Here is a 57,032-nt window from a genome sequence, read left to right as displayed (position 1 = left end):
ATCCCGGAACGCAATGTGGCCCATTTGACCACGATGGGAAGCAGTAGGGCAGAGCGCTATCTTCAGGATGCGTTAGCGCAACGGGCATCTTCGGGTAAAACGCCATAACGCCTTATTCGTGCTGTTTATGTAAAGCTCAAACGCCCTTGCTTTGGATCGATTGTTGCGCTTTCTCTGCTGGTATTCCAAGCGCGCCACTACCATCAACATGACAACGAGCAAACCTAATGCACCTGCCAGAGCATGGTTCATTGGAGTGGTTGTGATGTCGATAAAAACTATGAAAATTAATACGCTAGTCGACTAAGTTATAAGAATTTATGCATCACGTAGCTGTCTACGAGTCCTTGTGTTGCGTGACAATAAGCTTTCGGCACCGTGCCCACAATACTAAATCCTAAACGCTGCCAAAGCGCTACCGCTGCCTCGTTCGTGGCAACGACAGCGTTAAACTGCATGGCTTTAAAATCATGGGTACGAGCTAGTTGCTGAGAGTGTTCACACATCGCGCGCGCAACGCCTTTACCGCGGGCGGCAGCGGTGACCATATAGCCGCAGTTACACACATGGCCACCCGGGCCTGCCGCGTTGGCTTTGAGGTAGTAGCTTCCCACCAGTTCGCCTGCTGAATCTCTGACGGCATACGTGGCTTTGGGGACTTGGCACCATAGTGAGTAGGCCGCCTCGTAGCTAATGTCGGGGTCAATGGCATAGGTATGTTGTTCCGCCACAATCGCCTTAAAAGTGGGCCAGAAAATAGCGAAGTCGTCTTGCGTCATTAAGGTGAAGGTAAGTGTAGACATGGTTAATACCTGGTAGAGATAAGCCGAGTAGCATGTGAGGGGCGTTAATGGTACCAGGCCGCAGCGGTGCATGCGGCTGTCAACATGGAAGGGGCATCTGCGCTTGAAGCCCCTTAAGTGGCTGTACGTTGCGCTTATTTTGCTACGTGAGCAACGATTTCGTAGCTGCGCACGCGGTCGGCATGACCAAAAAAGTCACTATTAATCATTAACTCATCGGCGCCTGTACGTTCCTGAAAGTCTTCAAGTCCCGCTTTAACTGTTTCTGGACCACCAATAATCGCGGCACCCAGGAACTGGTTGACTTGCGACTGCTCCATGGGTGACCAGTCCAGTTGCTCTACCGGGGGCTGCGACTGAGTCGGCTTGCCACGGATCAGGTTCAGAAACTTCTGCTGGGCGGAGGTAGCAAGGTAGTGCGCCATGGCATCATTCTCTGCGGCCATCACCGGCAGCCCGACCATGGTATAAGGCTTATCCAGATGCTCAGACGGGCGGAAGTTATCGCGGTAGAGGCGTAACGCTTCAAATAGGTAGCCGGGTGCAAACTGCGCCGCAAATGCAAAGGGCAGGCCCAGTCTGGCGGCCAGTTGGGCGCTGTAGCCGCTTGAACCCAACAGCCAGATAGGCACGTTAGTTCCTTGGCCAGGTACCGCTTTCACCTGCTGGCCAGGCTCTGCATCGCCTAGGTAGCGACGCAGCTCGCTTAGTTGCTCGGGGAAGTCGTCTACGCCCGCATGCATGCTGCGCCGCATGGCACGCATAGTGGCACCGTCAGAACCGGGCGCCCGCCCAAGTCCCAGGTCAATGCGCCCAGGGTAGAGCGTTTCCAGCGTGCCAAACTGCTCGGCAATCACAAGCGGAGGATGATTAGGCAGCATTATCCCGCCCGAGCCTAGCCGTATAGTGGAAGTGTGGCCTGCCAAATGGCCAATCAAAACGGACGTGGCGGCACTGGCGATTCCAGGGATGTTGTGATGTTCGGCAAGCCAGTAACGGGTATAGCCCAACTGCTCGGCTCGCTGTGCCAGTGAAACGCTATCCCGGAACGTTTCAGCAGCGCTGCCGCCTTGGCGTATAGGGGCAAGGTCGAGTACAGAGAGCGCGGTCGAAGAGAGTTGGCTCATATTTCACCTACTAATAAAGACGTGGAGCATGCTTAAAGATTTGGACGCGTAGGCAATGAGACGGCACGCGGTTAAATCATTAGCACGCTTGTTAGTAGAGTGTATGCGGGCTATGAAGGCCAAATGCAAGGAGCAGCCCTTTTGGGCTGCGTAACCTGTTTGATCGGTTAGTCACTCGGCGGGGTGGCGAACCAGGATCACGTTAACGTCGACATGGGCCGGTTGAGAGAGCGCATAAATAACCGCGTTGGCAATATCGCGAGCTTCCAGCGCCGTTTCAGGCGGTTCATCAAAAAAGGGCGTATCGACATGCCTGGCTCAATCAAACGAGGTGACATCAGTGGATGGCTCGTTTAGCGTGAGTATGCTGGAGCCTCTTTGAGCATGGAGGAGAGATCGAGAATGGCTTGCGCCATGTCTGCCATGCTTTTGCTTTGATCCATTGATGTCTTGCGAAGGAAGCGGTAAGCCTCCTCTTCACTCATTGATTGGTGCGCCATAATAAGCCCTTTAGCGCGTTCAATAAGCTTGCGCTCGCGCAGTGCCTTACGGGTATTTTCCAGCTCATCGCTTAACCCTTGTAGGCGGCTGGACTGGGTCTGGGTTAACGCTATCAGGGAACGGCCAAGCGGTGAGGTCAGCGCGCTGGCCGTTAAATCACCCGGCGGCTGAGGATGGTTAAGGGCCAGTAACGGTTCGCAAGGCGCGGGTTTATGCGCGTAAGGCTTGGCTTTGGTCTGCTCAAGCGTTGCTTCTGCCTGGTGTATTTTGCGATAGCAAAGCGCGGCTAGCTGTGCGTTTAACGTATCTTCGACGCTTTTGATTGCATCAATGCGCAGCGTGGTTAGCTCGTACCAGGTTTCACCCAGCGGGTTAGACGTTATATGTGGCGACGCTGGCTGGCAGGCAGCCTCGCGCAGCTGTTGAATGCCGGTTAGCGTGCTGGTTGAAACGGCTTGCTGCCAAGCCAGCGCGGCGTCTGGCGTAGCAAATTCGATAAAAGTATCAAAACAGCGCTGCTGGTCGTTAACCAGTTGGCCGAGAAGTTGGCGGTGACTGTCATCAAAATGGCCAAGGGTATAGCCAAAGGCGCCACAGGCACGCTCTTGTCCGGCCAGCTCCTTGCCTTGCATGAGATGGAAAATAGCCACCAGCGCACGGGTAATATCTGGATCGTCTGAAGTGTCGGCAGCTTCGAAGACAATCGCTAACAAACCGCCAATAAGGTGATTAAAGGCTTGGGTGGCGGCATCGGGAGAAATAGCAACGTTATCAATGGCGCTGCGCAGTGCGCTTAAGTCGTCCAGGGCGTTCCACATGGCGGCTATTTGGCGCAGAAGGCGCGCCGCTGCCTGTGGGCGTGCTTCCTGGCTTAGCGCCTCTAAGCGCCTGCGCATCAGCGCTTCGGCCTCTTTGCTCTTGTTAATATATGTCTGGCGGCGTGTTTTAAAGCGCTGACCTTGAGAGGCAAGGTAAATCGTTGAGGCACCGCGTTCGCGCTGAAGCACATGGATAAAACGGCTAATATCCGCAACGATTTCCGAGGCCGCCGCTAAATAACGAAAATTGTCGATATCGCAACGAATGGCGGTTAAGAGTAGCTGCTGGGCAGATGACATAACGATTTCCTTTTACTCGCCGCGTTGCCCCTTCTCTTATGGCTGGCTTGCGCCGGAGAGTAGGGGGCTGCTTGAGCATAATGCCTGGCGTTAACTTAATGCCTAGCGTTAACGTAATGAAAGGGCCCCCGCACCGGTATCATCGCCCACGGCGTCACGGTAAGCGTTTGCTTCTTGTGCTTCCGTTACGTCGTTAAACCGAACGACTAATACGCACGAGGCCAGTACCAGAACGGTCACGCCTAGGTAAAATAGCCCTTGTTGATAGCTTAAGCTTTCACTGCGAAACAGAAAGGCGGCCGAGACGGCGCCGACATTGCCGCCCGCACCCACAATCCCGGCAACTGCGCCCAAGGCTTTTTTATTGATAAACGGCACGACACCGAACGTGGCGCCTTCGGCCATTTGTACGAAGAGGCTAAACACCAGCATGATGCCAATGGCCAGGCTTAGAACGTGCATTTGCGAAAAGGCGACCAGCGCAATGCCTTCACAAACCAGCGCAATAAATAGCCAGCGCACACGTCCTTTTAACCCGCCCTGTTTGGCGAACAGATCCGAGAAAACACCACCCAGCGTGCGGGCAAAAATATTCATCAACCCAAACAGCCCTGCAATCATGCCAGCCATTGCCAGCGTTAAGTCGAATTTGTCGAAGAAGTAGATAGCCGCAATATTGTTGATCGTAAGTTCAACACCAAAACAGAGCCCATAAACGACAAACAGTGCCCAAACGCGGATGTCTTTCGCCGCTGCTAAAAAGCATTGAGTGGCGCTGTTCTCACCCGTTGCCTCGGGCAATTCTCCCCGTGCGCGCAGGTCGCTAAAGTTGCCGTCAGGCGCATCCTGCGTGAGAAACCAGTAACCGAGCCCGGTGATAAACATAACGATGCCGGGCACGACCATGGCAAGACGCCAGCCGAGCGCTTCGTTAACACCCAACATCAGTATGCCTGCAAAGATAAGTGGCATAAGAATTTGCGTGGTACCACCGCCCAGGTTACCCCAGCCCGCACTCGTTGCATTGGCGGTACCCACGACATTCGGTGCAAACATCATGGTGGTGTGGTACTGCGTAATCACGAATGAGGCACCGATAGCGCCAATAGCTAAGCGGGCAAGCAGGAACGTCTCAAAACTATTGGCAAAGCCGATGCCCATGACCGGAAGGGAGCCTAAAATGAGCAGGCCGGTGTAGGTTTTGCGCGGTCCTAACCGGTCACACAGCAATCCGATCAGGAGCCGCACGATAACAGTAATCGCGACGGATGCGATGATCGTGTTACCAATTTGTGTCTGTGTCAGGGAAAGGTCATCGCGCACCACCGCCATAAGTGGTGCGATGCCGAACCAGCCAAAAAAACAGATATGAAAAGCAAACCACGACAAGTGGAAGGCACGCATCTGAGGCGTGGAGAACGTTAGCAGTCGAATACGATTGGCTTTATTGCGTATGTCCATGGGATGGCCTCACAGGATCTTAACCAGTTGAGCATCACGCAACGCCAAATCGCTCTGTTGCGTTACGTGTTCACGAGAACATGCCTTCGTCATTGAAGGTCAGGCCCGACGCACTCGTACCCGGTTGGGCCTGGTCTACGCCTACCATCACAAGAGATAGTTAAGCAATTAATTCGCCATCGGGGATTTTTATAAGCCTTATCAGTTGGTTACTTTTTATAGGCCGAAGATTTACAGAAAGAGGAATAGCCCCATGCGCTGTTGATGGGCATGCCGTAGGCGGCATGCATCACAATAGTGCTGTTTAGTCGTGCAGGTAAACGGCGTCGATATCCAGCGTTGAGTGATTGCCGATTGCCTCGAAGTGCTCATCCAGCCAGCGCTGCGCGGCGTCTCGGCCTTGTTCAAAAAGGTGTGAAAGAAACGACCATTCCGAATTCATCTTGCTGGAAACGGAAAGGTTTTCCAGCGCTTGCTCGCCGCTAATACGGTGAAAGAGGGCCTGCTGGTAACAGTTGTTGATCCCTTGCTCTTCCAGGGCGTGTTGCAGTAGCGCAATCATGCGTATCTCTTTAATCAGCGCGGCGTTAAAGGTAATTTCATTAAGTCTGTTCAGGATGGATGACGCACAGGTCGGTACTGAGTCGCGGCTGATAGGGTTAATTTGTATCAGCAGGATATCCCGTGAACTGCACTCCTCCATTAAGGGAAACAGCGCGGGATTGCCCATGTAGCCACCATCCCAGTAGGCCTCGCCATCAATTTCAACGGCCTGGAACATCAAGGGTAAACAGGCAGAGGCCATTACAGCATCAAGGCTCATCTCTTCACGACGAAAGACACGCTGTTTGCCCGTGCGCACATTGGTGGCCGCCACAAACAGCTTAAGTTGCTCGCATTGGCGCACCCGCTCGAAATCAATGTGTGCATCAACGATGTCACGCAGTGGGTTAACGTTCAACGGGTTGAATTGATAGGACGAGATCAGGCGCGTCATAAGGTCCATCGCGATATAGCCTGGCGAATGATCAAGGCTCCAGTTGCCGGTCCAGACATCCATCGGCGAACGGCGTACCGGGCTTGCCATACCCGCGCGGCTGACGGCCTGCCAAAAATCCGTAAGTGCTTGCCTGGCTAACGGCTTGCCGCCCCTGGTGAGGGCATCGGCCATTACCACGCCATTCATGGCACCGGCACTGGTGCCGCTAATACCTTCTATTTCGATGCGCTCATCTTCAAGCAGGCGGTCAATGACGCCCCATGAATAAGCGCCGTGTGCCCCACCACCTTGCAATGCGAGATCCAACTTCTTGACTTGAGTCATAAGGCCTCATGCGTTAGTTAGCTTATTCATGCTGCGCTGCTTCTCAGCATGGCATAAGAACCGACACATGCCACCAGGCGAGAATTTAACGTTGCGCTAAATGGGGGGCACCTAGCGTTTGGCAGCGTAAGAAATTTGAGCTGGCGAGCCACTCCTCATCGGGGTAATAGGCAAACACATACTGATCATCTCTTAAGCTATCAATCAGCGGGTAAGTGATATCCTGGCGTACAGCGGGGCAGCCATGGCTGCGGCCGAGGCGGCCTGTTTGCGCGATAAAGTCATCGCTAACGTAGTCGGCTCCGTGAATCACAATGGCACGCTCGTAGGCGAGGTCATTGACCTCGGGTTCCAGCCCGTTAAGCCTAAGGGAGTAGCCGTTGCGTCCGTAATAGCTATTCATGGTACGAAACAAACCAAGGCTTGATTGATAGCTTTCGGGGATATTCGAGAAGGCGTCGGCTTGCGCATCACCAGAACCCTGGCCATGGGAAACCAATTCCTCAAACAGCAGCGTGTGCTGGCGCAGATCAAAGACCCACATGCGCCGCTCGGTGGAAGGCAGTGAATAGTCGATAACTGCCAGCCGCTCGACATCGGGGTCCGCACAGCTAAGCGCTTGGGCGGCAAGGCGCAGCGCTTCTGGGGTAGCCGAAGGCGCTAATTGAAGCAACTGATGATTAAGCGATAACACACCGGGAGGGGGCGTTGAGGCGACATCAGAAAAGAAACTGCTCGCGTATAAAGGGAGGCTAATGAACGCGAAAGGTAAACAGCATGACAACGATAGTGGGCGCAAACGGGTTACCATACAGAGCAATCCTGCTGACAAGAGCGACGACGAAAAATAGTAAACGGCTATGATGAAAGTAAGCATGCCGCGAATGGGAATTCATAGTAACGCAAGGAGAGGGTGATGAACGAGATGCAGTCACTAAGACAATGGGCGATAGGGGCCGCTCTAGGTCTAGCACTGTCCCATATCCCTTTCGGTTTAACACCGGCGTATGCGGCCTCTGAGCCGCTTAAACAGGCACTTATACAGCGCTTGGCGGCTGAAGATCAGGCGTCGCTGCCGATCCGTGAATTTTATCAATTGCGTAATGAGCAGCTAGCCTGGCGCGAGGCTTCATCGGTTGTGGCGTTAGCCAATGCGCTTAACCTGCTTGAAAGTGATGGTTTGACCCCTAGTGACTACCGTGCCGATAGATTGTTGAGCGCTTTCCAGAGTAGCCAGAACGCTGGAGAGTCCGCTCAGGCTGCGTTTGATATTCAGGCAACGTCGTCGCTGTTGTTGGCCCTCGATCACTTGGAGCGTGGCAAGGTCAACCCGCGTGACGTTGAGCCGAATTGGGATGTCCCACGCCCTGAGCGTCGCTATTCGCTGGCTCGCGTCGTTCAGGCCGTTGATGACCAGGCATTGGAGCGCGCCTTTGAGCTGGCTCGCCCAGCCTCAAGTGAGTATCAGCAGTTGCGAGAGGCGCTCAGCCGCTATCGCCAAGTGGCCACGCTAGGCAGCACCCCGTATTTGCCGTCGCGCGAAGACTCGCTGCGTCCGGGTGATAGGGATGATGACGTAATCCTGCTGCGCCAACGCCTAGCGATGTGGGGAGAAGATGGCCTGGTCTCGGCAGACAGCAGCGCCTATCCCATGATTGGCGTTCAGGCGCCAGGCGGCGATAGACGCACCTTTGATACTGAACTCGAAATGGCCGTAAAACGCTTTCAGCGGCGCCATCAACTAACCGCCGATGGCGTCGTCGGCGATCGTACTCGCTTGGCGCTTAATGCACCTGCCGCCTCACGTGTTGATCAGTTGCGGGTTAATCTGGAACGTGCCCGCTGGATAGGCCCCCAGCAGTCTAGTGAGCCGCGGGTCTGGGTAGATATCGCAGGCTACCAGTTGCACTATATTCGGCCAAACGGCCAGCAGTGGAATGCCCGGGTGGTCGTTGGGTCGCCGCGCCGTGAAACGCCTATTATTCACTCATCCATCAGCCACCTAACGATCAATCCCAGCTGGACGATTCCGCCTACCATCCTGCGTGAAGATGTTCTGCCCCGGATACGTCAGAACACCGACTATTTAGCCCAGCATAATATGCAGGTGATCAATATGTCCGGTGCGCAGCTAGACCCGGCCGAGGTCGATTGGCAACGCCCTGGGGGCGTTATGTTGCGTCAGGTAGCGGGGAGCAGTAACCCTTTGGGTCGGGTAGTGGTGCGCTTTCCCAATAATGACATGATCTATTTACACGACACGCCAGCACAGGGGCTTTTCCAGCGTGATCAACGGGCATTGAGCTCGGGCTGCGTACGCGTGGAAGGGGTACGCGAATTTGCCCAAATGCTCTTGCAAGATAGTGGCAGTCGTTATCAGCTCAGTACGCTAATAAATAGTGGTGGCAGCGACCGTAATGTGAACTTGCCTCAGCGCATTCCTGTCGCGCTACATTACTTAACCGCATGGCCCAACGCCCAAGGGGAAGTGGAGTTTCGCATGGATATCTACCGGCGCGATGCGTCACTATTGGCAGCGCTCCAGCGTTCTGTATGAACGTAGAGGGCAGGCCCGCGAGCAGATAGCGCAAGGTGCGTGGCTACCGTTCAGAGGGTAAAAACGACAATGCCGCCCTTGGGGGCGGCATTGTTATAGGGTGTTAAAGCTTGGGTTACAAAAACTTGGATTACAAAAACCTGGATTACTCTGTATCGCTTTCTGATTGATAGCCCGCCACGCTAATCGTGCCGGTTTCGCCACTTTCAAGCGCAGCAAGCATCGGCTCGGCTTGGCGTTGGAAGGCAATCAGTGTGTCGCCGTTTAAGCCCATGTTTTCAGGCAGGTCTATCGTCATTGCATTAACGGGCGAGTTATTAACGATGACCTCGTAATGCAGGTGAGGGCCCGTACTGCGGCCAGTGTTACCCGAAAGCGCGATGCGCTCGCCCATGGTGACGCGCTGCCCCTGGCTTACCAACTGCCGGGACAAGTGCAGGTAGCGCGTACGATAGCCATTGTCATGGCGGATAATAATATAGCGGCCTGCGGCTGGGTGGTTGGCAATTTTCTCAACACGGCCATTGGCGGGGGCAGTCACCGGCGTACCAATAGGCATTGCAAAGTCAGTACCGTTGTGTGGGCTGATCCGACCCGTTACCGGATGTTTACGGCGTGGATTGAAACCGGAGCTAAGGCGGTAACTGCCGTCAAAGGGGTAGCGTGCAAAAGAGGGGTCCAGGCTATTGCCTTCGGGCGTATAGAAATTATTGTCGGTGGCATTACGTACGACAGTGAGGTCCATGCGCTCTCCGGCATACTTTACTGCTAGTACGCGGGAGCCCAGCGTTTCGCCATCAATCATGTCGGACTCAACCAGCACCTGGAATTGGTCGCCACGGCGACTGTCCCGGCGAAAATCAAGTTTCTTCTCTAGCAAGTGAGTAAGCTCGGTAACCGAGCTACTGCTCAAACCAGTTGCCTGAGCTGAGCGGGCGAAACTACCGCTAACACTACCCGCAAAAAGGCGTTGAACCGGCTCTCCCTGTCGCTCAATAGACGTAATGGCGAAGCTGTCAGTATCGCTTTCTATTAATACCCCGTCGCGCATGTTTTTCATCATGCGAAGCGCAAGCAGGCGGCCGTCCTCATCTAGCTGGTAGTCGAAGCTGTGGCCTGCACGCCAGTTTGTCAGCATTTGAGATTCTGGCATGTCATCTAACAGTGCCAGTACTTCGCTATAGCCTAGCCCCAGCTCATCTTGTGCCAGAACGGCAAAGGTTTCACCTGGCTCAACAAGGTGGGTCTTCCATTCAGGGACATAGGGCTCTTCAGCAGCCAGTTCCAGCTCAAGAAAAGAGACGTCATCGAACAGATCAATGCCGTAATCTTCATAAGAAGTAGCATCTGCGATTTCGACAGAGGACGACGGATCGATATCGAGCATGCCGCTTGAAAGTGTGCCTACGACAATCGACATATGCAGTGCGCCGTTATCGATTGCGCTGTCGTTGAGTACTGCACTGGGCGGCTGGTGTTCTGCTACCGCCGCATCCGCACTAGAGATAAGATCAAGATCAACGATTTCTGTTGCCGCTAAATCGCTAAGGGGAATATGTTCGCGGGTGGCATCAATGGCCCTTGAGGCGCGATTGATGGCATCAGCAACCGGCGCTCGTTCCTGACCAAGGGAAGGCAGACCTGGCGCTGAATCGCTGGGAAGCGGTACTAACACGCTTTCAAGCGGTGTATGGGGTTGGTTTAAATCGTGATACGTTGTAATTAATTTTTGTGCGCCCAGCACAGTGACCATTGTAGCCACAGGTAACAGTAACAACTTATGCGTGCGGGGCAGCGAATGAAGGATTCGCAACATGGGTAAATAGACCGCCGAGTTCGTGATCGAAAACGAATATGAAAGTAAACAAACCCCGGAACCATACCCCATGGAGCAAAAGGTGCATAGACTGTATATCTATACATAAAAGATACTTTTGCTATATTAGCATAAGTAAATGGCAGATATCACTGTTTGTGAACACTGTTTGCTAACAAAGGTAAATAAAAGCTTGGATAAAGTGAGTCGGCTAACTCTGTGTATTGCATACTTCTGATCATGAAAAACATGATAATTACTAACCTAGCCATAGACAGGCAGGGAGTAGCGTAGAGGTTTTGTGACGGTTAGGAGTGTCGGGTAAGTAAGGTCTAATAGGAATTATTATTATTGTTGTTTTAAAACAAGCGCTTAAGCTCTTGTTAATGTTAGTTAAGAATTTTTAAGTTGGGCGAAGATAATACCGTGAGCCGTGGATACTGTCTGTCAGACTTAAGGCGGGGTTAATCTTGACGTTTTTTTTGTAACAAAAGGTTAATTGCGGGTTTTTTTAGCGTTTTAGCGTGGTTAGGGCGTTGGCCAGACGAGCAATAGAGCGCGCTGCGTATTTGAGCGACGCAGATAAAACCAAAATGCACTGGCAGGTCCTTTCTGATAGGCGCTTTCAAGTAAGCCCTTTCAAGCAAGCTCTTTCAGAAAGAGGCTGTATCGTGCCGGGTGGCATAAATAAGCACTGAATAAGCGGTACTTTTTATTGATTACTGGCATTCTAGTGAGATTTTTTCGAAGATTAAGCGGATTGTATCGCTGTATAGCATCGAGGAAATCGAAATGTCCCGGGTAACACTTGCGCAATGGCAAATGCTGGCAGCCGTGGTAGACCATGGAGGATTTGCGCGTGCAGCGGAAGCGATCCATAAAAGCCCCTCTACGTTGAACCATGCCGTTCATAAGCTGGAAGAACAGTTAGGTGTTCAGGTGCTTGAGCCGGTTGGGCGTCAGGTGCGCTTGACGGAGGCTGGTGAGTTACTGCTGCGCCGCGCACGTCAATTGGTAGAAAGCGCAGCCTCTTTAGAAGATGTAGCGTCAAGGCTGGCGGCAGGCCTGGAAGCTGAAATTATCGTGGCAATCGAGCAGATATTCCCTGCGGCGGTCCAGGCGAAGGCGCTAGAGCGCTTCTCGGAAGCATATCCTCAAGTACGCGTACAGCTATATGAGAGCGTACTCCACGGTGGAATTGAAATGCTCTATGACGGCCGCGCAGACCTCGTGGTTTCGGGTATATCGGCGCAGGGGTTTTTAGGTGAGCCTCTGGTGCTCGTTCGCTTTATTGCGGTTGCCCATCCGGATCATGCTCTACACCAGTTGGGGAGATCATTGGACCTTCGCGATCTGGCGCAGCATCGCCAGCTGGTGGTTCGTGACTCAGCCTTGCGTCAGCCTTTGGATGCAGGGTGGTTAAAGGCCGAGCAGCGTTGGACGGTAGGTCATTTGAACACCTCTCTGGATATGTTAAAGCGTGGCCTGGGGTTCGCTTGGATGCCTGAATCCCATATTACAGAAGAGCTAGCGCGTGGCGAGTTAAAGCCACTGCCGCTTCCGGCGGGTGGCATACGTGAAGTGCCTGTTCAGATGATTTTTCGGGATCGTGATCGTGCAGGGCCTGCCGCTCATGCCATGGCTGCTGCGTTAAAGCAGGCGGTCGAAGAGCTCTATTCCCATGGTTCGATTATCTCGAATGAAGCACCGTAAAACATCCGCTTGAGCATCTGCGCACCGGGGGTATGCTGAAGGTAGAGCCGTCAGATATTTATTACCCCCTTTAGGAGATGCCTTATGGGCTTGCTTGTTAATGGTGAATGGCACGACCAGTGGTACGACACGAAAAAGAGTGGCGGTGAATTTGTCCGTGAGTCTGCTCAGCTGCGTGATTGGGTCGGCGATCAACCGGAAACTGGCGGGGCCAGCTATCCCGCTGAAAAGGACCGCTACCATCTATACGTTTCGTTAGCCTGCCCTTGGGCGCACCGCATCCTCATAATGCGTAAGCTAAAAGGGCTGGAGTCGTTGATAGGCGAGTCGCATGTGAGCCCTTTGATGTTAAATAAAGGGTGGACCTATGAGCAGAATGAAGGCTCAAGCGGTGATGCCGTTAACGGCGTTGATTACCACTATCAGCTATACACCATGACCAACCCCACCTATACCGGCCGGGTAACGGTCCCGGTGCTTTGGGATAAAAAGCGAAGTGCCATCGTTAATAATGAGTCGGCCGACTTGTTACGTATATTGAATATCGCGTTTGATGATCTTGCTGGTAACCACTTGGATTTTTATCCGGAGGATTTGCGCGAACAGATCGACCAAGTGAATGCCGATGTCTATGACCATATTAACAACGGCGTTTACAAGACCGGTTTTGCCACCGAGCAGGATGTGTATGAAAAGCATGTTCATGCGCTGTTTGAAGCACTAGAGCGTGTGGAAAAACGTTTGGGTAACCAGCGTTATCTGGCGGGTGAGTGGCTAACAGAAGCGGATATCCGCCTGTTTACGACGCTGATTCGTTTTGATGCCGTGTATTACGGCCATTTCAAGTGTAATTTCAAGCGTATTGAAGACTTTCCCAATTTGTCCAATTATGTGCGCGAGATCTACCAATGGCCGGGGGTGGCTGAAACGATTGATATGGGCCATATAAAACGTCACTACTACTACAGCCACGATAAGATTAACCCAACACGTATTGTACCTGCTGGGCCGCTGCTTGACTTTGAACGCCCCCATGATCGAGAGCGCCTGCCAGGGCGTGGAGTACGTTCTAAGCAGAGCGCTTAGGCAGCTTGTTCAGCACAGCCGCCGCTGCAACCCAGAAGACCGCCGAAAAGGCGGTCTTCTGTTATGACGTTAGCTTGATGATTAACGGTGTTAATCGTGATTTGATATGGCTTCACGTGTTGATTGCCAAGCGCTTTGTGCGCCATCGCGGGTAGTCTCCCACGCATCACGAGCATTTACTTTCGTTTGTTCCCACCAGTCATGGTTGTAGGTCGGAAATTCTTCAACTTCTTCGTGGGTTGCATCAAGAATAATGCGGTGCTCGGTATCGCCGTCGCTCTCAGTGTGGGTTTCAAGCGAGAAGTAATCAGTGCCTACAACGATCTCACGACCACCAAGGCCTAATACGGCGCCACTCTCAATGACCAGCGCATTGATACGCATCTCTTCATCGAACAGGATATTATCGACTTCACCGATCTCATCGCCGGACCCATTGTTGAAGTAGACGTCAGCGTCAAGGATATCTTTGGCGGAGTACATGCCTTGGGGCTCTTCTGACGCTTGCACTCCGAAGGCCAGGCTGCCTAACAGGGCGGTACCGATAGCGGTGGTTAACATTGTCTTACGCATAGCTTCTCTCCATGTGGCTAAAATACAGAATGGTCAACATTGGCTGCCCATTCATCGCTAGTCGCCAATAACTTGCAACATTTGACTAAAACAGAAGTGAGTAGGCTTATGACGCTGACGGGTTATAGCGTGTTGGCCCAATCATCAGCACGTCTTTCAGCTTCTTCACGCGTCAGACCATATTTTTGCTGAAGCTTGCCCACTAGCTGATCTTTCCTGCCACCAATCTGATCAAGCTCATCATCGGTGAAGTCGCCCCAGCTAGTGCGTGCTTTACCTTTCATTTCCGTCCACTTGCCTTCAATTTGATCCCAGTTCATACATCACTCCTTGAATTGCTGAACGTGTTGAGGCATCTAATTAAGTTAGACGATATTTACACAAGTGCAAATGACGATGTTTGTTTTGGGTGAAGTAAAAAAGGTGTAGTAAAAAGGCTGGTCATTCATTATTTGAGGTGTTAGGATGCGCGCTCCTCGCATGTGTTGACCCCTCCATCACGACGATAAGCGATGTCTACGTAGTTTTTATATTTGATGCGTAGCAAGGCTTGCGGGAACATCTCGCTGATTGCAGATGTTCATTGCTGTGAAGATGGCGCGCCTCCAGCATTTCACCAAACGGGTGAAATCGGCGCAGAAGGTCGCCACAGCGGTTGGCCCTTTGAGAATATATAGGTTTGCCAACCGTATGCCAGGTGCGACCGGCGTCTCCGACTCCACTGATGACATTATCCGCTTATTGACGGAACCTGTTTTTCGATGCTGCTTTTTAGCGCAACATCGTTGTCAGAGTCAGAGACGCTTACGATGCTCTTTTGCCGGTACTGCCGGCCTACCAAGGTGTGATTAATGACCTCGACTTCTGTCGCCTCGCCGAGCTTCGGCGATCTGGCTCTATTGCCTGCCGTTCTGTCTGCTGTTGAAGCACAGGGCTATGTAACCCCTTCACCTATCCAGGCGCAAACTATTCCTGCGTTGCTGGAAGGTCGCGATATGCTGGGCCAAGCACAAACCGGTACCGGTAAAACCGCAGCATTTGCTTTACCGTTATTGTCACGACTGGATCTTCAGCGTCGTGCTCCTCAAGTATTAGTCATGGCCCCAACCCGCGAGCTTGCTCAGCAGGTTGCAGCCTCATTTAGTAAGTATGGTCAAAACCTGCAGGGCCTTGAAGTGGCCATCCTGTGTGGTGGCCAAGAGTACCGTGAACAGTTAGGCGCGCTGAAGCGCGGTGCCCAGGTTGTCGTTGGCACCCCCGGCCGTATTATTGATCACCTGGACCGTGGCAGCTTGAAGCTGGACGGCCTGTCAGCACTCGTATTAGACGAAGCTGATGAAATGCTGCGCATGGGCTTTATCGACGACGTAAAACGCGTGGTCGCCGATACCCCGAAAGATGCACAGCGTGTGTTCTTCTCGGCCACACTGCCGACTGAAATTGAGCGCATTGTTAACCGCTATCTGGTTGACCCGGTAAAAGTGGCGATTGAGTCGCGCACGACCACTGGCGAAAACATTGAGCAGCGCATTGTACGCGTTGACGGCGGTGCCAAGCTTGAAGCGCTGGCGCGTATTCTTGAAGTCGAGCCGGTCGATGCCGCTATTGTCTTCGTACGTACTCGTGCCGCTTGTACTACCCTGGTTGAGCAACTGACGGCTCGTGGCGTCAACGCCGCTGGCCTGTCCGGTGACCTGGACCAAAGCCTGCGTGAGCGTACGATTACCCGCCTGAAGCGTAGCAAGGTCGACGTACTGATTGCGACTGACGTTGCTGCCCGTGGTCTTGACGTGCCGCGCATTACGCACGTTATCAACTACGATCTTCCGCAAGATGCAGAAGCGTATACGCACCGTATCGGCCGTACTGGTCGTGCTGGTCGTAGCGGCATCGCGATTACCTTTGCTGGTTTCCGTGAAGGCCGTAAAGTAGGTTGGATGGAGCAGGCAACTGGTCAGAAAATGGCCGAAATGCCGCTGCCTGACGAAGCTGCTATTCGCGCTCACCGTGACGAAGTGTTCCACCACCGTGTGGTGGCAGCGCTTACCAAAGGTGCCGAAGAGCAGCAGGCACTGGTAGAGCGTCTGGTAGAAGAAGGTCATGACGCTATTCAACTGGCCTGCGCTTTTGCTGCCATGGCACGTGCTGATGAAGCGCCGATTGGCCGCTTGCAAGCGCCGCGCAAAGAGCGTGCACCGCGTGAAGGTGGTAGCGCCAAGCCAGGTGCTCGCCGTGAGCGTGGCGAACGTGGTGAGCGTCCGCGCGCACCTAGCGAAGGCATGACTCGCTACCGTGTATCCGTTGGCCATAAAGATGGCGTTAAGCCAGGCCAGCTGGTTGGCGCGTTGGCGAATGAAGGCGGCATTGAAGGTGCGCGTATCGGTCGTATCGATATCCGTAACGCCTTCTCAGTGGTTGAGCTGCCTAGCGGTCTGCCTTCCACTATTCTGACCAAGATGGCCCGTGCTCGTGTCGCCGGTCGTCCGTTGGAAATCAGCGAAGACCGTGCGCCTGAGCGTGCTCCGCGCCGTCGTCGTGATGATGGCGATGCGCCGATCCGTCGCCGCGAAGCGTAATCGCTTAAGCATGCGATAGCGGTATTAACCGCGCCTAAAATGCCCTCGTACCGGTTTCCGGTGCGGGGGCATTTTTTTGCTACGCTAAAAGATGACACGCCAAAAAAGCGACAGGGAGTCGACAGTGAAAGCAGCCTTGCATGAATGGAACCTGGCGCCTAAAGAGGCTATTGCGCTTCAGAAAGAGCTTGCTACACGGTTAGAGTCTGATGACCGTATTGCGCCGGTAACGCACATCGCCGGGATGGATATTGGCTTTGAAGACAACGGAGATACCACACGGGCAGCCGTGGTGGTGCTCAAGTGGGACCCACAAACAGCACCTGACTTAACGCTTGTTGAGCACGTTGTTCATCGTGAGCCGACGCGAATGCCGTATATTCCAGGACTGCTCTCTTTTCGCGAAATACCGGCGGCACTGGGCGCCTTTGAACGGCTCAATATACTGCCCGAATTAATCATGGTGGATGGCCAAGGGATCGCCCACCCCAGAAGGCTCGGAATCGCCGCGCACTTGGGGTTGTGGCTGGACCTGCCTACCATCGGCGTTGCCAAATCACGCCTTTACGGCAAGCACGATGAGGTAGGCGAGGTACGTGGGGATTGGGTGCCACTGCGAGCCGGTAACGAGACGATTGGCGCCGTACTGCGCTCGCGTGACAAGGTGAAGCCGGTATTTGTCTCGCCTGGCCACCGCATTAGTCTTGAAACAGCGCTTGATTGGGTAATGCGTTGCCTGGGGCGTACCAAGTTGCCAGAGCCTACCCGCTTGGCCGACAGGTTGGCTTCAAGGCGCGACCAGCATGTCAAAAAGCCACAGAATTCGCTGTTTTAAAAAGCCTGGCTCACGTGACCATGTGATGAGCGTTTTATAAAAGCGTGATAAAGCGCTTGAGTAAGCTTGTAGCCTCCTGTGTTTCAACCACCTGAGCGGCAATTGCCTCTGCGTCTTGTTGCTGTTCAAGCAGTACTTCGCGCTGATGCGCTATATAAGCGCGCATGACAGGTACAGTGAACTCAGGGTGAAACTGCACGCTCCACTGGCGCGGTCCGTAACGCAGTGCCTGGTGCGCATCGTGGGAATTACAGGCCAGCACCTGTGCCTTGGAAGGTAGCCCTAACACAGACTGCGCATGGGTCAGGTGGGCCACAAAATGCGCGGGTAGCTGGCTAAACAGGGGGTCTTGAAGGCCCGCATCCGTCAGCGTAACGCTATGCGTACCCAGCTCACGCCCCTTGGGGTGGAAGTTGCTGACACCTCCAAAAGCCGCTGCCATTAACTGATGACCGTAGCAAACGCCTAACATGGGAATGTCCGCTTGAAGCGCCTCCTGTAGCCAGGGTTTTAAGCGTTCGCTCCAGGGCTCTTGGTGGCTCACCATGCTATGTGAGCCAGTAATGAGAATGCCTGCCAGCGCGTTTAGCGGTAGCGGTGCAGTTTTCTTTCGGGCATCCCATACGCGAAGTGTTAAATGCTCAGGCAGCGTATCGCTTAGCTGTTGCTCAAAGAGGGTTTCAAAGTCACCGTGCTGTTCGACAACGTCAGAAAATGCATCGCCGGTTTTAATAATGACGACAGAGGCCATATTGATTCCTGTGAAAAAGGCAGCCTGGTGCGCACACTGTTGATGCGAGCACCAGGGGGGTAAAGCATGTCATTATGCGACAGGGCGAATAGGATGTAACCGCCATTCAGTGAGTAACGCCAATAATGAGCGACCCTGCTCATTAAGCTTTAATAAGGAGATGACAATGCAACACGTGACGCGTGCCGGTGAACCGATGGATGTCGCCGGGGTAATACCTTCCGTTGATCAAGCCGCGCCAGAGATGGTATTAACCGATGGCCATCTTCAAGACGTAACGCTGGATACCTACGCAGGCAAGCGGAAAGTCCTCAATATAATTCCCAGCGTCGACACGCCGACCTGCGCCATGTCGACACGGCGTTTTAATGAGCTTGCTTCTAATTTGGACGATACCGTGGTGTTGGTGGTGTCAGCTGATTTGCCCTTTGCCGCTCAGCGATTTTGCGGTGCGGAAGGGTTGGACAATGTTAAAACGCTTTCCACCTTCCGCCATCCCGAGTTTTTAGAAGCCTGGGGTGTCGCGCTGCGTAATAACCCTATGGAGGGCTTATGTGCACGTGCCGTGGTGGTGCTGGATAGCGATAATCGCGTACTGCATAGCGAGCTGGTCAGCGAAATCAAAAATGAACCGAACTACGATGCGGCACTGGCCGTACTTACGGCGTAGCTGACTGCTGACAACGTTTAGCGGCCTCCAGCAGCGCACTAATCAGGCGCTGCTGGGGTCGGTTAAATATCAACCATTCGGGATGCCATTGAACCCCAATTAAAAAATCATGTTCGCGCGATTCGATGCCTTGCACCAGGCCATCACGGTCACGCGCGACAATCTCTATCCCTTGGCCCGCTTGGTTAACGGCCTGATGATGAAGGCTATTTACCCGGCACCAGGTGACGCCGAGTAGTTGATACAGTTGGCTTGCCCCCACGATATCGACCGTCTTACGGGGAAGCACTGTGCGTCGACGTTTTAAGCCTTCGTGGGTGGTGTAAATATCGGGGTCCAGCGTGCCGCCTAAATGCACGTTGATTAATTGCGCACCTCGGCAAATACCCAAAACGGGTGTGTTTAAGGGAATGAATCGTTCGAGTAAGGCAAGTTCCAGGGCGTCGCGTGCTGGGTCAAGGCGTACATCCAGCTGGAGTTCACCGCCGTAAAGGGTCGCCTGAATATCATCGCCACCGCCAATAATTAACCCATCCAGATACGCTGGTAACGGGCGGGAAGGGGATAGCCGTAAGGGTTTTCCGCCATGCCGCCATACGGCAAACCAGTCAAACCACCAGGCAAGGTGGCTTTTATAATCCGAGGTAGTAATTCCAATAAGCGGCCGTTGCATTCAGATAGGTTCTCTTGAGTCGTCAAAAATAGCCGTGCTGCTGACATGGAACGCTGTCTTAACGGCGCATCCACGTTGTCAGTTTGTCTTTTAAGCGCATCATGAACGGTCGATTTTGCTTGGCGATATATTCATCGCAGCGTGTTTGAAGAAGCGGAGTGTCCGCCGCGAGTTGTTCCACTTCAACCCAGCGGTTCCATTCCACTACCGCCCCCCAGCCTGGCTGAGAGAGCTGTGCATTGGGCAATCGGTAATGAAACGTGGGGCGCGGTTTTATAAGTTTGGTATGCAGCAGCGCGTGAGGATGCTCTGGACACAAATAGGCAAATAATGGCAGTAGGTCAAACTCACGATTGCGCGTGGCGTTATAGTGCAGGTAATCGTTAATAAACGCTGCAAGGTCTGGCTGGTAGCGCCTATCCAGCACCTTTAACGCGTACTCCTTGGGGAAGGGATTAGCATGGGGCAACACTTCACGGGTGATATCCACTTTGATCTCATCGCGCAGCCAATGGGCCAGCAAGAGATAAGCACGCAGCACCGCCAGCAGGTAGTCAACGTCCAGACGCGCTACCTCCAGATTAAGATGCAAACCAAAACCATACAGCAGGCTAGCATCTGTGCCTTTTGCACCCTGGTCGCGTAATGCTTGAAAAATAGTATCCAGCTCTTCAAGTTCATTCCACGGCACCGGCGGACAAATAAGCTCGGTGGGCACCAGGCCTGTTACCATGTCGCCAATAAATTCGCGGGTCTTTTGGTGAAATTCCAGACGGCGCTGGTGCCGATGCCGCTCCCATTCGCTATCCTGGTTGGCCTGCTCTTCAAGCAATGCCTGATCGGGGTGGGCATACTGGGTATCAAGCTCAATGCCAAATACACCCCAGCGGGTTCCCTCAACCAGTAGCCGGTGGGGGCTTACCACGTTAAGCTCACCTTTAAACAGATCGCGGACCACTAATGCAGTGTCGTGGGGTGGCAAGCCGGCAAATTCGATCTCAATGCCCACACGGCGTACTTTACCGTCGCTATTTAACCGGTTCGGGGGAGCTTGCAGCGTCATCTCGGCATCCTGTGAGGTGAACGTTTAGACTATCAGCCTATCATAGTCGCGCAGGTAGGCTGAGCGGATTCCGGGAGGCGAGAGGGAGTAGGCGCGGTGTCATTTTTGAGTCCATTTTAGGAGCATGGTGTGCGACAGCACTGGATAATTAACACTGCCATTTACATTGCGTTAACGGTACTGGTCAGCGTAATGGCGGCTCAGGTTCAGGCCCAGGTCGTCTCGCTTTCCGGTTTAAGTGGAAATGAGCCGAACCAGGAAGAAGAGGTCAGCAGTGATGAATTCCAACGCTCGCTGAATGATGTTATCGCCATGCTCGACAATGAAGAGCAGCGTACGGCGCTGCTTAACTCGCTGCGCGAGCTACAGGTAACAACGGATGCTACTCAAGAGGAAGGCATCGTACGCCAGGGGCTGCTGGGCGCGCTTGCCGACACGCTAACGGATCTCGGCGAACAGGCCCAGGCAGGCAACTCACCGATTGATGAGTGGTCACGGCAACTGGTGCAAGGGGCCGCTGATCTGCGTGCCTTAAATGCTGGCACGGACCGCGGGCAGGCGATCCGTGAAGTTGTTGACGGCGCAGTGATGGGGATTATCTGGGTCACGCTGCTGGTACTGATGATTGCCTTTGGCCGCTTGGTTGCGACGCGCCGAGAGTGGCCCCTGGATTTGCCTCGTGACCCCAAGGCGTGGTTGCTGGCGGCGCATTTTCTACGCCGCATGCTGCCTTGGGCACTGGCCTTTGCGATTATCCTGGGCATTGCCCAACTGCTGCCCTACAGCCCAGGGCGCACGGTGGTGTTGGTTATTGCGTATGTCTGCCTGTTTGGGCGTGCGTTATCGGTAGTGTTTGAGACCGTCATTGCCTTCTTTAGTCGAGGGCACCGCTTTACCGCTGTGCAGCTGTTGCAGCAGCAGGCACTGCGTGGGCTGTTTGTGATCGGGGCGTTGATCGCTTTGGGCGATGCGGTAAATTCAGCACGCCTGGTGGATCTACTGGGGACCGAACTCTCAAGCCTTGTTTCGATGCTGTCCAATATGCTGGCCGCGCTGCTGGCTGCGCGCTTTATTATCAAGTTCAAGCAGCCAGTACGCCATCTCATTTGTAATCGGCCCTATAAGCAGCGCCGGGAGGCCAGCACGGCTGTTGAGATGGTTCGTACCCTGGGCGGCTTATGGCATATCCCGGCACTGCTACTGGTGGGCGGCTCGTTATTGGCGATTTTTATCACCGTGGGCGATGTCGGGACCGCGCTGGCACGTTCGATAATTTCTGCGAGTTTGCTGGTACTTACCCTGGTGGTTACCGGGTTGATACGCCGTCAATCCGAGCGCTTGAGTAAGCGTCGCCGTCGGCGCTTTAGCCAGTACCGAAAACGCCTCGAGCGCTTTGGGTTTGTGTTGGCGCATATCTGTTCATGGATGGTATTTGCTGAACTCTCCATGCAAGTGTGGGGAGGATCGCTGTTTGGGCTAGGTCAAGAAGCGGTGGCCAGTACGCGTATCGGCCAAGCGCTGGTTAGCCTGGGGGCAACAATTTTGTTGGCATGGTTGGTGTGGATATTTGCCGACACGGCCATTCAGCGGGCACTGACTTCCTCGGGCCGCGCTCGTGGTCGGCGGGTTAACCAGGCGCGGGCGCAAACCATCACGCCGATGATTCGCAACGTGATCTTTGTCGCCATTTTGATTATCGCGTTTATTGTCGGGCTGGCTAACCTGGGGGTGAACGTGACACCGCTGCTGGCGGGTGCCGGTGTGATCGGCTTGGCGATAGGTTTTGGCGCACAGACGTTGGTTCAGGATTTGATTACCGGCATCTTTATTCTGATTGAAGATTCGTTGGCGGTGGATGATTTTGTGCGCATCAACAACCATATGGGGACGGTAGAAGGGCTGACTCTGCGTACCGTGCGGTTACGCGACCTGGATGGCGTGGTACATATTATTACCTTTAGTCGTATTGAATCGATCCACAATATGTCGCGTCAGTTTGGCATTGCGCTAATGCGGATACGCATTCCCTATGATATGAAAATTGATGATGCCATTACGCTAATGCAGGAAACCGCCCAGGAGCTGCGCAATGACCCGATGATGCGTCATTACATCTGGTCGCCGCTTGAAATGCAGGGGGTCCAGGGATTTGAAGAGGGCTGCCCTATCTTGCGCATGCGCTTTCGGACCGCTCCTGAAATGCAGTGGGATGTTTCGCGGGCTTTTAATCTACTGCTTAAACAGAGGATGGAAGCGCAGTCCATCGATTTGGGTGTGCCGCGTCTAAGTGTCAGCATGGAAGCGCGCTCAGAAGACCATATGGAGCCGCCGACCGGAGGCACCGACCTATCGCTTGATAATGGGGAAGCTACAACGGGTGAGCACGAGGCCAATAAAAAGCCTGCACCGCCCAAGCCCGCCCCGCAGCCTACTCAAGCAGAGATAGCGCGTGATGAGGGGAGGACGTATCGCGGCTCACCTTAAGCCGCAATCGTCTGGCTCAAGGTGAGCCCCAGCGCAATCCCCAGGCCTGTACCGATGGTGAAAATCGCAATGAGTAGCCAAGCGCCGCGCAAGCCACGCCAACGGTTGTAGAGTTTTACGACGTGGCTGACGCGGTCGACCAATTTATCGTGACGGGAAACTATCTCGTCAGGCGGTACTGAAAAATCGTTGGCAACACCATCCTCAGTGTGGCGTGCAGCTTATCGTAGTCTGCACGCCGCTTAGCGACGGCGCTTGGTGCAAAGTGCTGTTGGGGCAGCGAGCAACGGCTTGCTGTAGCTCTTCATCGTTTGCTTGGGGTGGAACGTTAAGGCGTTGGTACAAATCCCACATAGGTGCATTGTTCTTTTAGGGTTGGAGGGTAACACCAGAGAGTGTGCCTATTTTATCGATAGGTTTGCATCTCAAAGGGGGAGAAACGGGCAATGGGCATTCCCAGGCTCCAAAGGGTAAAAGTAAACCATCCCCGCACGAAGCGGACCACCATGACAATTGGTGTCATGGTATATCATCGCTCAAGGCAATGAAGTAGGAGATTGACCAGGTGATTAACGTCGAGCGTAAAAATAGCTACCAGCTACGCCTTACACGGCGGCTCAAGGAGGAGACATCGCATAGGCTTGACGTCTATCTTTTTGTACCTGGCGAGCTGGGTTTAAATGCTCACGTCATCTCGGAAGAGGCATTTTATCACTCATCCATTAGTGTCTCGCGGACGTACTATAGCGATGCCTACCACCTGCCGCTAGTGCATAGCCGGCTCGCCAGCCGTAATCAGTTGGGCAGCGAATCTTACCGATTAAGCTTAAGTCTTTATGCGTATCAGTATGTGACTGCCATGGAGCGGACGACTCAAAAAATGCTGGTCCGCGAGCGCAAACTGCGTAGCGAGCGGCAAAAAGAGTCCAGCGATGTGCAGACGCTAAGAGAAGAGCTGTGTGAGCAACTGAATGAAATGCAGAAGCTCAGCGAAAGCATTTTAAGGAAGATGCGCCGCAATCAACCCACGGATGAGCGTTTATACAAATATTTCGCCAATATCGATAACTATCTCTCCTGGTTTACTGAGCAGCAGCTGCTTTCACTAGTGGCCTATATGCCAAGAGGTGGCGAGTTTAGTGATATCAAGCGCCAGTTTATCAATGTGTGCGAGCGTGAAAGTGAGTATCGACGCGAACAGAAGTACAACTCAGAGCGTGTGATGGAAGATCCAACACGCATGTCGAATAAAATGCGCTTGCTACGCCGCTTGATTGAATATCCGATTACCTTGAAGCAGGAGGCGCTGGAGTTAGGCGGCGGTGAGCAAAAAGCCGTAAAAGCGTTGGCAACCGCACTGGTAATGGCCTGTGTCACGCTGGGAGTATTGCGCGTACGCGAAGTCGTTGGCGATATTACGGCGCTGTTTGTGCTTGCCATGGCGCTGCTGTATGCCTTGCGTGAAGTGTTTAAGGACGACCTGCGCAATACGCTTTGGCGCCTGCTGCGTCGGGGGCGGCCAAAATGGCGTCGCCAATACGTTGACCCAACGCGTAATGCGCTGGTGGGGCGTCAGCTTGAATGGTTTGATTACAAGCGCTACACCGCCCTGAATGAAGACATCAAGCAGATGCGAAGGCGGACCGTGGCTGAGCGGGAAGAGGATGTGCTGCATTACCGCTCCAGTTCGCGTATGTCGCCCACGCGGTTTTTGAGTGGTTACGAGCATACGCGAGAGACGCTGTATATTGATCTCTTGATGCTGACCCGCTTAATGAGCAAAGAGAAGCATCATATCTTTCGGTTAAAAGATGGCCAGGCCGTACGTGAAAGCGTTGAGCGGCGCCATTTGTTCAACCTTGTGGTGCGTGAAACCGGCAGTGAAGATGCCCCCTACCTGGCGCGCTGGAAGGTGGTGGTTAGTCGCTCAGGCATTGTCGATGTCGAAAAAGTTGCTGAAAGTGGCGCCTCAGAAGGCACATCCAGTGAGCTCAGCCCTTGAAGCCATTTCTTAAACTCAGTTCTTAATTCAGCCCTTACATACAGCCTCTGTGCATCGAGTGCCAGCCAGCTGCAAGCGATTCACTCAGAGGCGCCCGAAAAGACGCCTCTGAGCGGATATAGTCAGCGTTAAGCACTGTGTAACGGCTGATTAATTGAATGAATTAAGGGCCTTTTCCAGGTTGTCCACGCTGCGTTTAGTGTGATGCAGTTTATCCAGCCCAAACAGGCCGATACGAAAGGTCTGGAAGTTATCACCTTCATCGCACATTAAGGGCACACCGCCCGCCACTTGAACGCCCGCTTGGGCAAACTTGCCGACAAGCCCGGCGTCGTCGGTGTAGCTGACCACGACACCCGGCGCTTCGAAGCCTTCAGCGGCAACGCTGATAAACCCGTGGCGTGCGAGCATGCCCCGAACGCCCTGACCAATGGCCTGCTGCTCTTGCTTCACCTTGGCAAAGCCGTATTCGCGAGTTTCCTGCATGATATCGCGCAGCTGGCGCAAGGCATCCGTTGGCATGGTGGCGTGGTAGGCATGCCCACCGTTTTCGTAGGCCTGCATGATCGAATGCCATTTGGCTAAATCGCAGGCAAAGCTGTTGCTTTGCGTTTCGCTTAAGCGCTGTGTGGCGCGTTCGGAAAGCATGACCATGGCGCAGCAGGGTGAACCGCTCCAGCCCTTTTGCGGAGCGCTTACCACCACATCGATGCCCAAACCCTGCATATCCACCCACAGGGTGCCTGCGGCAATGGCGTCCAGCACAAACAGGCCACCCACCTCACGCGTCGCTTGCGCCACGGTACGAATATAGTCATCGGGCAGCAGTAGACCCGCAGAGGTTTCTACCTGGGGGGCAAACACCACAGCGGGTTTTTCCTGGCGGATACGCTCGGCGGCTTCTTCCGCAGGTACAGGCGTAAACGGCGACTGCGGGTCATCAGCCGTCACGCGGCGTGCTTTGAGTACCGTGTGTTGGTCGGTTAAACGGCCCATCTCGATAATCTGCGTCCAGCGGTAGCTGAACCAGCCGTTACGAATCACCAGGGTTTTCTGATCCAGGGCGAACTGACGTGCGACCGCTTCCATGCCAAACGTCCCGCTACCGGGAACAATGGCCGTTGCATGGGCGTTATAGACCTCTTTCAGCGTGGTCGAAATATCGCGCATGACGCCTTGAAACTGCTGCGACATGTGGTTGAGCGAACGGTCGGTATACACCACCGAGTATTCAAGCAGTCCGGTGGGATCAACGTTGGGCAGTAGGGCCGCCATGGCGTTCTCCTTAATGAGTAAGCGTACAGTTCACGCGAGATAAAGTGCCTTACAGGGTTTGAGGAATTAGAGCCCGAGGAAATAGAGTACGAGGAATTGTTAGGCGAGGCCAGTGCTGGCAGTGTGGTTCGCAAGGCAATAAAAAACCGCCGTCATGAAGACGGCGGCAGAGTGACAACCAGCCTGATGCGGCTAACCGCAGTAATGAATGCGGCCTAGCGTTGAGGCAATTGCTCGGGGCCAAAGGCGTCCGGCAGTAATGTTTCCATAGTGTAGGTTTTGAGCACCTCACCCTGGCGGGAGATAACCATGATTTGCGTATCGGGGGTAGCGAACTCACGAATACGCTGACGGCAATCCCCACAGGGCGTGCACAGGTGCTCGCCTGGCCCCATTACATACACCTTGGCAAGCTCGCGCTGGCCAGCGGTTACCATCGCGCTAATGGCCGATGCTTCCGCACAAAGCCCCTTGTAGTGAGCGACTTCGACGTTAGCGCCTACAAACTGCTGGCCGTCCGGGCACTCCATGATGGATGCCACCGGGTGGTCGGAGTACGGAACGTAGGCATTGTTCAATGCATCAAGCAGCGTGTTGACCAGCGCAGAGTCTGCTTGGCTCATAGATGATTCCTCGGTTTAACCCACTTAGGCGTTGGCGGCGTCATCACGCAGGACGGTATCCAGCGCGATGATCATCATATCGTTGAACGTCGTTTGACGATCGGCGCTGGAGAGCGCTTCACCTTTCAAAATATGATCCGATACGGTGCAGATGGTCAGCGCGCGGGCACCGAACTCGGCGGCAACGCCGTAAAGGCCAGCCGCTTCCATCTCAACGCCTACAATGCCGTAGCGCTTCATCAGCTCGGCCATATCGGTCTGCGGGTTGTAAAACAGATCGGCGGAGAAAATGTTGCCCACTTTCACCGGCACGTTTTGCGCTTTGGCGGCGGCTACGGCGTGGCTTGTCAGCTCAAAATCCGCAATCGCGGCAAAGTCGTGGTCGTTAAAGCGCATGCGGTTCACCTTGGAATCCGTGCACGCACCCATGCCGATCACCACATCACGAACGTTAACGTCGTCGCGTACCGCGCCGCAGGAGCCTACTCGAATAATCGACGTCACGCCGTAATCGGTAATCAGCTCTTTGGCATAGATGGACACTGATGGAATACCCATGCCGTGGCCCATCACGGAAATTTTGCGGCCTTTATAGGTGCCGGTATAGCCCAGCATGCCACGCACGTCGTTCACCTGACGCACGTCATCAAGGTAAGTTTCGGCAATGTACTTGGCGCGCAGCGGGTCGCCGGGCATCAACACCGTATCCGCGAAATCACCCTGTTCAGCATTAATATGCGGAGTAGCCATGTGGTTTCCTTATGTCTTGTTAAATAGCGCCATCAGGCAGCATAAGAGAGAAAGCTTTTGCCATCGTCCATTGCGGGAAGGGCGAAGTAATCCGCCAGTGTCTGGCCAATATCGGCAAACGTGTCGCGCGCGCCCATCGGCCCAGGCACGAACCCAGCGCCGCTGACCATCACAGGAATGTATTCGCGCGTGTGCTCAGTACCTTCCCAGCTTGGGTCGCAGCCGTGATCCGCGGTAAGAATCAGCAGATCGTCATTGTTCAACGCAGCCAGCAGCTCCGGCAGGCGAGCGTCAAAGTGCTCAAGGGCGGCCGCGTAGCCCGGCACGTCACGGCGATGACCGTAGACCGAGTCGAAATCGACAAAGTTGGTCATGATCATGGTCGGGCGGTCGCTGGTTTCAGCAGCGGTGCGCGCCACTTCACTTAACGTCGCATCCATCAGCGCATCGTGGCCGCTGGCTTTGACCTTGTGGGTAATGCCGCAGTGGGCGTAGATATCAGCAATCTTGCCAATCGATACCATTTCACCACCGGCATCGGCGAGCTTTTGCAGTACCGTGGGCGAAGGCGGCTCTATGCTGTAATCGCGACGGTTACCGGTACGCGCAAAGCTTGTGCTGTCTTCACCTATAAACGGGCGGGCGATAACCCGGCCGATATTGTAAGGCTCCAGCAGCTCACGCACGGTTTCGCACAGCGCGTAAAGGCGATCCAGGCCAAAGTGCTCCTCGTGGGCGGCAATCTGGAAGACCGAATCCGCTGAGGTATACACAATCGGTTTGCCGGTTTGCACATGCTCATCACCCAGCCGGGCGATGATCTCGGTGCCTGAAGCATGGCAGTTGCCGATCACGCCGGGCAGGTCGGCTGCCTGAACAATCTTGTCCAGTAGCTCTTGTGGAAAGCTTTCGGTCTTATCGCTGAAATAACCCCAGTCAAAACGTACCGGCACGCCAGCGATTTCCCAGTGGCCGGACGGGGTGTCCTTGCCGCTGGAAATTTCCTGGGCGTGGGCGTAGGCGCCTTCAAGCACCTCGGGGAGGGCAACGCCTTCGGCAACCGTGCCGGTGCTATCCCGGTGGGCATGAAACAGGCCAAGTTTGGCCATGTTGGGCAGCTTCAAGGGACCCGAGCGCTCAGCCGTATCGGCGTCGCCACGCGCGCAGGCGGCAGCGATGTGGCCCAGGGTGTCCGAGCCTTCATCGCCAAAGGCGGCAGCATCGGCGGCGCTGCCAATGCCGAAGGAGTCTAGTACCAGCACAATTGCACGTTTCATGGCGTCTTCCTCGTCAGGCGGTGCTCATTAAAGCGCTTCACCGCGATAGGTTTCCTGGAGCAGTGAATCAATCGTCGCTTCGCCCGTGCCAATGGTGATGGCAGCACGCAGCTGGGCAGCGGCGCGGTCAGCCTCTTCAGCGCTACGCGCGTGAACGAAGGCTAGCGGCTGCTGGCTATCCACTTGGGTGCCCAGCTCGGCAATCGCACTAAAGCCCACGCTATGATCGATCCTGGCGTCATTACGCAGGCGGCCACCGCCCAGCTCGACCACGCTCATGCCCACTGCGCGGGTATCGATGCGCAGCACATTGCCCGACTGCTCGGCATATACGGGTTTGACCACGTTGGCTTTGGCAAGGTAGCTGTCAGAGCGCTCCATAAAGTCACCCGGGCCGCCCAGCTCACGTACCATGCGCGCGAATACTTCGGCTGCGGCACCCGAGGTCAGGGCTTTTTCAAGCTGGCTCAGAGCATCTTCACGGCTTTTCGCCAGTTTGCCTGCCATGAGCATTTCAACCGCCAGCTCACGAGTGACTTGCATCACGCGGCTGTTGGGGCGCTCACCGCGCAGCAGTTCCAGCGTTTCGACGATTTCAACCGCGTTGCCTGCGCACGGTGCCAGCGGCTGGCTCATGTCGGTCAATAGGGCTGTCGTCGGCGTACCGGCCTGGGTGGCCACCGAGGCGATGCTTTTGGCAAGCTCGTGAGATTTTTCGGTGGTGGGCATAAACGCGCCACTGCCGACTTTGACATCCATGACCAGCGCATCGAGGCCGGAAGCAAGCTTCTTACCCAGAATGGACGCGGTGATTAGCGGAATGGACTCAACCGTGGCGGTAACGTCACGCACGCCGTAAATACGCTTATCCGCCGGTGCCAGGTTGCCGGTCTGGCCGATGATCGCCACACCAGTGGACTTCACCACATCACTGAAGCGCTCAGGAGCCGGGTAGGGGTCGTAGCCGGGGATCGACTCAAGCTTGTCCAGCGTGCCGCCAGTGTGGCCAAGGCCACGGCCTGAAATCATCGGTACAAAAGCGCCACATGCTGCGACCCACGGGCCGAGTACTAGAGACACCAGATCACCCACGCCGCCGGTGGAGTGCTTATCGACCACTGGGCCGGGCAGGTTTAAGGAGTCCCACTGCATGACGTGGCCGGAGTCACGTGTGGCGGTGGTTAGGGCTACGACTTCCTCACGGCTCATGCCGTTAAGAAATACCGCCATGGTGAATGCGCCAATCTGAGCATCGCTGATACGGTCATCGGCAATGCCCTGGACAAACGTTTTGATGTCCGCTGCTGCCAGCGGGTTGCCATCGCGTTTTTCGCGAATTAATTCCTGTGGGAGCATATTAGTAGCCTTCCTGTGGTGCTGCGCTTTCTACGCCGCCCAGCGTGTTTAATAAATTGGCTAAAAGACTCGATGCGCCAAAGCGAAAATGTGCCGGTGTTATCCATGCACTGCCCATGATGTTGCTTGCAAGCGCCAGGTACTCAGCGGCTTCTTCTGTGGTGCGCACGCCGCCTGCGGCTTTAAAGCCCACGTCTTTGCCGCTTGCTTTAATCGCGTTCAGCATAATTTCGGCGGCTTCCAACGTGGCGTTGGTGGCCACTTTGCCGGTAGAGGTTTTAATAAAGTCGGCGCCGCCTTCAATAGCAAGCTCGCTAGCACGTTTGATAAGCGCTGGGTCTTTGAGTTCGCCTGACTCGATAATGACTTTTAACAGGGCCTGGTCTGCGCAGGCGGCTTTACACATTTCAACCAGCTCAAGGCCAGTTTCTTCGTCACCTGCCATCAGCGTGCGGTAGGGGAACACCACATCGACTTCGTGGGCGCCAGAGGCAACGGCATCGCGGGTTTCACGGGCAGCCGCCATAATGTCATCGCCGCCATTCGGGAAGTTGGTGACGGTCGCGATTTTTACCAGCTCGTTGAGTTTGTGGGCAGTCAGCGCACGTTGAGCGGTAACAATAAATTGCGGATAGACGCAGACGGCTGCCGGGTTGCCGTAAGGCGTTTTAAGCTGCTGGCAAAGCGCTTCAATCGTGCTGTCGGTGTCGCTGTCATTCAGGCTGGTCAAATCCATTAAGCTCAGCGCTTGGCGGGCGGCCTGGATGGCGTGGGGAGAGGCTGTCGCGGTCATTGGATTCTCACAAAATTGATAAAAGACAAAACGGGCACTGCGAGATAAAACAGCAGCGCCCGTTGCATGGTGTCGTACTCGCTGCGTTATGTCGTAATACTGCTCAGCGAGATGAAGAAGCCAGCAATAGTGGCTGACATTAAATTGGACAGTGTACCGGCCAGAACGGCTTTGCCCCCAAAGCGGGCAATTTCAGCGCGACGGCTCGGTGCAATACTGCCTAAACCGCCCAACAAAATAGCGATTGAGGACAGGTTGGCAAAGCCGCACAGGGCGAAAGACAAGAAGGCCGTGGTATGAGGCGTCATTAATTGACCCGTCGCGGCAACCACCTGCTCCCCATCAATGTAGGGGGCCAGGTTAATAAAGGCGACGAACTCATTAACCACTAGCTTCTGGCCAATAAAGGAGCCCGCAACGGTGGCTTCAGCCCATGGTACACCCAGCATGAAAGCCAGCGGAGCAAACAGCCAGCCCAGGATCATTTCAAGGCTCAGCGACTCAAATCCAAACCAGCCGCCAACGCCTCCTAAAATACCGTTGATCAGTGCGATCAAGGCAATAAAGGCCAGCAGCATGGCGCCAACATTGGCCGCCAGCATTAGGCCAGAGGTAGCGCCTGAGGCAGCAGCATCCAGCACGTTGGCGGGTTTGTTTTCCTGCTCTTGAAGCTCTTCCTCGACTTTAGAGATGCTGTCGCTGTCAGTTGCGTCCTGGGTTTCCGGCATGATCAGCTTGGCGAATAGCAAACCTCCCGGGGCTGCCATAAACGACGCCGCGACCAGATACTCCATGGGAATGCCCAACTGCGCATAACCGGCAAGTACCGAACCCGCTACCGAAGCAAGGCCGCCGCACATAACGGCGAAGAGCTGCGAGGGCGTCATGCGAGCAATAAACGGGCGTACCACCAGCGGCGCTTCGGTTTGGCCTACGAAGATATTGGCGGTCGCAGAAAGCGACTCCGTACGCGACGTGCCGAGCGCCTTTTGCAGCCCGCCACCCAGAATACGAATCACCCACTGCATGATGCCCATGTAGTAAAGCACGGCGATCAGCGAGGAGAAGAAGATAATGACCGGCAGGACCTTGATCGCGAAGATAAAGCCAACGTTATCCACATCAGCCAGGCCACCAAACAGAAAGCCAATACCATCGTTGGCGTAAACCAGTACCTGGCTCACTCCCATGGAAATGGTTTGCAAAATGGTTTGTCCAAACGGCACATAGAGGACAAACGCCCCGATGGCTGCCTGGATACCAAAAGCGCCCAGCACGGTACGCAAACGAATTGACTTGCGGTCGTAAGAAAAAATCAGAGCGATGGCCACCAGAGTGACCATGCCAACCAAGCTCATAAGGAGGGTCATATGGGAATCCTTTGAGTCCGCTAAGGGGGCTCGTTTAAAGTAAGTTGAGCCTGCTTAAAGTATGTTGAGCTTGATAGAGTAAATCATCGCGTTTTGATAAGCATTCGGCGTGCCGAGCTTATTCTCCGAGTAGCGATACTGAACGCCCGTTGTGATCAAATCGCTGGGGTGCCACCACAGGCTCAGCGCACCGTTGGTGCCTACGCTTCCGGCTTTGCCACCTACATAGTTCTGCTCCAGGTAGTCACTGTCGCGGCCAAACGTTTGCTCGTGCCAGTTGGTGACGCTGAAGTTTTGATTAAGGGCGGCGAAGTCATAGCCCGCGACCCAGCCAGCCATGTAACCGTTCATGCCAGTATAGCTTTCGCTCTGAACGCGTGCTGCGCCAATAAAGGGTTTAAACCATAAACCGTTGGCGAACGTGGTGCGGTAGCCCAGGCCCAAAATTTGGTCTTGTTCGCGGCTGTTATAGCCGTAGTCACGGAAGTCGTACACGTGGGCGTAAAGCGACAGTGGGGTATCCCCCAGATAAATGTGTGACGTTACCTTGCCTGCCGTGCGGAAGTTATCTTTACCGCCGCTTGATTCATCGAACTGGTCGTTGGTCGGGTTTTCGAAATCAAAGAAACCGTAGAACTCGCCCCAGCTAAAGCCTGCGCCGCCTTCTATCTCTACGTAGGTGAAGTCACTTTTTGCCGCGTTGGAGGCCGTGCGGCGCTCGGTACCGTTAGACCAGTCGAGGTAGTTAACCGAGACATTGGCAAAGGACCAAAGAGGTGTCGTCGGCTGGGGCGGCGCATCGGCAGCTATTGCCGGTGTTGCCAGTGCCAAGCCAGCGGCTAAAACGCCAACGCTGGTGGTGAATGAAAACGTACGCATTGAGATCGGAGCAGTCATGTAAGCCTCAAGAGGGGTTGCCACAGTTTGGCCGTCGTTAGAATTATGTGGGCTGGCGGAAATGTTATAATTATAACATTGCATGTTATTTTTTTAACGCCCATTTGCAATAAACTCACACCAACGTTGCTTGGATGCCGCTATCGGGGGATAGCAGGAGGGCTTGCATGTTCCAGTCGTTAAGCTTGCGGCTTTAATGTCACGGCCATAGGCTAAGCACGCCGTTGGGTAACAAGGGTCATGGCACCCGCCATGCACGACACATTATAAAGTGAATAATAACGGTAATGAGGAGACGCCTGGTATGAGCGACCGTAGCGCCCAGCGGTTGGCATTGCTTCAGGAAACGCTTGCCGGTGGTGGTACGTTGCATTTACGTGACGCCGCTAGTTTATGCGGTGTTTCAGAAATGACCATACGCCGCGACCTTTCAACGCAGCCTTCTGCGTTAACGCTGCTGGGCGGAAGGTTGGTAATGGCAAGTTACTCAGGTAACACTCCTGCGTACGATTTGGCGGAGCAGCAAGCCAACGACTATCCGTTAAAGCACTTGCTCTGCAAGCGGGCCGCAAGCTTTATTGAAGAGGGCGATACGCTGTTTATTGATTGCGGCTCAACGCTGGTGCCGCTTTTGGGGCAGCTGGGGAATTTTCATGAGCTAACGGTGGTGACCTATGCGTTAAATGTCGCCACGGCGGTATCGACGCTACCCAATGTGCGTTTGGTGCTATTGGGCGGGCTATTTTATGCGTCATCACAATCATTTGGCAGCGATGACATGCGCGCCGCCATTGAGCGTATCGGTATCAATAAGGCATTTATTTCAGCTGCTGGGGTTGATTGCACGCGAGGCGTTAGTTGTTTTCACTTTCATGAAGTAGCCCCCAAGCAGGCGGCTATTGCCTGTGCTTCGCAGCGCTTATTAGTAATCGACGCGAGTAAAATCGGCATGATTCGCCCCGCCTATTTCGCATCATTGAACGATTTTGACATTGTTGTGACTAATGAGGGTGCTGCGCCCGCATTATTTACCCATTTTACGGGGCGTGTGCTTACCCACCTTTCTGTTTCATCTACTTATGAACAACCGCGTTAAGAGGGTGCGGCTAGGTGCGTCAAATCGTCGCTTTGATTCGTTGCCTGGATCAAAGGAAGATACGCCGGTTAGAGCGGGCCTCCTTCATGTTAGGATGTCGGTTCAATCCGCTACCTGCTTCTAATCCCGGTAGCGCATGTTTTTCCCGGAGCACAGGCAGTACCTTTGGCAGAGTGTTTTGGGAAGAGTATGGGGTGTTAGTTAGCTGACATATGGCATATCGTTTGGCTTGCTGTTTGACGGCTAGTTTTGTAACGCAACTCTGACGAGATCGCACCATGCAACAACCTTCCTACTGGCGCAGGTCAGGCACTCTGGTGCTCATTGCGCTGTGCTTGCTGCTTGCAGGCTGTAGCTCGGCCTTGATGGACCCAAAAGGTGTCGTTGGTGAAACCCAGCGTTCACTGATCCTGAGTTCATTTGGCTTGATGCTGATCGTGGTCATCCCCGTTATTGTTATGACGATAGTGTTTGGCTGGTACTATCGCCGTAGCAATACGATGGCTGAATACCTTCCTGACTGGGCGCACTCTAACTGGATCGAGGGCATTGTTTGGCTAGTTCCTGTCGTAATCGTCGCTATTTTGGGCGTAATTACCTGGAAAAGTTCACACGACCTTGACCCCCATCGCGCACTTGAAAGTGATACACCTGAGCTTGAAATCCAGGTCGTGGCACTTGATTGGAAATGGCTGTTCATTTATCCCGAGCAAGGTATTGCAACGGTAAATGAAGTGGCATTCCCGGTTGATACGCCCGTCCGCTTCCGAGTGAGCTCCGGTTCGGTGATGAACTCTTTCTTCATTCCTCGACTAGGCAGCCAGATTTATGCCATGGCAGGAATGGATAATGACGTTTATCTCGAAGCTAATGAGATCGGTACCTATAGCGGTCGTTCGACCAACTATAGCGGTGCAGGCTTCTCTGGAATGATCTTCGATGCTCACGCGACATCAGATGAAGACTTTGATGCGTGGGTAGAAGAGGTTCGGCAGTCACCACAAACGCTGACCTACCCAGAAGGCTACTCACAATTGGCTGAGCGCTCTTCGTTCAACCCCGTTGAGTACTTCGCAAGTGTTACACCTGAGTTCTATGAGCGTCTGGTCTCCAGCTTCCGTACTGGCAGCGATCCTGAAACCGACACTCAAGATGCGCCTCGCGCACCAGCTATCGATAGCAATGAAGCCTATCAAACGACCGACAACCAAGCGAGTGGCGAGGCTGAAGAAGGCCAACCTGTGAGCAATGAGGCGGGAGAGTAACCGTGTTCGGTAAATTAACCCTAGAAGCAATTCCCCTTCACGAACCCATTCTGGTTCTTGCGGGTCTCGTGGGGATTCTAGGCGGCGCGGCGTTGTTAGGCGCGCTGACCTATTTCCGTAAGTGGGGCTGGCTATGGAACGAGTGGTTCACCTCCGTTGACCATAAAAAGCTCGGTATCATGTATTTCATCGTGGCGCTTATCATGCTGCTGCGCGGTTTTGCTGATGCCCTGATGATGCGTGTGCAGCAGGCGGTCGCCGCAGGTGGTTCGATGGGCATTTTGCCGCCTGACCACTACGACCAGATCTTTACCGCCCACGGCGTTATCATGATCTTCTTCGTGGCCATGCCTATGGTTATCGGCTTGATGAACCTGGTTGTTCCGTTACAGATCGGTGCGCGCGATGTTGCGTTCCCGTTCCTGAACAACCTGAGTTTCTGGCTGTTCGCGGTTTCGGCGCTGCTGGTCAACATTTCTCTGTTCGTAGGTGAGTTCGCTACCACTGGTTGGTTGGCTTACGCGCCGTTATCGGGGATAGAGTACAGTCCCGGGGTAGGGGTCGATTACTGGATATGGGCGTTGCAGATATCCGGGATAGGTACCACGTTAACGGGTATTAACTTCTTCGTTACTATCCTGAAAATGCGTACCAAGGGCATGACTATGTTCCGCATGCCGATCTTTACCTGGACGTCGCTGTGCGCCAACGTACTGATCATTGCCTCTTTCCCGATTTTGACCGCTACTATTGCCATGCTGACGCTGGATCGTTACCTGGGGATGAATTTCTTCACGAACGATATGGGCGGCAACATGATGATGTACGTCAACCTTATCTGGGCGTGGGGTCACCCTGAGGTTTACATTCTGATTCTGCCGGCCTTCGGTGTGTTTTCAGAAGTTATCGCGACCTTTGCACGCAAGCGTCTGTTCGGTTACCACACCATGGTATGGGCAACGATCGCGATCACGATCCTGTCATTCATCGTTTGGTTGCACCACTTCTTTACCATGGGCGCAGGCGCCAACGTCAATGCCTTCTTCGGCATCATGACAATGATCATCGCCGTACCGACTGGGGTGAAAGTCTTTAACTGGCTGTTCACTATCTTCCGTGGACGCTTGGAAATGACCTCGCCGACACTCTGGACGCTGGGTTTTATTATCACCTTCGTCCTCGGTGGTATGACAGGCGTTATGCTGGCTCTGCCGGCGGCAAACTTCGTGCTGCACAACAGTCTGTTCGTTATTGCCCACTTCCATAACGTTATCGTTGGTGGCGTGGTCTTCGGCATGATGGCGGGTCTGACCTACTGGTTCCCGAAAGCCTTTGGCTTCACGCTTGACGAGAAGTGGGGCAAGCGCTCGTTCTGGTTCTGGGTGTCAGGTTTCTACGTGGCATTCATGCCGCTATACGTACTGAGCTTCTACGGTGCTGTGCGCCGCATGAACTCTTACCCGAACGCTGAATGGCAGCCCTGGTTTATCGTTGCCTTGGTCGGTGCTCTGCTGATTGCTGCGGGTATCGCTTGTACGCTCATCCAATTCTACGTAAGCGTGCGTAACCGCGATAAGTATGCGGACGTGACTGGCGACCCATGGGATGCCCGTACGTTGGAGTGGTCAACCTCATCGCCGCCCCCGTTCTACAACTTTGCGCGTCTGCCCGTCGTTGGTGATATCGACAGCTTCTGGTCACAAAAGCAGCGTGGCAACGAGCAGTTGGACAATGCGCCTTACACGGATATCCATATGCCGAGGAACACGGTGGCCGGACCTGTCATCAGTGTCTTTGCGATGATCTTTGGTTTCGCCATGGTATGGCACATCTGGTGGCTGGCTGGGTTCAGTGCAATCGGCATGCTGGTGAGCTTCCTGATGCGGGTATCTAACGACGATATCGATTACTACGTGCCTGCTGCAGAGGTCGAGCGAATCGAACGTGCTCATCAACAACGTGTGGAGGCCCAGGCGTAATGGCTACTGAATCCCTACATCACGATGCCCATGCTGAAGAGCATGAGCACCACGATGCCGGTCCTACCAAGGTATTTGGTTTCTGGGTCTACCTAATGAGCGACTTAGTGATCTTCGGAACACTATTCGCCACCTACGCCGTGCTCATGAGGGGCACGGCAGGCGGTCCGACCGGTGCGGATATTTTTGAACTACCTTTGATTCTCTTCGGCACCTTTGCACTGCTGATCAGTAGTTTCACCTTCGGCATGGGCGTTCTGGCAATGAATGCCAATCGCGTCGGCCAGGTGAAACTGTGGCTGGGCATTACGTTCGTGTTGGGCCTGATGTTCCTGGGCATGGAAATCTATGAGTTCCATCACTTTATCCATGAGGGATGGGGCCCGGATCGCAGCGCCTTCCTGTCAGCGTTCTTTACACTGGTAGGTACCCACGGTCTGCACGTAATGTTCGGTATGATCTGGATTCTGGTCATGCTGGTTCAGTTGTCGACTAAAGGTCTGAATGATAAAACGCGTCCGCGTATCCTGTGCTTGAGCTTGTTCTGGCACTTCCTGGATATCGTCTGGATCTGTGTCTTCTCCTTCGTCTACTTGATGGGAGTGCTGGTATGAGTTCGTCTAGCCAACCGTCCGGTCACGGCACCGTAAAGTCCTATGTAACGGGTCTTGTGCTGTCGTTAGTCCTGACTGTCATTCCATTTGGCGCGGTTATGCTGGGTTCGTTCAGCTTACCCGTGAACGTGGGAATCATCACTGTGACGGCCGTTTTGCAGGTGCTGGTTCAGCTTGTGATGTTCATGCACTTGGACTTCAAGACTGAAGATGGCTGGAACATGCTTTCCTTCGTCTTTACGGTGCTGATTCTCGGCCTAGTGGTAGGAGGTTCGCTGTGGATCATGCAGCATCTACATCTCAACATGATGATCGGCTAACCAGAATGCCCAATCGGTGGCACGATCTGCTTGAGCTAACCAAACCAGGAATCATTGGCGGCAATCTCATTGCCGCCCTTGGCGGCTACTTTCTAGCCGCGCACGGTGAATTCGATCTGGTGACGTTTGCTTCGGTCATGTTGGGGATCGCATTAGTGATCGCCTCAGGCTGTGCCTGTAACAACGTGATTGATAGGGACATTGATGCTCTGATGGCGCGCACGCGCCATCGTCCTCTGGTGAGAGGAAGCGTCTCTATCACGCAAGCATTGGGCTTGTCGGCGTTTCTGGGTATCAGTGGCGTGGTCTGCCTGGCATTAGGCACCAATGGGTTGACGGTGGCCTTGGCTGTTATCGGATGGGGCGTGTATGTGGGGGTGTATAGCCTCTATATGAAGCGCAACTCCGAATACGGCACGGTAGTAGGCAGCCTGTCAGGCGCTATGCCGCCCGTGATCGGGTACTGCGCAGTGACGGGTACCTTTGACAGTGGAGCGATGGTTCTGCTGTTAATCTTCTGCCTCTGGCAGATGCCTCACTCCTATGCCATTGCGATTTTCCGCTATGCCGATTACCAACGCGCTTCGATTCCCGTTCTGCCTGTTGTTCACGGGATCAAGCGCGCAAAGCATCACATCCTTGGCTACATTGTGGCGTTTATTCCCGCCTCATTGGCTTTGGTACTGGCAAGCCAGGCAGGTACTGGCTACCTGTGTGTCGCACTGACCATGGGGGGCTACTGGCTCTACCTGGCGATTTGCGGCTACCGGCTGGATGATGATGTACGCTGGGCCAAACGCGTATTTGGCGTATCGATTTTGACCATCACTGCGATGAGCCTGGTGATTGTGTTGGAATCCATGGTGCCAATAATGTGGGCGTGATTGACCCACACCGCTAAGTGGTTGAATTAGAAAAGCCCCGGGCAGTTAAACTGCCCGGGGCTTTTTCTTGTCTTAACGCTTACTTACCATTGGTCGCATCTGCGAAGCTTATCAGGCGCGATGACGGGTTACGCTTCTCGCTGGCTTGCCTGAATAGCGGTCAGCGCGATGGTATAGACGATATCATCCACCAGCGCGCCTCGGGAAAGGTCATTCACCGGCTTGTTTAAGCCTTGCAGCATGGGGCCAACACTGACTACGCGGGCACTACGCTGCACCGCTTTGTAGGTCGTATTGCCGGTGTTCAGGTCCGGGAAGACAAAGACGGTGGCGCGGCCCGCTACGGGCGAATCTGGCGCTTTCTGCTTACCCACGCTCTCAATGGCGGCTGCATCGTACTGAAGCGGGCCATCGATCAATAAGTGCGGGGCACGCTCTTTGGCGATGCGCGTAGCTTCACGCACTTTATCGACATCCGCGCCGGTGCCTGAATCTCCCGTTGAGTAGCTGATCATGGCCACGCGCGGCTCAATACCAAACGCTTCTGCGGAGCGAGCGCTTTGCAGGGCTATTTCAGCCAGCGTTTCGGTATCCGGGTCCGGGTTCACCGCACAATCGCCATACACCACTACCTGCTCGGGCAGCAGCATAAAGAAGATCGATGATACCTGGCTATATTCTGGCGCGGTCTTTATCAGCTGAAACGCCGGGCGCACAGTGTTAGCGGTGGTGTGGATAGCACCCGAGACAAGGCCATCGACTTCATCCAGCTGGAGCATCATGGTGCCAAGCACTACGTTATCCTGTAGCTGGGCCTCAGCGGTGAGTTCGTTAAGCTTGCCACGCCGACGTTCTACCATGGGCGCGATATAGTGAGCACGCGTGCTTTCGGGGTCGATAATCGTCAACTCGCCGGGCAGTGCTAAACCGCGGTTACGCGCCACTTCCTCGATGGTTTCACGACTGCCCAGCAGTACGCAGTTGGCAATGCCGCGCCGCTGACAAATAATCGCTGCCTCCACCGTGCGGGGTTCGTCGCCCTCCGGCAGTACGATCCGTTTTTTTGCGTGCTGCGCCTGCTTGACCAACTGATAGCGAAACGCCGAAGGCGATAAGCGCCGTGCGTAGCCGTGGCTTAACTTGTCTTTTAGCCATTCAAGGTCGATATGGGCAGCGACAAAGCGCGCCACCTGCTCGGCACGCTCGAAATCATCAACGGGGATTTCGCTGCTAAGCTGGCTCAAGTTTTGAGCCGTGGTCAGGCTGTCGGTTTCAACCGCCAGCACGGGCAGGCCGGTTCTTAGCGCTGGGCGACACATCTCAATCATATTGTCGTTAGGCAAAAAACCATTGGTCAGCAATATGCCCGCCAACTGAGTGCCGTTCATGGTCGCGAGGGCGGATGCCAGCACGACGTCGTCACGGTCGCCAGACGCCACCACCAGACTACCGGGTGTAAAGATATGCAGGGCATTCGCCGCGCTACGCGCACACAGGCTTGTCGACATTACCCGGCGGCTCGCCGCATCGCCTTCATTCAGCACCTTGGCACTCAGTGCCCGTGCTACGTCCAGCGTGCGGGGGGCATTGAGTGTTTTGCTGTAAGGCACAATGCCGATTAGGTGAAAACTGTCGGTGGCCAGTGACGGTGAATAGCCGCGAAGCTCGTTAAGTACCGACTCTTCAAGCTGCGGTTTAATAGTGCCCGGCGCTGCCGAAAGGTCATCTTCCTGGCCGTAAGGCAGGTTCTTCATGCGCATCAGGATGCCACCCAGCGTTCGGGTCGAGCTAACCCCGCCAAAGCTTCTGGCGTGCATATCAAGCTCATCAGCAAGTGCCTGTGGCTCGTTTAAATCCCCGGTGCCCACCAGGATGATGCGGGCATTAAGTGCATGCGCCAGTTGAGCATTGGTTTGCGTCGCGTACGTGGTGTACTGGGTAGGCACTACGCCTTCCACTACAACTAAATCCAGCGCGTTACCGTCCCGCTCAGCTTGCTGCGTTACCTGTTCATAAAGCTCGACCACATTTTCCAATAGCTCATCGGTTTGGTCATCGCGTAGCAGGCGCTCCAGCCGGGTTTGTGAGATCGGCGAAGGCGGGCGCAGGTTGAGCGTGCGAGACACCAGAGCTGTTGAGCGATCAAGGCCCGGGCCGTTCAGCTCTTTTTGCATAAACGGCTTCAAAAAACCGGCTTTAAGGCCAATGGTGTCGAGCGCCTGAATCAAGCCTAAGCAGGCCGAGGTTAACCCGGCCCCCATGCTTGTGGGCACTAGAAGAATGGCTTGGGGTTGAGAAGGGGACGAACTCATGCGTGGGCCTCCAGACATTGACGTGTTTCCATTGCGATACGGCCTTCTTCGTCGGTAGGGATAACCCAGGCTTCGGGGCCCTGATGATTTGCCTTGTCCAGCTTGCCCTCTTTGCCGCGAATCAGCACGTCATTGCTCGTCTCATCAAGGGCAAAGCCAAAGTGAGGCAGCAGGCTGATAACGCGGCTGCGTACAAGAGGAGAGTTCTCACCGATGCCACCGGTAAAAATGACGCCATCAAGCGTCGGCAGTGCGCAAGAGAGAGCAGCAAGCGACTTGGCAATGCGGTAGCAAAACACGTCTAGCGCCAGCATGGCTCCTTCGTGACCCTGCTCGGCTGCTTCCTCGATTTCGCGCATGTCGTTGGTTAAGCCAGAAAGCCCCAATAGCCCGCTTTGCTTATTCAGCACATCATCAATCTTGTCCATCGACCAGCCCAGCTGGCGGTGTAAATGGGCGTGCAAGCCTGGGTCGACGTCGCCGCTGCGCGTGCCCATCACCAGGCCTTCCAGCGGGGTAAGGCCCATGCTGGTGTCCAGGCTTTGATTATTCCACACCGCTGCGGTGGAACAGCCGTTGCCTAAGTGGGCTGTTAACCAACCGCCCGCGCCGCGAGGGCTAAGCTCGGCCGCACGCTGGCTAACAAAGGCGTGGCTAGTGCCATGAAATCCGTAGCGACGAATGCCGTGTTCAGCGTAGAGGCTCTCTGGCAGGGCATAGCGGTAAGCTTTTACGGGGAGGGTTTGGTGAAACGCGGTATCGAAGACCGCAACCTGAGGTAGTGCTGGAAATATCTTTTGAGTAGCGCTGATGCCTGCCAGGTTGGCAGGGTTATGCAGAGGCGCCAACGCGGCGGTGGCCTTAATCGCACTGATAACATCACTATCAATCAAGGCGGCCTGAGTAAACTTCTCTCCGCCATGAACAATGCGATGCCCAATAGCGCCCGGAATGCGTTCTTCCAGGCTGTTTAAAATGGCGTTGAGCGCTTGAGTAGGATCAGCATTGGGGAGTGCATGGCTAAAACTTCCCCCCGCGCTATTTATTCCTTTTAAGCGGGCATCGGCGTTGCCTAAGCGCTCTGCCAAGCCTGCTAAGCGCGGGGCATCAGGGGCCGGATCGATCAGTGCGTATTTAATAGAGGATGAACCACAATTAATAACCAGCACCGGTGCATTCATAAAGAATCTACCAAAAGAGTAAAGGTTTAGTTTGTACGTTAGTGTGACAGGCGGCAAGGGGCATTAACGTAGGCGGATATTTGTTTAGCCATTCGACTCAAATCCGGGCATGCTTGGCGGTTAACGTTCTTTTGCTGCCTGGAGCCTATGACTACGTCCTCGTTACCCAACCACCTGCCGCGCCACTTAGCCATTTTGCTGCTAATGACCGTTGGCACTATGTTCGCTGCCAACCATGTATCGGCCAGGCTTGCCTTTGATAACGGTACAGGGTTACTGCTGGCCGTATTAACGCGTTCCGGGGTAGCCTGTTTGATCCTGCTCGCCCTTGTGATCGTTCAGAAGAAACGCTTATGGCTGCCTTCGGGCACTTGGCCCTGGCAATTGGTGGTAGGTCTTCTTATCACCATTCAAAGTGTCAGCCTTTATTCAGCGGTTGCGCGGCTTCCTGTCGTTATTGCGCTACTGTTGGTCAATACCTTCCCCATTCAGTTAGCACTATTGAGTTGGGCGCTGGGCGGGCCGCGTCCGTCGCTTCGCAGTTGCCTTATTATGGGGACCATTTTAATCGGGCTGTTGGTCGTGCTGGATATTCCTGCGTGGCTTTCCAGTGCTGACAGTATGGGGCCGGAATGGGTCGCCGGTATTGGATTTGGGTTGCTGGCCGCGTTCGTTTTCGCCTGCGCGCTATGGGTTACCGAGCACCGTTTATCCCAGGTAGGCAGCACGCTGCGCAGTCTTTTAACCATGCAAACCGTGTTTTTCGCCATGGTAATCGGTGGGGCTTTAGGTGTCGTGCCTGGTGGTATGAGCCTACCTGACAATAGCCAAGGCTGGGTGGGTTTGGGGCTTTTGGCGCTGCTTTACGCCACCGCGTTCTCGACACTGTTTATTTTTGTGCCGCGCCTGGATATGGCGCGCAACGCCCCGGTCATGAATATCGAACCTGTCGCCTCTTTGGTGATCGGTTATTTCGTATTAGGGCAAACGCTAAGCCCTGGCCAGTTACTGGGTGGGGCGGTCGTGGTGGGTGGTATTGTCGCACTTAGCCTATCCAAAGGGCGGTAAACGTTGCGTTCTTTTCGGACATGTACCACAATGAATCTGTGTAAGGAAACACTGTTTTTTAACGGAGGTACAAGACGATGAAGATGACCGTATTATCACTCACTTCTGCGGCACTCTTGGTCGGCGCAGGTGCATTCGCTGCATCAGCACAGGCACAGCAATCATTGGGTTACCCTGAAGGTTACGTGGCGGGCGACGCCATGTTTTGGAACCTTGACCCTGACCGCGGTTCCTCACGTAACGACGTAGGCCTGCGTTTACGCGGCGGCGCGCAGTTCAATGATTACTTCGCGCTCGAAGGGCATCTGGGTACCGGTGGCTCGGATGGTGATACCAAGCTGGATTACCTGGTAGGTGCTTACGCAAAAGGCATCGCGCCTATTACCCCCAATGCACGCCTTTATGGTCTGGTCGGTGTCACTGAAGTGGATTTCGACCACGACAGTGAAAGCGGTTTCTCCTATGGCGCGGGCGGTGAAATTGATGTCGCCAACAATCTGGCCATCAGCGCTGATTACATGCGTTATCTGGACAAGTCTGCCTACGATTTCGATGCCGCAAGTGTGGGCTTAAAATACCGTTTTTAATGATTAACGCTTAAAACGCGTTAGTGGTGTATCCAACCCCAGGGCCTTTTGGCTCTGGGTTTTTTTTATGGGTTTTTTCTGCAGGCAGCCAAGGGGGCTACTCAATAACGCTCATAAAGCAGAAGCGTGGCTAATTGTTAGCTTGCTAATCATTTGCTAAAATACGCTATTCCATTAAGCATGCGCTGGCCATAAGCGCTCTGCGCGTACTCAGAAGGTGCGCAAATCAACGAGTAAAACTTCATGTCCCCTGATCAAAAATTCGCCCGCTGGGTGAAGGTAGCGCTGACTGCCTTTGCACTGCTGTTTATCTATTTCTTGATAGCTGACAGCTTCATGCCCATGACGCCCGAGGCCAGGGTAATGCGCCCGGTTGCCCGTGTGGCACCAGAGCTCAGCGCGCCAGTGAAAGAAGTGACCGTGCGTGACCATCAGCAGGTTGCTAAAGGCGATGTGCTGTTTCGTCTGGACCCCGAGCCCTTTCAGCTTGCCCTTGATCAAGCGCGGCTAAACCGTGAGCAGGCTGAGCGCGAAAACACGCGCCTTGAAGCAGAGCTTGCCGCCGCCCGGGCGGTGCTGGCCTCTGCCCAGGCCGTTGCGGAGGAGCGCAGCGGCGAGCGGCGCCGTGGCGAAGCCCTGGTGGGGCGGCAGAGTATTTCACGCCAGCAGTACGAGCAGCAGGTGGCGGCTGAGCATACCGCCCTGGCAGACGTGGCTTCCGCCGAGGCGAACATACAGAGCCTGGAAGTACAGCTAGGCGAGAACGGAAATACCAACCTGCGCTTGCGCCAAGCCGACAACGCCCTTGAGAAAGCGCAGTTGGACGTCGAACGTACCGAAGTGCGGGCGGCAGAGTCAGGCCAGGTGACGAACTTGCAGCTTCAGGTGGGCGACTATGTTCAGGCAGGGCAGCCAGTGATTGCACTGGTGACTCAGAACATGGATATCGTTGCCGATTTCCGTGAAAAAAGCCTACGCCACGTACTGCCCGGCGACTCGGCTGCGGTGATCTTTGATGCGATGCCTGGGCATATCTTTGAAGGGCAGGTCAGTGCTTTTGATGCTGGCATACGGGAAGGACAGCTGACCGCTGATGGGCAGCTGGCGGATATTCCTACCTCTGACCGCTGGGTGCGCGATGCGCAGCGTTTGCGTATTCATGTTGCCCTCAACGAACCCATTGCGGCGCTGCTGCCAAGTGGTGCCCGGGCAACGGTGCAACTGCTGCCGGGGGAACATGCGCTGGCGCATCCCTTTGCATGGCTACAAACGCATCTGATCAGCTGGCTACATTATGTCTACTGATGCGGGTTCTACTACTGCAGGGCCCGCTGATACAAAACCGGCGGATGCCAGCACGTGGTCAATCAGTCGCGCGCTGCGTAGTTTTTTTAAGCGCACGCCCCGCCGTAGCGGCGCTGGCCCAGAGGCACCTGCCTACCATCGCCTGAGTGAGAATGCCCTGCGCCAGTGTTTGCGGGTGGCTGGTGGTGGCACTCTCGGGTTTATCATCAGTCAGTTAATGGGTTGGAACTACGGCGTCTTCTTTACCGTTTTTCCGATGTTTTTGCTGGGTATGGTGCCCATTCTGAATATCAGCATTATTCGCCAGTTTTTAGGTAACGTATCGGTGAATGCGCTGGAAGTCAGCCTGGTGGTCGGCCTGCTTAAGCATATGCCGGTGATGATGACGCTGGTCGTGTTGGGTATGTTCCTGTTTCGGTTTAGCTTGATGGCAAAAGGCCCGCTGTTTCTGTTTGGGGCCAATGGCGTATTAACCTTAAGCATTCTGCTGCATTTTGCGAGCTACCCCAGCGTCGATCTAGCGGATTTGTTGGCCTCCAATTTTGTGGCCAGCGTGCTCGCCGTGTTCATCGCCATGCTGATGTACACTCTTTTCCCTGACGTTGAGCCCCGCCAACCGCCGCCCAAAAGCACCAAAACGAAAGCGCAGATGCGCCATGAAACGCTGATGGGCGGCATTACCGCGACACTTTCCTTTGTCGTTTTTCAGGTGTTTGACCTGCAGGGGTCGCTCTCGGCACAAATGGCGACCATTCTGGTGCTGTTCGCGATGGGCTATGCCGGTGCGCGCGTATCCGCTCGCAAACGTGCCATCGGCACGCTGTTGGGGTGTAACCTGGCGCTGATTATGCAGCTTCTGCTGTACACACAAAGCAACCACTTCCTGCTGGCGATTGTGCTTTATTGGTTGGGGCTATTGCTGTTTGGGCGCGAACACATACTTGAAGGCGGCGGTTCAGGTATCGGGTTTGGCGGGATGACCACTTTAGGCATTTTGTTTGGTCAATCTTTAGGCCCCAGCCAGGACCTTGTCTATAGCGCGCTGTATCGCTTCTCATCCATGAGCGTGGCGCTGGTAGTAACGCTACTCGTCATGGCGTGCCTGCATTATCTGCTTAATCTTTGGGAGCCTACGCGACTACCAGAAAGTTAGCGTAACACGTCGACAACAGGGGCTTTCAGGCCCCTGTTTGCGTTTAACCCTTGAGTTTTTAAACCGCTTTACACTTCCTGATACAGCTGGCTTCCCGTTTGGCGAAATTTCTCCGCCTGCTCTTCCATGCCGCGCTTAACGGACTCTGCGTCGTTAGTACTTTCTGGCGTGCGGTCGCGGTAGGTGTCGCGCACTTCCTGGCTAATCTTCATCGAGCAGAACTTGGGCCCGCACATGGAGCAAAAATGCGCTACCTTCGCGGAATCCTTGGGCAGGGTTTCATCATGGAATTCCCGCGCGGTGTCCGGGTCTAGCCCCAGATTGAACTGATCTTCCCAGCGGAATTCAAACCGCGCCTTGGAAAGCGCATTATCACGCCGCTGAGCTGCCGGGTGGCCCTTGGCAAGATCCGCCGCGTGGGCGGCAATTTTGTAGGTAATAATGCCGGTCTTGACGTCATCTTTATTGGGCAGGCCCAGGTGCTCTTTTGGCGTGACATAGCAGAGCATCGCACAACCAAACCAGCCGATCATCGCCGCCCCAATGCCCGAGGTAATATGGTCGTAGCCTGGTGCGATATCCGTGACCAACGGGCCGAGTGTGTAGAAGGGCGCCTCGTCGCAGTACTCCAACTGCTTGTCCATGTTCTCCTTCACAAGGTGCATGGGCACGTGGCCAGGACCTTCAATCATTACCTGCACGTCGTGCTTCCAGGCAATGTGGGTCAGCTCACCCAGGGTTTTAAGCTCGGCCATCTGCGCTTCGTCATTGGCATCGGCGATAGAGCCTGGGCGCAGACCGTCACCTAATGAAAACGCCACATCGTACTGCTTACAGATCTCGCAGATCTCCTCGAAGTGGGTATACAGAAAACTCTCCTGATGATGATACAAACACCATTTGGCCATAATCGAACCGCCGCGAGAGACGATGCCCGTTACCCGGTTGGCGGTCAGCGGCACATAGCGCAGCAAAACGCCTGCGTGAATGGTGAAGTAATCCACACCCTGTTCGGCCTGCTCGATCAACGTATCGCGAAACACCTCCCAGGTCAGGTTCTCGGCCACGCCGTTGACCTTCTCCAGCGCTTGGTAGATAGGCACTGTACCGATAGGTACTGGAGAGTTACGCAAAATCCATTCGCGGGTTTCGTGGATGTTTTGCCCAGTGGAGAGATCCATGATGGTATCCGCGCCCCAGCGAATCCCCCAGGTCATTTTGTCGACTTCTTCTTCAATCGACGAGGTAACGGCCGAGTTACCCAAGTTGCCGTTAATCTTGACCAGAAAGTTACGCCCGATAATCATCGGCTCGCTTTCGGGGTGATTGATGTTATTGGGGATAATCGCCCGCCCACGAGCCACTTCATCGCGCACAAACTCCGGCGTAATCTCCTCTGGGATGCTGGCGCCAAAGCTTTGGCCGCGATGCTGGTGGCCCAAAATTTGCTCCACCTCGGCATTGCCCAGCGCTTGGCGGCGTTGATTCTCACGCAGGGCGATAAACTCCATTTCCGGCGTGATAATCCCTTGGCGGGCATAGTGCAACTGGGTAACGTTTTTGCCTTCTTTTGCCCGGCGCGGCGTGCGTTTCAAATCAAAGCGCAGTTGGGCCAGCATAGGGTCGTTGGCGCGGCGTTTGCCGTACTCAGACGTATGGCCTTCTAAAAACTCGGTGTCGTCGCGCTCCTCAATCCACGCCCGGCGAAGCGCGGGAAGCCCACGGCGTAGATCAATCTGGGCGTTTGGGTCGGTGTAGAGGCCTGAAGTGTCATACACCAGCAGCGGCGGATTCTGTTCATCCACGCTGGTCGTTTTGGTCGGCGAGAGGCTGATTTCCCGAAACGGTACACGGATGTCGGGGCGCGAGCCTTCAAGATACACCTTGCGTGAACCGGGCAGCGGAGAAATCGCGGCGGCATCCACTTGGGCGGTTTCGGCTAGAAAGCGGGCTGTCTTCTGAGTAACGGTTGTGTTCACGGTTATATCCTTGTTATTGGAATTAATGGGAAAGGTCCAGGCCCATCTGCCAGAAGTCGATTTCCAAGCGCGTGGCATCGCGGAAAATTTTGCTGAGCTCATTAAAGCGGGCAGGGGTGACGTCGGCGAGGCGAGCATCCAGCCATTCAAGCTCGGCCTGCATGGCCGCCTGAAACTCCGCGCTTTCGTACATCGCAATCCAGGCATCAAACGGGTTGTGTGTGCCGCGTAGGGTTGTGGATTTTGCATTCAACCAGTTGGCAATCTCGCCATAGCCCACCAGGCAAGGAGCAAGTGCTACGTGTAAATCCAGCAGGTCGCCACGGTTGCCGGTATCCAACACGTAGCGGGTGTAGGCCATGGTCGCCCGAGCTTCTTGTAGCTCGGCAAGTGCCTCCTCGGAAATACCCCATTCGCGACAAAAGCCCACGTGCAAGCCCAGTTCCACATCCACAATGGTTTTTAAACCTTCATGGGCATGGCGCAAATCGGCAAGCGTAGGGCTTTTGTAGGCGGCCAATGCATAGGCGCGAGCGAAGTGAATCAGAAACAGGTAATCCTGCTTCAGGTAGTGGCGAAATGACGCTTCAGGCAGCGTAGCGTTGCCCAGCTGGCGCACAAAGTCGTGCTCAATGTAGGCGCGCCAATCGTCATGGCAGGCAGTGGTTAAATCAGTAAAGCGGTAGCCCATACATCCTCCGGTGGTGGTGATCCGAAGGGCAGGCGAAAAGATCGAGGAAATGGCACGGAAGGGGGGCGAGCGATTGTGGGAGAGCTAGCCAGTGCCATCGCTTGATCCCTACGCCGGTACCCGCGCTACATCAAAAGCAGCGCATTAGCCGGATCAGGTTCAGCGGGACCAGCGCTTGGCAGCAAAATTGCTACGCCCTGCGCCATCTCAGCCGGATTCACCGGCACCCCGTCAAGCATTCAACTCAGCGAGTCTAGGTGGCGGTTGAGGGAGATGCAAGGGGGCGAACGACGGTGCTACGTGTTAATTTGAATCGATTATGTCTATCAACACTCACCACCACAGCATGATGCGATCAGGAAGTACTGACATTGACCACCGATAACAAAACGGGTTGGGAAGCCTTCTATCGCGCCAATCAAACGCGAGCCGCCTCGCCGCTGTTACGCCGCGCTTTGGGGGATGAGTGCTTAGCCAAAGGCAACGGCCATGCTATTCGATATGACTGCCAGCGATGTGGAACTGGCCTACACCTATTACGGATGATCGGGACGCTCACACCCCAGAGACCCATCTACGATCCAACGCCTAACGACAAGGAGCAACGCTATCGAGCATGATGTACCGCCATCCCCCTACAATGAACCTGATTATTCGACCTGCTGGCGGGTCGCGGATACGCTCGTCCCGGGGATAGATTTTAGCCCTAAGGCGCGCTACATTAGGTTAATTAAGATTCGGGGGCGCTGAAATAATGACCAATATACCACTAGAGCGAGTTACAACAGGCACGTATGCGCACGGCTTGGTGCCTCAGGCCGCATGCCTGTGAATACAATCCCCTATTAAATAGCCGCCTGATGGACGCGCCTTAGTCCAACAGACATTTATCCGCCATGCTCCGCACGGCGAATAAATGCTTAACTGTTAACTTTTCTCGGAGTGTGTGCCATTGGTAGAAGAATCTTGCAGTTTAATTGGGACTTGGGTAGAGCCAGAATATATCATTCCGGCTGCCATGGTATTGCTCTCATCCGGGCTTTTTCCGTTCCTTCTTCATAAATATAAAATGGCTAGAGAACGCGAAGAAAAGCTGTTCGACACTAGAAAATCCGAGTATCAAGAATATTTTAAGGTAATGGAAAAAGCTGCACGTTTGGCTGGTCAGGATTATGCTAAATTTTTGTCTAGCACATTACCTGAAGCTTCGTTGCGTTTGTATAAGAAGGAATTCTCTCCCGAATCGATAGTTAATTATCAGAATACAATGAGTGAATTTACTAAAGGCATTCAGGAAGGCTTTCAGAAAGCAACGCATGAGCTGGTTGGGTTGCGGATCGTGTGTTCTGATGCACTTGCTGATCTACTTGATGAGTTTGAGTCGTTGTATAAGGAAATTCTTGCTCTCCAGCCAATAATGCTTCATGAAATAAAAGAGTCTATGACGCCAGATTCGTTTATTTCTGGTGAGTTTAATTTCGAAACTCCCACACAAGTAAAAATAGTAGAGATGGGCAAGGATCTAGGCTTTCTTCGAGATGTAATAATTAAGCAGATGAGGAGCGAGCTTGGTTATAACAGTTAACAAACGTAGGCACGGCGACGGCTTTTACGTTGCGGCGTTGCCTTCACTTCAAAGCCGCGCATGCTGCGGGCATTAGGATTCTAAAGGAAACGGAGTAGAGGATTTGGAAAAAGTAGATCAATATAAAAAAAGTGTCGTTAAATTTGTTTTCAGAGAATTCGTGATCTTTATGTCCCAGATTGCAGTGTTCTTTATGGTTGCGGTTTTTACATCGAATTTTTTAAATAGTGAAGAAAAACTGGTTGCATTTTCAGAGCAAAAAATCAATGACGGATCTCTCGCAGAATTGGGTCTCACGTTTCTGGCTATTCTCGTGGTGATTGGTTTGTTTTCTGCCCTGGGTAGGATTTTCGATAATAAATATTTAGATTACTATGTGAATGAGGTTCTTTGTGAAATGCCCAAAACCATATACGTTTTTGGCTCAGCCGCTACAGGGGCTATGCTCGCCATATCTTTGTTCGCACATTTGCATACAACAAACGAAGTAAATGCAAAAGGCTTCGTCTTGCTGTCTGCGTTATTTGCATTCATGGTGTTCATATATGGCTGTGGATTCAGCTACGCCTTCAAACGAAAAACTCACATCTTGCCAAAGTCTAACAATTCAATGCAGCCGACCGCTGACGCGTCGGCTGATTGAGGCGTTATATGTCTAAGGAGAAATCGTGATTAAGCCTGACATTGGATTAGTTTTCGAAGAAAGTGTTTCAAATGAAATGTTTGAGGGTTTCGAAAATAGTATAAAGGCAGACGGTTTAAAATTGGTTGTTGAATCTAGAGAGCCATCAGGGGCGATGGCATGCCCAGAGTGGTTCATGTTTCCGGTTATTGCCGCATTCATAGGGAAGAGTTACTTTGATGGCTTTCTAAAAGAGGCCGGTAAAGATCACTATCAGTCGCTCAAAGAGAGCCTTTCCAACTTAACTAATAATGTAATGGCTAATCCAAGAATTGAGCCTACGCTTTTTGGAACCCAGGGAAAAATCAGTACCAATAATCCTTTTTCGCTCGCATTTTCAGTTCACGCTGAAGCTGAGGATGGTTATACGTTTAAGCTGCTAATCCCAAAATCAACCAGCAGTTGCGATTATGGTCTAATTACCAACCGGTTTATGGAATTCCTTTCGGACTACCATTTGGGCCTTCATACTCTAGCCTCTATAGGTTGCGCATGGGAAGGAGATAGGCCGCCGTCTAACATGATCTTTGTTCACTACAATCCGGACAAGGATTCTATTGAATGGTTAAATGAGCAAGACTATCGTTAAACGGCATATAACACCTATGAGCCTTCTGTCTGTCAATAGGCTGCAGCATTTTTTATTGGCCGCGTAAGCGGTCAATCTCAAGTCCCTGAGCCAGTGATCCTACTTCATCTGTCATCGTTGGCTGTTGGTGGCTTACAGCAAACACCTATTGAGGCTCTCTAACGTGGTAGTTCACCACTGCCAAACCGGGTTGCTCCTTGCAGGTGGGTCTGGGGCACTAGACATTCATCGGTTAACCAGCATCTGTCCTATTCAAAAAGCGGGTTACTTTACAGTCCCAGTTAGTTTCAGGTTCAGCGCCGGTGTAAGCCCACTCGCTCAGGGTGCTGATGCACGCCAGCAGGATGGATAATCAAAGCGACGGGCTTCGAGCTGGGTGTAGAAGTCGGGTTTCAGATCTCAAGATCAGTCAGCAGACACCCTGTTCAGCACACTCCATGATGATCCAGTTAGACGTTGATCATCATCCTGCTGCGTGACTAACTCCTTAAAAAGCGTTGTTCATCAAACACCTTTTCGTTCTTTAACATGAAATAGACTGCACGCCCCAACTTGTGGGCCAAGGCCGATAAGGCTTTGGCTTTACTCATGCGTTTCTGAAAGCGTTGCAACAGTTTTTGTGCACCTGGATTGCCGCGCAGATAAAGCACCGCAGCCTCAGAAAAAGCCCATTTTAGATGGGCATTACCAATCTTGTTGCCCTGGGTGCCATAGGTCTTACCGGCCGATTCGGCTTTGCACTTGATCATTCGGGAATAGGAGGCAAACTTCTGAACAGATTCAAAACGTCGAATATCACCCACTTCATACAGAATGGTGAGGGCCAGAATACGGCCAACGCCGGGAATGGTTTTTAATAAGTGGTAGTAGGTCGGCTGATGCTTTTTGGCCTGCTTTTCCAATAGCCATTCCACCTGGCTTAGTTCCCGGTGGTAGCACTCTAAAACGGCCATATCTAGATCGATATTGCGCTGAACGAGCGGGTCATCAAAGGTTCTGCCCAATTGTTCTCTGGCACTGACATTTTTTAAATTGACCTTGTTGGGTGGCAGGTTGTACTGACTCGTTGTGTTGACAACATGAGCTTTGAGATCAGCGCCGTGGCGAACGAGCCCAGTTCGGCGGCGAAGCAGGTCACGGGTAGCTCGCATGCTGCGTGGGTAGACATAAGCGAGGGGAAAATTACCGCCTCGAATAAGCGCCGCAATTTTGTAAGAATCCACGCGGTCATTCTTGGTTTTACCGCCATGAATGGCCTTCATATAAAGGGCATGACCGAGAATGAAAGCAATGCCCTGGTCTTCACAGAAATCAGCGATCCAGTACCAGCAGTGCATGCATTCAACCCCGATGACCAGATCGTCCAGGTAAGGTTCGATCAGATGAAGCAGAGGTTCTGGTTTGGCTGAAATCTCTTTATGCAGAAGGGTTTCGCCCTGCTGATCCAGGATGCAGACATACAGGCTACGGGCATGCAGATCAATTCCACAGTAGTGACGATGAGTGCTATTGTAAAAATTCATTGAGTCTTCTCCTGTTAGGTTTGGTCGCCTTTTCAGCTTAGCCAAACAGCTGAGCTGGAGGAGAAGGCTCAATGAGTATCAAACTGTTTAATCAGGACAAAATACAGTTGGCTGTGTTTCATTCCTCAACAATTTTAACCAACTAAATTTTGCCCATTACGCGGCGTTAAATTTTCAACCGAGTTTAGTGATGAATATTGAGGTCGTAGAAAAAGCAGATCACCTTAAGCTGATAGAAGTCTGGGAAGCGTCGGTCAGGGCAACGCATGATTTTCTGGCTGAAGATGATCTACAGGAGTTAAAGCCGTTAATTCTGGAGCAGTATTTTGACGCAGTTGATTTAAGGTGCGCTAAAAACGGTAACGGTGAAATTCAGGGATTCTGTGGAGTACATGACGGTAATATTGAGATGTTGTTCATCTCACCTGATGCACGCGGAAAAGGCATTGGTGCCATGTTAGCGGCCCATGCTATCAAAGAGCAGGGAGCATCAAGGGTCGATGTAAACGAGCAGAATGAACAGGCGGTAGGTTTTTATCAGCACATTGGCTTTAAAGTGACAGATAGGTCACCAGTCGATGGTCAGGGTAAGCCTTATCCGCTGTTGCATATGGCGCTATAAAAAGTTAACAAGGCCAGGTACGGCGACGTCTTTTTCGTTGCGGCTTCGCTTTCACTACAAAGCTGCGCGTGCTGGTGGCGTTAGTTATTGCGAAAATTATTGAAGGAGATAGAGATGTCCGAAGGTTCACCAGAGAATACCGAGCAACTTGGTTCGATCAATAAAAAGATCGTGGCCGAAGGAGAAGAGCTCCCCGCTGTAACCCTTAAAGATGGAAGTAAGGTACAAACAGGTACGGTTGCCACAATGCTCCGCAATATCGCTTTATACAACGCAGGTGAGCGTGGCGAGGTAGAAGAGCAGCTGAAGATCGCAGTACCGACCTTGATTAAAGTTGGATTGTTTGAGCTATTCTCCGTTGATGAGTGGATTAACGGTCAGAATCTTGGGCGTAGGTTCGTTGGTCTGTGTGCTAAAGAATACATTGGTAAAAACTAACAAGTTGCTGCAGTTGACCGCTGTTCCGCTTCGCTTCACCTGTGCTTCGGCGTTATTGACCATGAATCAATAATGATACCGAAGCTGCGCAATCAGTAGCGCATCATCCGCCACCTTGTAAACAATCCGATGTTCGTCGTTGATTCGTCGAGACCAGTAGCCGGAAAAACCGTGTTTGAGCGGTTCGGGTTTGCCTACGCCCTCGAACGGCTGCCGCTGAATCTCCTTGATCAGCTTATTGATGCGGCCGAGAACCTTCTTGTCGGTTTTCTGCCAGTACAAGTAGTCTTCCCAGGCATTCTCGGCAAAGATGAGCCTCACTCCAGGAGCTCCTTCTCTTGGCCACCACCTTGTTCCAGTTCGGCCATGGAGTCCATCAAACGGCGCGCGTTGTGGGGTGAACGCAGTAGGTAAGCGGTTTCCTGTAGCGCCTCATAATCTTCCAGCGAAAGCATGACCACCGAAGGTGCTTTGCTGCGCGTGATGATGACAGGTGAGTGATCTTCGCAGACCTGCTCCATGGTCTTGGCCAAGTGGCTTCGGGCGGCGGTATAGCTAATAGCATCCATAATAATACTCCTGTACGTAATGTTGTACTGTACGGATTGTCGTACATGGAAGGGCGGTAGACAACAACTTTCTACTCACGCGCCTGCTTTAACACCAGTCAGACGTTGTGCTTGGGGCGCTTGATCATTCAACGGCCCGAGTCGATTTATCCCTCGGGCTGGCACCACCCCAACCACCCAAGCGTCATGAGCACGGCAAACTGTACCGCGAGCCCCGCCTATGTCGTATTTCCATCGCCGCCGAAGGTGGCTAGTTAGGTACCGCGTTACGAGTGGTAGACCTGGCTGCGGCCGCCATCAATCAGAATGTCGGTGGCATTGATAAAGCGTGCTTCGTCGCTGGATAGAAACAGCGCCGTGTTGGCGACCTCATCGGCCTCACCGATGCGCTGGCACGGTAGCAAGTCTATCTGTTGCTGACGTTCGGCTTCGCTTAAGCCGTCCAGCCAGGCTTGTGCGGGCGGCGTGCGGATTAGGCCGGGTGAGATAGAGTTGACGCGGATGCCGTGCGCCGCATATTCGATTCCCAGTGAGCGGGTCAGACCGATCAGGCCGTGCTTGGCGACCGGGTACGGAAAGGCGCTGGGAATAATTTTGTGCCCGTGGACTGAAGCGATGTTGACGATATGGCCATACTCGCGGGCCAGCATACCAGGTAGCGCAGCCTGAATGACCCGCCACGCGCCTTCCAGATTGACCGACAGGCAACGCCGCCAAGTGGCTTCATCTGTTTCGAGCGGGTCTGAGAAAACGTTGACGCCAGCAGCATTGATCACAATGTCGATTCGCCCCAAGGCATCGCCGACTTCCGCGACCGCGTGATTTATCGCGGTCGTCTCAGCGACATCGGCTTCCACGCCCAGGACAGGGCGGCCAATTTCGCGCTCAAGCCGGGCGCACTCCCTGGCGAGCGCATGGCTATCCCGGTCTAGCAGTGCCACGCTCGCGCCTTCGGAAAGAAAACGCTCAGCCGTTGCTAGCCCGATGCCGCTGGCCCCGCCGGTAATGAGTGCTGTACGTTGCTTGAGTCTCATGCGTGGTAATCCCGCTATTTATAATTGAGCTGATAGGTGGAGTGCGTCAGGAAGTCATGGTTTCCTGTTCTTTAATAGTTAT

The 57,032-nt window shown here is 53.8% G+C and carries 53 protein-coding genes and 1 riboswitch (1 of these 54 running past the window's edge); of the genes, 24 read left to right on the top strand and 29 right to left on the bottom strand.

Annotated elements, in window-relative coordinates:
- Positions 1 to 108 carry the end of a DUF1415 domain-containing protein gene (locus ACT3TC_RS04465; protein WP_441678468.1) on the top strand. Its footprint begins 468 nt before the window's first position, so only the last 108 of its 576 coding nucleotides appear in the window; its start codon lies off the left edge, out of view; the stop codon is at positions 106 to 108.
- A 200-nt stretch (positions 109 to 308) separates the two neighbouring features.
- Here the strand turns inward: ACT3TC_RS04465 and ACT3TC_RS04460 are convergent, their stop codons facing one another.
- From ACT3TC_RS04460 to ACT3TC_RS04430, 7 genes are all read right to left on the bottom strand, one after another.
- A complete protein-coding gene (locus tag ACT3TC_RS04460) occupies positions 309 to 803 on the bottom strand; it encodes a GNAT family N-acetyltransferase (RefSeq protein WP_444639280.1) in 495 nt (164 codons plus the stop codon).
- A 134-nt stretch (positions 804 to 937) separates the two neighbouring features.
- Entirely contained in the window at positions 938 to 1,930 is a 993-nt protein-coding gene (locus tag ACT3TC_RS04455) for an LLM class flavin-dependent oxidoreductase (RefSeq protein ID WP_444639279.1), read from the bottom strand.
- A 197-nt stretch (positions 1,931 to 2,127) separates the two neighbouring features.
- Positions 2,128 to 2,268 (bottom strand): hypothetical protein, encoded by a 141-nt coding sequence (locus tag ACT3TC_RS04450; RefSeq protein ID WP_441678462.1) that lies wholly within the window; start codon positions 2,266 to 2,268, stop codon positions 2,128 to 2,130.
- 15 nt (positions 2,269 to 2,283) lie between these two features.
- Complete coding sequence (locus ACT3TC_RS04445; protein ID WP_444639277.1) at positions 2,284 to 3,549, bottom strand: nitrate- and nitrite sensing domain-containing protein; 1,266 nt, start codon at positions 3,547 to 3,549, stop codon at positions 2,284 to 2,286.
- A 108-nt stretch (positions 3,550 to 3,657) separates the two neighbouring features.
- Positions 3,658 to 5,010 carry an MFS transporter gene (locus ACT3TC_RS04440; RefSeq protein WP_444639276.1) on the bottom strand — a complete coding sequence of 451 codons (1,353 nt, stop codon included), beginning with the start codon at positions 5,008 to 5,010 and terminating at the stop codon, positions 3,658 to 3,660.
- Between the two features lie 304 nt (positions 5,011 to 5,314).
- Entirely contained in the window at positions 5,315 to 6,334 is a 1,020-nt protein-coding gene (locus ACT3TC_RS04435) for a patatin-like phospholipase family protein (protein ID WP_444639275.1), read from the bottom strand.
- 85 nt (positions 6,335 to 6,419) lie between these two features.
- Positions 6,420 to 7,145, bottom strand: a complete 726-nt coding sequence (locus ACT3TC_RS04430; protein ID WP_444639274.1) for a murein L,D-transpeptidase catalytic domain family protein — start codon at positions 7,143 to 7,145, stop codon at positions 6,420 to 6,422.
- 105 nt (positions 7,146 to 7,250) lie between these two features.
- On the opposite strand from ACT3TC_RS04430, the gene ACT3TC_RS04425 reads away from it, so the two are divergent.
- The gene (locus ACT3TC_RS04425) at positions 7,251 to 8,891 is read left to right on the top strand and encodes a L,D-transpeptidase family protein (protein ID WP_444639273.1); all 1,641 of its coding nucleotides are present in this window, start codon (positions 7,251 to 7,253) and stop codon (positions 8,889 to 8,891) included.
- A 145-nt stretch (positions 8,892 to 9,036) separates the two neighbouring features.
- Here ACT3TC_RS04425 and ACT3TC_RS04420 read toward each other — a convergent pair whose 3' ends face one another.
- Positions 9,037 to 10,707: a peptidoglycan DD-metalloendopeptidase family protein gene (locus ACT3TC_RS04420; RefSeq protein ID WP_172118035.1), complete on the bottom strand. Its 1,671-nt coding sequence runs from the start codon at positions 10,705 to 10,707 to the stop codon at positions 9,037 to 9,039.
- A 792-nt stretch (positions 10,708 to 11,499) separates the two neighbouring features.
- On the opposite strand from ACT3TC_RS04420, the gene ACT3TC_RS04415 reads away from it, so the two are divergent.
- Entirely contained in the window at positions 11,500 to 12,420 is a 921-nt protein-coding gene (locus ACT3TC_RS04415) for a LysR family transcriptional regulator (RefSeq protein ID WP_444639272.1), read from the top strand.
- Between the two features lie 84 nt (positions 12,421 to 12,504).
- Positions 12,505 to 13,506, top strand: coding sequence for a glutathione S-transferase family protein (locus ACT3TC_RS04410; RefSeq protein WP_444639271.1), 1,002 nt, complete (start codon positions 12,505 to 12,507; stop codon positions 13,504 to 13,506).
- Positions 13,507 to 13,596: 90 nt separating this feature from the next.
- Here the strand turns inward: ACT3TC_RS04410 and ACT3TC_RS04405 are convergent, their stop codons facing one another.
- Both ACT3TC_RS04405 and ACT3TC_RS04400 read right to left on the bottom strand, forming a co-directional pair.
- Entirely contained in the window at positions 13,597 to 14,079 is a 483-nt protein-coding gene (locus tag ACT3TC_RS04405; protein ID WP_172118032.1) for a PRC-barrel domain-containing protein, read from the bottom strand.
- 122 nt (positions 14,080 to 14,201) lie between these two features.
- A complete protein-coding gene (locus tag ACT3TC_RS04400) occupies positions 14,202 to 14,399 on the bottom strand; it encodes a CsbD family protein (RefSeq protein WP_087108335.1) in 198 nt (65 codons plus the stop codon).
- Positions 14,400 to 14,930: 531 nt separating this feature from the next.
- On the opposite strand from ACT3TC_RS04400, the gene ACT3TC_RS04395 reads away from it, so the two are divergent.
- Positions 14,931 to 16,655, top strand: a complete 1,725-nt coding sequence (locus ACT3TC_RS04395) for a DEAD/DEAH box helicase (RefSeq protein ID WP_172118031.1) — start codon at positions 14,931 to 14,933, stop codon at positions 16,653 to 16,655.
- A 124-nt stretch (positions 16,656 to 16,779) separates the two neighbouring features.
- Complete coding sequence (gene nfi / locus ACT3TC_RS04390; protein ID WP_444639270.1) at positions 16,780 to 17,490, top strand: deoxyribonuclease V; 711 nt, start codon at positions 16,780 to 16,782, stop codon at positions 17,488 to 17,490.
- 34 nt (positions 17,491 to 17,524) lie between these two features.
- Here nfi and ACT3TC_RS04385 read toward each other — a convergent pair whose 3' ends face one another.
- Positions 17,525 to 18,241: a glutamine amidotransferase gene (locus ACT3TC_RS04385; protein WP_444639269.1), complete on the bottom strand. Its 717-nt coding sequence runs from the start codon at positions 18,239 to 18,241 to the stop codon at positions 17,525 to 17,527.
- 166 nt (positions 18,242 to 18,407) lie between these two features.
- Between ACT3TC_RS04385 and tpx the strand changes: the two genes are divergently transcribed.
- Positions 18,408 to 18,911 (top strand): thiol peroxidase, encoded by a 504-nt coding sequence (gene tpx, locus ACT3TC_RS04380; protein WP_444639268.1) that lies wholly within the window; start codon positions 18,408 to 18,410, stop codon positions 18,909 to 18,911.
- On the opposite strand, the gene ACT3TC_RS04375 is transcribed toward tpx, so the two are convergent.
- Positions 18,901 to 19,584 (bottom strand): gamma-glutamyl-gamma-aminobutyrate hydrolase family protein, encoded by a 684-nt coding sequence (locus tag ACT3TC_RS04375; protein ID WP_087108347.1) that lies wholly within the window; start codon positions 19,582 to 19,584, stop codon positions 18,901 to 18,903. The two genes, tpx and ACT3TC_RS04375, sit on opposite strands and share 11 nt — an antisense overlap.
- Before the next feature lie 58 nt (positions 19,585 to 19,642).
- Positions 19,643 to 20,647, bottom strand: coding sequence for an amidoligase family protein (locus ACT3TC_RS04370; protein ID WP_444639266.1), 1,005 nt, complete (start codon positions 20,645 to 20,647; stop codon positions 19,643 to 19,645).
- 129 nt (positions 20,648 to 20,776) lie between these two features.
- On the opposite strand from ACT3TC_RS04370, the gene ACT3TC_RS04365 reads away from it, so the two are divergent.
- Entirely contained in the window at positions 20,777 to 23,131 is a 2,355-nt protein-coding gene (locus tag ACT3TC_RS04365; RefSeq protein WP_444639265.1) for a mechanosensitive ion channel family protein, read from the top strand.
- A gap of 565 nt (positions 23,132 to 23,696) precedes the next feature.
- Positions 23,697 to 25,133 (top strand): hypothetical protein, encoded by a 1,437-nt coding sequence (locus tag ACT3TC_RS04360; RefSeq protein WP_172118024.1) that lies wholly within the window; start codon positions 23,697 to 23,699, stop codon positions 25,131 to 25,133.
- 150 nt (positions 25,134 to 25,283) lie between these two features.
- Here ACT3TC_RS04360 and ACT3TC_RS04355 read toward each other — a convergent pair whose 3' ends face one another.
- The 8 genes from ACT3TC_RS04355 to ACT3TC_RS04320 form a co-directional block, all read right to left on the bottom strand.
- Positions 25,284 to 26,408, bottom strand: a complete 1,125-nt coding sequence (locus ACT3TC_RS04355; protein ID WP_444639264.1) for an aminotransferase class V-fold PLP-dependent enzyme — start codon at positions 26,406 to 26,408, stop codon at positions 25,284 to 25,286.
- Positions 26,409 to 26,623: 215 nt separating this feature from the next.
- Positions 26,624 to 27,031: a cytidine deaminase gene (gene cdd, locus ACT3TC_RS04350; RefSeq protein WP_018919042.1), complete on the bottom strand. Its 408-nt coding sequence runs from the start codon at positions 27,029 to 27,031 to the stop codon at positions 26,624 to 26,626.
- Positions 27,032 to 27,055: 24 nt separating this feature from the next.
- Complete coding sequence (gene deoD / locus ACT3TC_RS04345; RefSeq protein ID WP_444622368.1) at positions 27,056 to 27,781, bottom strand: purine-nucleoside phosphorylase; 726 nt, start codon at positions 27,779 to 27,781, stop codon at positions 27,056 to 27,058.
- A 32-nt stretch (positions 27,782 to 27,813) separates the two neighbouring features.
- The gene (locus tag ACT3TC_RS04340) at positions 27,814 to 29,058 is read right to left on the bottom strand and encodes a phosphopentomutase (protein ID WP_444639263.1); all 1,245 of its coding nucleotides are present in this window, start codon (positions 29,056 to 29,058) and stop codon (positions 27,814 to 27,816) included.
- Positions 29,059 to 29,085: 27 nt separating this feature from the next.
- Positions 29,086 to 30,414: a thymidine phosphorylase gene (gene deoA / locus ACT3TC_RS04335; protein ID WP_444639262.1), complete on the bottom strand. Its 1,329-nt coding sequence runs from the start codon at positions 30,412 to 30,414 to the stop codon at positions 29,086 to 29,088.
- A gap of 1 nt (position 30,415) precedes the next feature.
- Positions 30,416 to 31,207, bottom strand: a complete 792-nt coding sequence (gene deoC / locus ACT3TC_RS04330) for a deoxyribose-phosphate aldolase (RefSeq protein WP_172118018.1) — start codon at positions 31,205 to 31,207, stop codon at positions 30,416 to 30,418.
- A gap of 86 nt (positions 31,208 to 31,293) precedes the next feature.
- On the bottom strand, positions 31,294 to 32,577 hold the full coding sequence (locus tag ACT3TC_RS04325; RefSeq protein ID WP_172118017.1) for a NupC/NupG family nucleoside CNT transporter: 1,284 nt from the start codon (positions 32,575 to 32,577) through the stop codon (positions 31,294 to 31,296).
- Between the two features lie 54 nt (positions 32,578 to 32,631).
- Positions 32,632 to 33,474, bottom strand: coding sequence for an outer membrane protein OmpK (locus ACT3TC_RS04320; protein ID WP_444622372.1), 843 nt, complete (start codon positions 33,472 to 33,474; stop codon positions 32,632 to 32,634).
- Positions 33,475 to 33,778: 304 nt separating this feature from the next.
- On the opposite strand from ACT3TC_RS04320, the gene ACT3TC_RS04315 reads away from it, so the two are divergent.
- From ACT3TC_RS04315 to cyoE, 6 genes are all read left to right on the top strand, one after another.
- Complete coding sequence (locus tag ACT3TC_RS04315; RefSeq protein ID WP_444639261.1) at positions 33,779 to 34,570, top strand: DeoR/GlpR family DNA-binding transcription regulator; 792 nt, start codon at positions 33,779 to 33,781, stop codon at positions 34,568 to 34,570.
- A gap of 278 nt (positions 34,571 to 34,848) precedes the next feature.
- Positions 34,849 to 35,835, top strand: coding sequence for a ubiquinol oxidase subunit II (gene cyoA, locus ACT3TC_RS04310; protein ID WP_193054003.1), 987 nt, complete (start codon positions 34,849 to 34,851; stop codon positions 35,833 to 35,835).
- A gap of 2 nt (positions 35,836 to 35,837) precedes the next feature.
- On the top strand, positions 35,838 to 37,814 hold the full coding sequence (cyoB, locus tag ACT3TC_RS04305; RefSeq protein ID WP_193054004.1) for a cytochrome o ubiquinol oxidase subunit I: 1,977 nt from the start codon (positions 35,838 to 35,840) through the stop codon (positions 37,812 to 37,814).
- Positions 37,814 to 38,428 carry a cytochrome o ubiquinol oxidase subunit III gene (cyoC, locus tag ACT3TC_RS04300; RefSeq protein ID WP_193054005.1) on the top strand — a complete coding sequence of 205 codons (615 nt, stop codon included), beginning with the start codon at positions 37,814 to 37,816 and terminating at the stop codon, positions 38,426 to 38,428. The genes cyoB and cyoC overlap by 1 nt, the downstream gene beginning before the upstream one ends.
- Positions 38,425 to 38,748 (top strand): cytochrome o ubiquinol oxidase subunit IV, encoded by a 324-nt coding sequence (gene cyoD, locus ACT3TC_RS04295; protein ID WP_087108378.1) that lies wholly within the window; start codon positions 38,425 to 38,427, stop codon positions 38,746 to 38,748. The genes cyoC and cyoD overlap by 4 nt, the downstream gene beginning before the upstream one ends.
- Positions 38,706 to 39,632, top strand: a complete 927-nt coding sequence (cyoE, locus tag ACT3TC_RS04290; RefSeq protein WP_444639260.1) for a heme o synthase — start codon at positions 38,706 to 38,708, stop codon at positions 39,630 to 39,632. The genes cyoD and cyoE overlap by 43 nt, the downstream gene beginning before the upstream one ends.
- A 128-nt stretch (positions 39,633 to 39,760) precedes the next feature.
- Here the strand turns inward: cyoE and pta are convergent, their stop codons facing one another.
- Positions 39,761 to 41,944 (bottom strand): phosphate acetyltransferase, encoded by a 2,184-nt coding sequence (gene pta, locus ACT3TC_RS04285; protein ID WP_444639259.1) that lies wholly within the window; start codon positions 41,942 to 41,944, stop codon positions 39,761 to 39,763.
- Positions 41,941 to 43,125, bottom strand: coding sequence for an acetate/propionate family kinase (locus tag ACT3TC_RS04280; RefSeq protein WP_444639258.1), 1,185 nt, complete (start codon positions 43,123 to 43,125; stop codon positions 41,941 to 41,943). Before ACT3TC_RS04280 ends, pta begins: the two co-directional genes overlap by 4 nt.
- 147 nt (positions 43,126 to 43,272) lie before the next feature.
- Here ACT3TC_RS04280 and ACT3TC_RS04275 point away from each other — a divergent pair, with 147 nt between their 5' ends.
- The 4 genes from ACT3TC_RS04275 to ACT3TC_RS04260 all read left to right on the top strand — a co-directional run bounded on the left by ACT3TC_RS04275 (position 43,273) and on the right by ACT3TC_RS04260 (position 47,238).
- The gene (locus ACT3TC_RS04275; RefSeq protein ID WP_441678416.1) at positions 43,273 to 44,193 is read left to right on the top strand and encodes an EamA family transporter; all 921 of its coding nucleotides are present in this window, start codon (positions 43,273 to 43,275) and stop codon (positions 44,191 to 44,193) included.
- A 77-nt stretch (positions 44,194 to 44,270) separates the two neighbouring features.
- Positions 44,271 to 44,780 carry a porin family protein gene (locus ACT3TC_RS04270; RefSeq protein WP_444639257.1) on the top strand — a complete coding sequence of 170 codons (510 nt, stop codon included), beginning with the start codon at positions 44,271 to 44,273 and terminating at the stop codon, positions 44,778 to 44,780.
- A gap of 243 nt (positions 44,781 to 45,023) precedes the next feature.
- Positions 45,024 to 46,085, top strand: a complete 1,062-nt coding sequence (locus ACT3TC_RS04265) for an HlyD family secretion protein (RefSeq protein WP_444639255.1) — start codon at positions 45,024 to 45,026, stop codon at positions 46,083 to 46,085.
- Complete coding sequence (locus ACT3TC_RS04260) at positions 46,075 to 47,238, top strand: DUF2955 domain-containing protein (RefSeq protein ID WP_444639253.1); 1,164 nt, start codon at positions 46,075 to 46,077, stop codon at positions 47,236 to 47,238. Before ACT3TC_RS04265 ends, ACT3TC_RS04260 begins: the two co-directional genes overlap by 11 nt.
- A gap of 68 nt (positions 47,239 to 47,306) precedes the next feature.
- On the opposite strand, the gene thiC is transcribed toward ACT3TC_RS04260, so the two are convergent.
- Positions 47,307 to 49,217 carry a phosphomethylpyrimidine synthase ThiC gene (thiC, locus tag ACT3TC_RS04255; RefSeq protein WP_444639252.1) on the bottom strand — a complete coding sequence of 637 codons (1,911 nt, stop codon included), beginning with the start codon at positions 49,215 to 49,217 and terminating at the stop codon, positions 47,307 to 47,309.
- A gap of 22 nt (positions 49,218 to 49,239) precedes the next feature.
- Positions 49,240 to 49,908, bottom strand: coding sequence for a thiaminase II (gene tenA, locus ACT3TC_RS04250; RefSeq protein WP_444639251.1), 669 nt, complete (start codon positions 49,906 to 49,908; stop codon positions 49,240 to 49,242).
- 88 nt (positions 49,909 to 49,996) lie between these two features.
- Positions 49,997 to 50,149: riboswitch (TPP riboswitch) on the bottom strand.
- A 711-nt stretch (positions 50,150 to 50,860) separates the two neighbouring features.
- On the opposite strand from tenA, the gene ACT3TC_RS04245 reads away from it, so the two are divergent.
- The 3 genes from ACT3TC_RS04245 (at position 50,861) to ACT3TC_RS04235 (ending at position 52,764) form a co-directional block, all read left to right on the top strand.
- Positions 50,861 to 51,493, top strand: a complete 633-nt coding sequence (locus ACT3TC_RS04245) for a hypothetical protein (protein ID WP_444639249.1) — start codon at positions 50,861 to 50,863, stop codon at positions 51,491 to 51,493.
- Between the two features lie 103 nt (positions 51,494 to 51,596).
- Positions 51,597 to 52,136 carry a hypothetical protein gene (locus tag ACT3TC_RS04240; protein ID WP_444639247.1) on the top strand — a complete coding sequence of 180 codons (540 nt, stop codon included), beginning with the start codon at positions 51,597 to 51,599 and terminating at the stop codon, positions 52,134 to 52,136.
- A 25-nt stretch (positions 52,137 to 52,161) separates the two neighbouring features.
- Entirely contained in the window at positions 52,162 to 52,764 is a 603-nt protein-coding gene (locus ACT3TC_RS04235; RefSeq protein WP_444639246.1) for a hypothetical protein, read from the top strand.
- Positions 52,765 to 53,243: 479 nt separating this feature from the next.
- On the opposite strand, the gene ACT3TC_RS04230 is transcribed toward ACT3TC_RS04235, so the two are convergent.
- Complete coding sequence (locus ACT3TC_RS04230; protein WP_444639245.1) at positions 53,244 to 54,287, bottom strand: IS110 family transposase; 1,044 nt, start codon at positions 54,285 to 54,287, stop codon at positions 53,244 to 53,246.
- A 190-nt stretch (positions 54,288 to 54,477) separates the two neighbouring features.
- Between ACT3TC_RS04230 and ACT3TC_RS04225 the strand changes: the two genes are divergently transcribed.
- Both ACT3TC_RS04225 and ACT3TC_RS04220 read left to right on the top strand, forming a co-directional pair.
- On the top strand, positions 54,478 to 54,909 hold the full coding sequence (locus ACT3TC_RS04225) for an acetyltransferase (protein ID WP_444639244.1): 432 nt from the start codon (positions 54,478 to 54,480) through the stop codon (positions 54,907 to 54,909).
- 114 nt (positions 54,910 to 55,023) lie between these two features.
- Positions 55,024 to 55,347, top strand: a complete 324-nt coding sequence (locus tag ACT3TC_RS04220) for a DUF7709 family protein (RefSeq protein WP_444639243.1) — start codon at positions 55,024 to 55,026, stop codon at positions 55,345 to 55,347.
- A 66-nt stretch (positions 55,348 to 55,413) separates the two neighbouring features.
- On the opposite strand, the gene ACT3TC_RS04215 is transcribed toward ACT3TC_RS04220, so the two are convergent.
- The 3 genes from ACT3TC_RS04215 to ACT3TC_RS04205 form a co-directional block, all read right to left on the bottom strand.
- Positions 55,414 to 55,668, bottom strand: coding sequence for a Txe/YoeB family addiction module toxin (locus ACT3TC_RS04215; RefSeq protein WP_444629804.1), 255 nt, complete (start codon positions 55,666 to 55,668; stop codon positions 55,414 to 55,416).
- Positions 55,665 to 55,916 (bottom strand): type II toxin-antitoxin system Phd/YefM family antitoxin, encoded by a 252-nt coding sequence (locus ACT3TC_RS04210; RefSeq protein ID WP_172115982.1) that lies wholly within the window; start codon positions 55,914 to 55,916, stop codon positions 55,665 to 55,667. Before ACT3TC_RS04210 ends, ACT3TC_RS04215 begins: the two co-directional genes overlap by 4 nt.
- A gap of 266 nt (positions 55,917 to 56,182) precedes the next feature.
- Entirely contained in the window at positions 56,183 to 56,950 is a 768-nt protein-coding gene (locus tag ACT3TC_RS04205; RefSeq protein WP_444639242.1) for an SDR family oxidoreductase, read from the bottom strand.
- Positions 56,951 to 57,032: the final 82 nt, after the last annotated feature.

Source organism: Halomonas sp. AOP27-A1-41, assembly GCF_052378605.1.
Lineage (GTDB): Bacteria > Pseudomonadota > Gammaproteobacteria > Pseudomonadales > Halomonadaceae > Vreelandella > Vreelandella citrativorans.
Note: the sequence above shows the minus strand (reverse complement) of the source record. Positions and strands in the feature narration are given on the sequence as shown.

What these genes read in the sequence shown, in the direction of transcription:
- ACT3TC_RS04210 (WP_172115982.1), bottom strand. Translation starts at nt 55,916, where the DNA reads ATGGATGCTATTAGCTATACCGCCGCCCGAAGCCACTTGGCCAAGACC.
- ACT3TC_RS04410 (WP_444639271.1), top strand. Translation starts at nt 12,505, where the DNA reads ATGGGCTTGCTTGTTAATGGTGAATGGCACGACCAGTGGTACGACACG.
- ACT3TC_RS04400 (WP_087108335.1), bottom strand. Translation starts at nt 14,399, where the DNA reads ATGAACTGGGATCAAATTGAAGGCAAGTGGACGGAAATGAAAGGTAAA.
- ACT3TC_RS04405 (WP_172118032.1), bottom strand. Translation starts at nt 14,079, where the DNA reads ATGCGTAAGACAATGTTAACCACCGCTATCGGTACCGCCCTGTTAGGC.
- ACT3TC_RS04370 (WP_444639266.1), bottom strand. Translation starts at nt 20,647, where the DNA reads ATGACGCTGCAAGCTCCCCCGAACCGGTTAAATAGCGACGGTAAAGTA.
- cdd (WP_018919042.1), bottom strand. Translation starts at nt 27,031, where the DNA reads ATGAGCCAAGCAGACTCTGCGCTGGTCAACACGCTGCTTGATGCATTG.
- tenA (WP_444639251.1), bottom strand. Translation starts at nt 49,908, where the DNA reads ATGGGCTACCGCTTTACTGATTTAACCACTGCCTGCCATGACGATTGG.
- ACT3TC_RS04225 (WP_444639244.1), top strand. Translation starts at nt 54,478, where the DNA reads ATGAATATTGAGGTCGTAGAAAAAGCAGATCACCTTAAGCTGATAGAA.
- ACT3TC_RS04430 (WP_444639274.1), bottom strand. Translation starts at nt 7,145, where the DNA reads ATGGTAACCCGTTTGCGCCCACTATCGTTGTCATGCTGTTTACCTTTC.
- ACT3TC_RS04220 (WP_444639243.1), top strand. Translation starts at nt 55,024, where the DNA reads ATGTCCGAAGGTTCACCAGAGAATACCGAGCAACTTGGTTCGATCAAT.
- cyoC (WP_193054005.1), top strand. Translation starts at nt 37,814, where the DNA reads ATGGCTACTGAATCCCTACATCACGATGCCCATGCTGAAGAGCATGAG.
- cyoA (WP_193054003.1), top strand. Translation starts at nt 34,849, where the DNA reads ATGCAACAACCTTCCTACTGGCGCAGGTCAGGCACTCTGGTGCTCATT.
- deoC (WP_172118018.1), bottom strand. Translation starts at nt 31,207, where the DNA reads ATGACCGCGACAGCCTCTCCCCACGCCATCCAGGCCGCCCGCCAAGCG.
- ACT3TC_RS04265 (WP_444639255.1), top strand. Translation starts at nt 45,024, where the DNA reads ATGTCCCCTGATCAAAAATTCGCCCGCTGGGTGAAGGTAGCGCTGACT.
- ACT3TC_RS04355 (WP_444639264.1), bottom strand. Translation starts at nt 26,408, where the DNA reads ATGGCGGCCCTACTGCCCAACGTTGATCCCACCGGACTGCTTGAATAC.
- ACT3TC_RS04205 (WP_444639242.1), bottom strand. Translation starts at nt 56,950, where the DNA reads ATGAGACTCAAGCAACGTACAGCACTCATTACCGGCGGGGCCAGCGGC.
- ACT3TC_RS04395 (WP_172118031.1), top strand. Translation starts at nt 14,931, where the DNA reads ATGACCTCGACTTCTGTCGCCTCGCCGAGCTTCGGCGATCTGGCTCTA.
- ACT3TC_RS04320 (WP_444622372.1), bottom strand. Translation starts at nt 33,474, where the DNA reads ATGACTGCTCCGATCTCAATGCGTACGTTTTCATTCACCACCAGCGTT.
- ACT3TC_RS04270 (WP_444639257.1), top strand. Translation starts at nt 44,271, where the DNA reads ATGAAGATGACCGTATTATCACTCACTTCTGCGGCACTCTTGGTCGGC.
- ACT3TC_RS04385 (WP_444639269.1), bottom strand. Translation starts at nt 18,241, where the DNA reads ATGGCCTCTGTCGTCATTATTAAAACCGGCGATGCATTTTCTGACGTT.
- ACT3TC_RS04280 (WP_444639258.1), bottom strand. Translation starts at nt 43,125, where the DNA reads ATGAATGCACCGGTGCTGGTTATTAATTGTGGTTCATCCTCTATTAAA.
- ACT3TC_RS04325 (WP_172118017.1), bottom strand. Translation starts at nt 32,577, where the DNA reads ATGACCCTCCTTATGAGCTTGGTTGGCATGGTCACTCTGGTGGCCATC.
- ACT3TC_RS04230 (WP_444639245.1), bottom strand. Translation starts at nt 54,287, where the DNA reads ATGAATTTTTACAATAGCACTCATCGTCACTACTGTGGAATTGATCTG.
- ACT3TC_RS04455 (WP_444639279.1), bottom strand. Translation starts at nt 1,930, where the DNA reads ATGAGCCAACTCTCTTCGACCGCGCTCTCTGTACTCGACCTTGCCCCT.
- ACT3TC_RS04275 (WP_441678416.1), top strand. Translation starts at nt 43,273, where the DNA reads ATGACTACGTCCTCGTTACCCAACCACCTGCCGCGCCACTTAGCCATT.
- deoD (WP_444622368.1), bottom strand. Translation starts at nt 27,781, where the DNA reads ATGGCTACTCCGCATATTAATGCTGAACAGGGTGATTTCGCGGATACG.
- ACT3TC_RS04315 (WP_444639261.1), top strand. Translation starts at nt 33,779, where the DNA reads ATGAGCGACCGTAGCGCCCAGCGGTTGGCATTGCTTCAGGAAACGCTT.
- ACT3TC_RS04435 (WP_444639275.1), bottom strand. Translation starts at nt 6,334, where the DNA reads ATGACTCAAGTCAAGAAGTTGGATCTCGCATTGCAAGGTGGTGGGGCA.
- ACT3TC_RS04340 (WP_444639263.1), bottom strand. Translation starts at nt 29,058, where the DNA reads ATGAAACGTGCAATTGTGCTGGTACTAGACTCCTTCGGCATTGGCAGC.
- ACT3TC_RS04450 (WP_441678462.1), bottom strand. Translation starts at nt 2,268, where the DNA reads ATGTCACCTCGTTTGATTGAGCCAGGCATGTCGATACGCCCTTTTTTG.
- ACT3TC_RS04375 (WP_087108347.1), bottom strand. Translation starts at nt 19,584, where the DNA reads ATGCAACGGCCGCTTATTGGAATTACTACCTCGGATTATAAAAGCCAC.
- cyoD (WP_087108378.1), top strand. Translation starts at nt 38,425, where the DNA reads ATGAGTTCGTCTAGCCAACCGTCCGGTCACGGCACCGTAAAGTCCTAT.
- ACT3TC_RS04425 (WP_444639273.1), top strand. Translation starts at nt 7,251, where the DNA reads ATGAACGAGATGCAGTCACTAAGACAATGGGCGATAGGGGCCGCTCTA.
- ACT3TC_RS04420 (WP_172118035.1), bottom strand. Translation starts at nt 10,707, where the DNA reads ATGTTGCGAATCCTTCATTCGCTGCCCCGCACGCATAAGTTGTTACTG.
- pta (WP_444639259.1), bottom strand. Translation starts at nt 41,944, where the DNA reads ATGAGTTCGTCCCCTTCTCAACCCCAAGCCATTCTTCTAGTGCCCACA.
- ACT3TC_RS04415 (WP_444639272.1), top strand. Translation starts at nt 11,500, where the DNA reads ATGTCCCGGGTAACACTTGCGCAATGGCAAATGCTGGCAGCCGTGGTA.
- ACT3TC_RS04460 (WP_444639280.1), bottom strand. Translation starts at nt 803, where the DNA reads ATGTCTACACTTACCTTCACCTTAATGACGCAAGACGACTTCGCTATT.
- deoA (WP_444639262.1), bottom strand. Translation starts at nt 30,414, where the DNA reads ATGCTCCCACAGGAATTAATTCGCGAAAAACGCGATGGCAACCCGCTG.
- tpx (WP_444639268.1), top strand. Translation starts at nt 18,408, where the DNA reads ATGCAACACGTGACGCGTGCCGGTGAACCGATGGATGTCGCCGGGGTA.
- ACT3TC_RS04260 (WP_444639253.1), top strand. Translation starts at nt 46,075, where the DNA reads ATGTCTACTGATGCGGGTTCTACTACTGCAGGGCCCGCTGATACAAAA.
- ACT3TC_RS04445 (WP_444639277.1), bottom strand. Translation starts at nt 3,549, where the DNA reads ATGTCATCTGCCCAGCAGCTACTCTTAACCGCCATTCGTTGCGATATC.
- ACT3TC_RS04440 (WP_444639276.1), bottom strand. Translation starts at nt 5,010, where the DNA reads ATGGACATACGCAATAAAGCCAATCGTATTCGACTGCTAACGTTCTCC.